Genomic DNA, 54,997 nt, shown 5'->3' on the forward strand with positions numbered 1-54,997 from the left:
AGAGTTCGCGGACAGCCTGTGGATCCGATACGATCGCGCCGGTTGACGTCGTCGCAGCTTGTAGTGTCGCCATGTCTGGACTCGCGGGAAGCCCCGCACCCCTCTTGGGGGGCGATAAACCGACACTGGAAGTGCCCCTGGCGTCGACGGCGATGACGATCAGTCGTCTGTTGGGGCGTCTGGTCCGCTCCCGTCCTCTGGTCCCGTGAGTAGGCTCACTTCTTCCAGGAGGTCTCTTGCAGTCTCGACTCGCTCTCGATCCGCGTCGTCCAACCGCTCGACGTCGAGGCGGCTGAGATTGCTGAGTACACGATGCATCCAGTAGCCCTGTTCGACTTGCTGATTCATCGGTAGCGCCTCACCACTCGCCGGCGCGGATAGACACTCCACGTGACTGTCGTCGTCGCATCAGGTCGCCACCAGTGCTCGTCGCGACGCGTTGCCGCCAGGAGGTCACTCTCACACCCGTCGTCCAACATTGTGTCCGGGCTGTGGGATGCCTCGCCGGTCGGCCGTAGTTCCTCAACGTCAGAATATCGGTCGTACATCGGTTGGCCATACCTTCTGTCGGTATCGCATTTCAACGTCCGGACGCCTTCGCCCGCAAGGCATTCTTGATTATGCGAGACAGTACAAACATATATGGGAGTAGGGCGCGAACACTGTCCCAAGAGGTGCCAACCATGACCGAATCCTCGCGAGATGGGGTCCAATCGTGGACTGAGTCGATGAGCGCCCGCGACCGCATTCGGGCGGTCGCCGAGTCACTTCGCGAACCCCGCTCAGTTAACTGGATCAGCGAGCAGGCCGACGCCGCCTGGAGCACGACCAACGAGGAACTTCAGGACCTCGTCGACCAGGGCCAGTTGCGTCGCGTCGAGGCCGGCGAGACGACGCGCTACCAACCGGACTACACGCGACTGCTCTTCGAGGAGATCCGCACGCTCATCGAGGAAAATACCCGCGAGGAGCTGCGGAGTGAATTGGCCGCGATTACCGAGGAGATCGAGGAGTGGCAGGCGACCTACGACGTCGAGACGTGGGAAGAGCTTGAACAGTCGCTCGCCGACGGCGACCTCACAAGTGCGGAGCTCCGGGACCGCCGCGACGTCATCGCGTTCTGGCGTGAGAACGAGGAGGATCGCCGCCTCATCAAGCACGCACTGGAACTCTACTCCGACGTCGAAGCTGCCCGCGAGCAGATGACCGACGTGGCTGACCGCGCCACGAGCTAACCCTCCTCTCTCACAGAATGATCTTTCTTGCCGGTCGCGACCGCTATACACAGCGGACCCTCCTCCGCGACGTTCACGACCGATTGACGAACCAGCCAGGGTGTGAAGAGGTCCGCTATCGCCCGTCTCGACGCCGACCCCGGTACGTCATCGCGGGTGTCGATCCGACGACGTTCCTGAGTGACTCGTACGACGCGGCGACAGCACGACTGGAGATTCGCTTCTGGTACCCCGCCGGCGTCGACCACGAATACTACCGCATAAACTGGGTCGAACCGGACCGAAATCTGATGCTCGGATTCCACCAAGATGCCGACCATCCGGACCTTGGGCCCTGTCATATCCAACTCAATCACGAAGACACGCCGGTTGATCGGCACAAGGCGACGTTTCTCGATGCGCACCCACTCGCCGTCCTCGATGACCGACTACAGCAGTTCCCGCCCGCGCTAGATGCGATCCACTGGAAGAATGGAGCGCCCTCGCTCCCTACCTGGCCCGTCTAGACAGCGAGTTCATCGAACCTCTGGTGATGCGTCCAGGCCGTGGTCGGCGTGACGTTTCCGGACTTGGCGATGTCACGGTGCGTTACCCACACCCCCTGTTCCCGCCCCGCTTTGTAGAGACAGGCCGCTGCGAACCTGCCGAATGAACGCCCGCTATGACTGACGTCGGACTTGCGGGTACTCACCGTGTTAACCAACAGAAGCCATCTCCATCGGAGACTGTTGGTTAAACGGTGAGATTCCTACTGCCCTATTCGGGAGCAGGCCCGTAGCGACCTGTGCCACACACTTGGCACTCCCAGATTGGTTGGCCCGTCCAGGTCTCGTCAGGGAGCGACTCGCGTGTACTGAAGCGATGTTCTGTTTCTTTCGTACAGTGCTGGCACTCGAGGGCTGTTACGGTCGGGATTTCAGCTCTGGTACTGGAGGATTTCGTTTCGCGGGGTACTGTTTCCACAGCGATTGCTGGGACGATCCACAGCTGATCGCTGTCGTCGAGCGTGTGCTCGAGGGACGACTCATCGCGAATTCCCTGGCCACGCTCGTCATAGACGCGTGGAATCTCCGTCTGAGAACGATCGCTCCTCTCGTTCCACGCTGTCCGCTCACGGGCCGCTGTTAGTAACGCGTCGCCAGCCGCTGCGGTCACCTCAGTAGCAGCGGGGAGCGTAGGCCAGCGCTCGGTTAGCTGGGGTGCGGGCTCGTCGTCGAGATCGTAGATGAGCGTACAGTCGTCGATGGGCTGGTCGTGACCTGACGAGAGAAGTGTCGCTGCTGCTGCTCCCCTTGCCACGGCGCCGTAGAACGTCCCCGATTCGACGAGGAAGTGGATCACACCACGCAGTGTCTGCTCGGAACTCGCAGCACCCGACTCCGACGCGCCGTCAAGTTCGTGTTCGAGACAGAACCGGCATTTTCGTTGCGACGCCGGGATCGATGCGCCACAGGAGACACAGGATCGGTCTGTGTCGGTTGTTCCGTCCGGATACCCACCCGAATGCGAGGCTTCACGCTGGCGGCTTGGCTGGCCGTCTGCTGGCTGATCCAGCGCTGGGTCCGGCACCAGAGCGCCCTCCCCGACAGGTTGGAACGCCTCTCGGTCTGAGTTGTGGTCAGTCATCGATTCGCTCCGCGTTTCCCCCGGTTTGGTATTTAAACTCAGGGGTGAGAAAATGCGGGGACGGATTCGGCGACGACGGGATAAATCTGACCGCCTGAGACCGATTCAGTCACGGAGCTCGGCGACCGCTCGACCGACCTCGCGAACGTGCTCACTCCGCTCGATATCGAGTTCTGTCGACAGATACTCGACAGTCTCGTCCAGATCCATACCCCCTTGTAGACTCTCTGCCTGTATGTAGGTATTCCTCTACCGGAGGCGTCTCAGATCGCTTGGAGTTCGTCTCGCCGGCTTCGGAGCGTCACGACTGACACCTCTGCTGCCGACGCGACGGTGGATTGGGTAATCAACGCGCCCTGCTCTTGGGCAGCCAGATAGACACAGGCGGCCGCGACGCCCGATGGCTGACAGCCGTTCGTGAGGGTTGTCCCCTCGGCGCGTTCTGCGAGTTCGTTCGCGCGCCGACGAATGTCGTGGTCTAACTCCAGCGCCGAGATCAGGCGTGGAATGAACGACGTCGGGCGCATTGGTGGTGCTGGGAGCTCTAATTCGCGATTCAGTGTTCGGTAGGCGTTGGTGACACGAGCGGACTCGACTCGGGCGGCGTCGACGACATCCTCGAGGAGAAGCGGGTGTTGGTTACATCGACAGGTACCGTAGATACTCGCTGCACCGATGGCTTCGATGGATCTGCCTCGAAGCAGATCCTCGCTCTGAGCGCTCCGGAAGAGCTGGCACGCCTGGTCACGAATCGACTCAGAGAGCTCGAGCGCACTCGCCAGCCGGCGTACCTCGCCCAACCCGTGTGCGAGATTCCGTTCCGCTTTGGACCGCCAGCGACCACGGGTCTGCTCACGTCGCATCCGGGCCAGCTGCCGGCGTTTCTGACCAGAGAGTTCGTTCCCGTGTGCGTCGGTTCCGTGGCCGATCTCGGTCGAGATGCCTCGATCGTGACGGGCTGTAGTGAGTGGTGCGCCTGTTCGCTCGCGCTCGTCTGCATCGTACGCCCGCCACTCCGGCCCGTGATCGATACGTTGTTCCTCGATAACAAGTCCACAGTCCTCGCAGATCGTTTCGACCGCATTCGTAGTGACCCGGCCGTCACACTCTGGACACTGGGTAGCGCTCGACTCTGTTTGGACGTCTTCGTCGAAGCCAGTTTCGTAGATGTCTCTGGTAGTCATCGTTCTCACCATGTTCAGGAACTCGCCAGTACAGCGAATCCTTCACCCATTATGGGTGGAATAAACCTCTACAAGACGGTTCAGATATCTCGGAACCGATGGCGTACAGCGACCGAGTCTGATTCTTATACCAATGAACTGGCTATGCAGGAACTGGGGCGGCACTCAAGGCCACAACAGGGGACCGAATACATATTTATCTAAGGTGAGAGGGGGAGCATATGAGTGATTCACATCTTCGGCGTCTCCATGAACTCAACCGTGAATATCCGGCGGTTGATCGGTCGACATTATATCGCGAATACCACCTTCAGCGCTTCGATATGCTTAATTCAGAGGATGCAATTCCACAGCTCTTGTTCCATATTGTTCCTGAAAGTGCTCTTGATGGATCGCGTCTTGTCGATATCACAGAACTTGAGGAACTGCCTGTTCCCGCGACGTGTCGACCATCGTTTCGGCCCGATAGACTGTTTGAACACGCGGATCCGACATGGAACCATATTGTCGCTCGCTACGAGAATCGAAAAGACCTGAGTTCAGTGGCAACTCTGTATGATACTGGCATATATGAGGCCCGGGGGAGCGGGCTCTGCTATCCAACCGGTCATTCATACGACTGTGACTATGCAGTCAGTTCACAGGATCTTGAATTAAGTCTCGTCACCGTCCTCCAGTTCTATCGTGACGTCCTTCCTGATGAACACAGCGAGAAGGTGTATGCAATCCTCAGTGGGACAAATCTCACGAACGCGACAATAGACCAACATCGGCAGGTTGACCGGGTTGAAGCATTTCCTGAACCTAACCGCACCTCGCGCCTCACACCTCTCAGTCTGTCCGATGAAGACGGTATCCGTGACCAACTCACACCGCTTTTCCGACCATTATCAAACTCTCAGTTCGGATATCATCCCGGTTTCTATTACGATGATGAAGGTGCGTGGGAATTGGATGAACATCTAGAGTAGCGTTGTTACTGGCTTTGCATCCGGTCCAGCTCATTCTGGATTAGATCGGATGGCGGCTCGTAGAAATCAAAGATCTGGTATAGCGGTTGGGTCAAGGTCTCAACCACTTCCGGTAGAGCGTCTTCAAAATCTTGAACAGTGAAGCGTTGACTGGCCGTAACTGTCGCTTGATGTGATTCTCTTTCAATCGGAGGGAAAAGTCCACGGCGATTTTCAATTGAGCCCAGTGTTCGTCCCTCTAGTCCCGTCCATCGGGCTTGCACGGTGACCGACGTGTTTTCCTCACCGAGTTCTCGCCCCAACCGCTTCGCATGTAGCAAGCATTCACCGACTCGCCAGATTGGGAGAATATAATCCAAAACTGTACCTGGCTCAAGTTCATCTTTGCTGTCTTCCTGATAGCCACGAAGCAAGAACAGCATCCCGTCTGGGGATGCACGCCAGTAGTCTGCGTGCGCTGGGTCATCGAATGTTCCGCCGGTATACCACCCTTCGATTGTCTCATCGCGGGGATGTACCTGATCCTCGCTGATCAGCCACGCCGGCCACCCCGTTTCATGACCTTTCACCTCCCGTAGTAGATCTAAGAACTCAGAGAGAGAGATGGCTGATCAAACTCAGAATCCAGACTGTAAGCAAATGACCAGTACCCGTGACGATAGGGTGAATTATCCATATTTCCGTACTCGTCCATCACGTTGGCTTCCCAGTCTTCCCGCATAGCCTCAGTCCACGAAGCAAGCTGATCCAGCGGATCAATCTCTTCTTCACTTGCTCCTTTTTCGAACCCCGTCAGTACGGTTCGCATTCGATCTAACAGATCATCACGTGAGGCAGTGACACACCGCCGAATCAATTCGTCCCACTCACGTCCTGTCTTCGGTGCTGCACTTTCTGGCCCTGGCCGCCTAATATAATATGTGTTGTAGGTAACGTGTTGGTCTTCAGGGCCAGCACTGTCTGATCGAATCGGCACCCGATGGTCTCCCGGTACATCGATAATTGGAAAGACTTCACCAGATTCTGGATGTTCAATATGGTATACTTCACAGTGAAACTGGGGCTCAGCAAACTTCTCAACGATCCCATTAATCGTATCTTGATCGTAGTGGTCAATCGGATGTGGTCGAGATGGATCCGGTTCCCATGATTCACCGACCTCCTCATATCCAATCAAAATCTGACCCCCACCAGAATTCGCTAATGCGAGCATCGCTTTTGCTACGTTTGCCTTGTCCACATTATCAGACAGATCAAGCCAGCTTTTGATTTCACGATGGACCTCTTCTCGTGGATTACGCAATAGATCCTGCCACCGCTGATCCACGTCTCCCGATTTAACCATATTCCCTCTATGTTTCTAGTCAGCCTAAAAACCTCTCTAGGCGGTAGTTGCTTTTTATTTCGGACGGATACACGCGGTTAGCGAATTCCCGAATTCTGACATACATCTCAGCTCGGTTCTTGAGGTTGTGGCTGCGCGCGCAGCGACCAGCGGGAGCGAGCACGGAGCGGTGGGTGGGGCGGTGGGGCCTGGGCCGGTCCGGCACTCACGAAAAAAGAAAGGGCGTTGCCCCTACTCCTCCCACCAGCGGCGGTCGCGTTCTGGGAAGACGATCATACTGTCGTAGGTCACGGCGAGTGAACATCGTCCCTCGTACCAGTTCTTCTTAACCGCCCGCATTCGGACGGTGTCCCCTTCTTGGACGAAGGCAGGCTCCGATTTTCGCCACGAGGTGAACTTGATTTTCCCGGTGTCGTCCGCGACCAAGCCCACTTGAGCGATCTTCCGGCTGGAAGCATCCCAGAGCTGAACGACTTCTCCTTCGATGCTCACCTCATCCGTCTGCACGTCCGGGACGTCCTCGATCGGGCAGATGGCGCCGGGGGCCGCCTTGAGTGCATCCATCGTGTCGAACACTGCTTTGGTGATGTCTTGCCCCTTGGCGACCCGCTTTGCGAGCGCCCGCGAGACGGCCGCCCGACTGTGACCGGTGCGAAGCCGCTGTGCCATCCGGTCTGCTTCCTGGTTCACCTTCGCCAGCTCCATCCGGGAGAGACGCTCTCGCGGATCCGTCCGGTCCGGGGTGCGTTCCGCCCGCTTACGCTGTCGCCGTTCGGTGACGACCTTGCGAGTTCGCTTCGCCCGCCCGTCTTGGGTGCCGAGTTCCGCCTGGGCGCTGATGTGGTCCAGTTCGGCCTCCCGGGCGCGAATCTTCTCTTCCTGCGCGAGGGGCAGGTGCGAGAAGTCCTGGACGATGCCGTCTGGGTGGTTGGAATCCACCTTCGCCTGCTTTTCCTGCTGAACCGTCGCTCGGAACTCCGGTTTGTCGTCGACGACCTTGAAGCCGTCCTCGTCGACGCCGGCGTCTTCGGTTCGTTCGAATGCCTGTTCATCCACCGTAACGACCTTGCGACTCGAGTTGTTACTTGACATTGGTATCCTCCAGATACCACTGAAGGCGCTCGTGCGCCGCCACCGCGATGCCCCTAACATCGCGGTTTTCCGACGACGTCGACGACCGATAGCACCGACTGCGCGCTCTCGCTCGCGCCTTCGCGAGCGCCCTACCGGGCGCGAGCGAGAGCGCGCCCGAGTGCGGCGACCCCAACCAGCACCGCGCGCCGACCCGCCCGGAGCGAGCGGCCAGCGGAGAAAGCGTGGGGGGTGAGCAGCCACGCCGCGCAACCCCCCGCGCTTTCCCGCTGGCGCCGAGGGCACATTCACTTTAGCCCGGCAGCCCGCCCGCTACCGCAGGCAGGCAGCCCGGAATGGTCGGTCGCGAGCGACGCGGAGGGCGGCAGCGGCGAGCGGGGCGGGCCGGTACGGACACACCTGTCCACCCGGCTGCGCCGCTCGGATGGTCATTCACCGTCCTGGCGGACTCAGAAAGGGCGAGGCCGCCTCGGTCGTCCCCCGACCCCGCAAGCACCGCAGGGACGAGGAGCGCAGCGGTGGTCGCGGGATGCCGAGCGGCCGAGGGCTTTCAGGGAGTGTCGCTGTCGACGAATTCGATCGCGCTACTAATCCGGTGCCCCGGCTGGCTCGTCGAGAAGGACATCGACGCCGTCGTGGGTGACGGCGAGTTGGATCCCCTCCACGGTGAACCGGACTTCCACGTCCCCGGCTGAGGATGCGAGAAGCTGCTCGAGTGCCTCGACGTCAACAGCGTCGTGGAGCTGATACGAGTCGGTGGGGAGCCCGTGGGCTTCCAGTGTCTCGACGATTTCAACGAGTAGATCGGGGGATGGATCTGAGTCTCTCGGGGTGGAGGGTGCCATTATGGCCTCGACGGGTAGATAGGACGAACAGGAGTTAAAAATGGGGGCTCGACGGCCTGTCGCTGCGGCCTTTCAACCGGTCCCTCAGTGGTCGTCCTGTGCGTTTAGCTCCTCGAGAAACCAGCTGGCTGCGGTTCCGATCCGAACGCCGTCGACGTTGCGCATCTCAAGGCCGTTCGTGGCGGTCCGGAACGGCTCGTCGTCGACGAGGATGCGGTTGATGACTGTCCGGACCGACTCCGTTCCGTATCTGTCGACGAGAGCCGCGACCGCCGTATCGAAATGTGCATCCTCGTGCTCGGTTCGCGGGTTCTGCGCCCGGTAGATCACGAGGTCAACCACATCGTCGACCGATGCGTGCTCGGGATTCCCGGTTTGCTCACGAACATTATAGTTGGCCTCTGTATCAGGCATTGCGAGTCACTCCGCCGCGTCGTCCGTATCGGTCGTCGCCGAGTCGGTTTCTCGTTGCTCACGGATTGCAGCCAGCGTCTCCTCAAGCGTACCCACACAGCCGATCGCTGCGAGCTCATCGGCAATCTCGTCGATGAGTGCGGCTCGCTCGACGGCAGTCTCGTCGCCGGCGGTCCTGTCGATCGATGCGACGCGAAGCGCCCGCGTTTCGTGCCAGCCACAGTCCCAACAATCGCGGGTCACCTCGATCTGCTCGTCCTCTTCCGCTGCGAGGACGGCGTCGGACAGCGACGTCGACAGGGGCCGGTCTGGTCCGACCTCGAGGGTGACGGGGGACCCGCACGCGGGGCAGTCCATAGTCATCCCGAGGAGCGCCCGTCTGTTGAAGATAGCGGAGCAACGAGACAGCGACACAACCAGCGCTGCTGAGTTCGCGGGGTGGGACAGCTACGGACAACTGTGACCCTCCCGCAGTGGTCGCCGTACCACTCGCGTCGACGACCGCTCGGCGGGTCAGTCAGAGACGATGTGTGCCTCGAGGTCGCGTGTCCAGTACGTTGCTGGCCCGCCTGGACTACACCGCGCACAGACCTGTATCGGGCCTTCGAGATGGCCGAGTTCGATTCGAAACCGTGTGAGCGCTGCGAGCGCGTTGACGACGAGGCCACAGCTGTCACAGGCGTAGTGATCACGATCATCGGGATCCGGCGTCTCTTGGATCGCACAGTCGACGCAAATCGGGTGGTTGACCCGCTCTTCCTTCCCCCACGTGTAGGCGATCCCAGTCTCTATCCCGGATGGAGCCTCGCAGAAGGCACAGCCGGCCAGCGTCTGCTGCATCACCCATCACCCTCGCCGGCGTCCCGGGCGGCCGTCCAGCCTGTGTGGAAGACGGCGAGCTGCTGCATCGATTCGAACGCTGTGTTGCTGGGCTCGTGAACGAGGAGCCGCTGGTCGACGACCGGTGTGACTGTCCCGGCATCGAGTAGCTCTCGAACCAGCTGGCGGGCCGTCTCGTCGTCAAGATCCGCCGTCGATGGTGACCGCGCATCCCGATCCTGAGCGAGCAATTCCGCTTCGAACCGTTCGTGATCGTCTGCCGTATCGTCGTATCTATCCGGACCAGACATACAAATCAGGGGCAGCACAGGAACCGCCCCGCACCCACTCGGGGGCACAATAAACAGTCGCCACAGTCACCATTCTCAGTCACGATGTCGATCTGCTCCTTCACCCTCCACGCCCCACGCCATCGTCCGGGTGGCAGCCTACTCTCGCTTGGCCAGCGGCCTGGCATCTCGGCCCTGGTGGCCGCGAACATAACTTTGGGCCGCCACCCCCACCACATATCGGTTGATTTTCCTGCTGTCTAGTGGCACAATTCGCCTCCAAATCGCAAGACAGCAATACCTGACACCAGATTTCGGGGGCTGTCCGGGAACTCCCTCGTCGGTGAGTCTGGTGTCTAGTGCTGCCGTCCTACGATTTGTTGACTCAGCACGACTCTCAGCATACCTGGTGTCTAGGGGAGGTCGTCGCTGGTGTCAGGTTAACTGTTCGGACGATTTAACCGAAATGGCCCTGTCGAACTCTGAAGAAAGTGAAAGAAATTCTGGTGACAAACGCTTTTCACCCTCTTTTATATACTGTATAGTATGTCTGAAAATGAGAAAAGCTTCTTCGAGTATACCGAGTTTTATTCTGACTCAGAGACTCAGGATCCCGAAGAGGTTATTCAGGATCGTCAAGACCCGGAGATAGCGTACGCTCACATATGTAAAATCGCAGGGACAATCAACGCAGGGTTGGATGCGGTACCTGAGGACCAGCGGGATACTGTAAAGGTGTACTCGGTCGTGGATCTTTTCCGAGCAACGATGCAGTATATCGAGGAGTTTGGATCCTATTTCAGATATCTCATTTTGAATAAGGAATCCTATATTAATGAGATTATCCGGACTTCAAGCGGAGATATACGGCCACTCTTTGAGGCTATTCTGGAGGAGGAACTTGATGGGTATCTTGATAAACGAGATGTTGAGGCTGACTCGAATGAGGTTCTGAGTTTGATCTTTGGGTATCAGGCGGTGCGAGAGGGAGCGATTAGTTTCTCAGAGGAAGAACTGGAAGATGTTCCAGTTGATGTTGGGTTGGCTGATATAGAGATTCACGAAGGTGAGGGTGAGGATATCCCTGAGTCGATGGAGATGGAGTTGTTAGTCGAGGATTCGATTGAGAATCTGAGAAATAAACTCAAGAATATTGCTGTCTTCTATTTGAATTTCCGAGAGGCGTACAACGCCGTTAAACACGGCAATCGGGTTACGGTTGGTGACAGTACTGGGTTTGAGCTCGGGAATGACGAGTTACTCGATGATCGAATTGTTCTCGATGATGAAGTCATTCAGTTCCTGTGTAAGTACTCTGCTGATTCACAGGATGGTGAGCCGTATCTGCTGACTATTCCTCGATCGATTCTGGAAGAGAAGACTCTGAATGTCGTCGAAGATGTGTATACTCTCTATACCCAGGCATATGATGTGGCGACTTTAGATGAGGGTGAAGAGATTAATCTCAGCTTCTGGAAGTCCACCGGTGGTGGTGGCCAGGATGAGAATGATTTGATACATATCGCTAATCCTGATTCTCGGATTCTATTGCCGAGAAATGTAATGCCGGATGTAATTGAGGATTTGCAGGTTCCAGAAAAGTCAACAGTAGAGTGGATCGGTAATTGGTCTCTTGCCGGCGACACGCTGGAGTTTGAGGTAGAGTTTGGTTCGGAGCCTACACCTGAGCATCCAATCCACGTTGAGATTAATTGGGAGAAGACTGCCGATGATATCCACGAATTCGGAGAAGGCCAGTTCAATTTTAATGTTGATCCTGATGATCTGAGTGTTGAGCAATACTTTGAGATGCTCAAAATCCAGGATAAGGATGATATCCGGAGGGTAGAATTTGAATTCCCAGATTCGGATAAGACGTATCAGCAGCGGCTTGAGGAGCCTTTCGAAGGTATCGATTTACCTGAGCCCGAGGATCGTGATATCCTCGAGTTTGTGAAACGTGTGGGGTTGGCGACGGATACTCGGATTCCTCTTCCGGAGTTTATCACGGAGAAGCATCGGGAGGTGTACGATGACTACAAGGATTCCGATTTGGACTCTGATACAGCAGAGGAGATTCTTTCTGAGCTTCAGGAGCGAGGTGAAAAGGTTCGGCGGTCATTAGTGGGTGTTGCTGTCTGGGAGGGTGATTTCTCGGATGTAGATGTTGATGAGGATGAGCCGGCACACGCTGAGGATTTAGGCGAGCTCCGTGCTATAATGGGTTTGAGCGAATCTCAGGATGCGGATGATATGGAACGTTTTCCTGGGGAAGTACGCTGGACACACCCTGAGTCGACGAAGTATACACCTGATGAGTTACTTGATAAGCTGCGAGAAGGGTATGGGGAGACGGTCGGTGAGCTCCAGCGTTCGGAGGTTGATAGGGAGGAGGCTGAATCGGAGTTTAGTCATCGGATTCGTTTCGGGCACGAGACTATGTGGGGAACCTTTGATAAGCACGTTATCGATATCTTCCCAGTGTCTGAGGGGGCGTTTGATAGAGAGGATTCGCCGGAGACGTGACTGTTGAGGTAGTTTAAGATTTGATGCTGAGTGAGTGAGATGTCTACCGATTGGATGAAATGAACCTTCTCGCCCTGTCAAGTGGGGATCGATTCTCGTCCTGGTTTCCCTGATTTGGCTCTTGCTCGAACTCACGTTCTTCGAGAGCAGCCTCTAGCCGATCACGTTCAGAGCGGACGGTAGCGAGCTCCGATTGGAGATGGTTGACCTTTGTTTCCAGCCCCTCGATTTGCTCCGATTTCTCCTCCAGTTCAGATTCGAGACGCTTGATTTTCGCTGTCAACAGACGGTTCTTTTCGCGAAGGTGAGCCCGGTCCAAGTCACCAGGTCGATCGTCACTCGTAGGAGATTCGGGGGGTGACTTCGATTCATCGTCAGCTGCGTTCTCCTCGGGCGTGACCCGCTCGCGCCCGTGGTTCAGGTCCGTGTCTTCGATGGCTTCTAGCGTCTCGTTGTAGGTTTCGTACCCGGGGAATCCCTCGTAGGTTCCTTCCTCGCCCTCACGATCGACGAACGCATTCTCCGGACAAATCTCGAGCGCGACAGCCGCTTTCCGAACGGCCCAGAACGGCATCTGGTCGTAGGTCCCGCCGTCGACGCGGTCCGATCCGGCCTCTGGAACCCACACCGGAATGTCGTAGCCGGCGCTCCGCAGTTCGTCGACGGCAGCCCAGTAGTCCTCCCCGTCGAGGTCCGCATCGGCGGCGGAGATAATCCCCGTCGCGAGCGCCATCAGCTTCGCCGGCCCGCCCCCGGCGTTAACCTTCGAATCGCCGAAGGTATTGGCCTGCTCGTCGACGAAACAGGATTGCCCGCTCTCACTGTGGCGCCAGCACGGGTCGAACTGCGGCCGCGGCTGGTTCGGATCCGTATCGTAGGCATCGCTCGCGTAGTGACGGGCAATCTCGGTGATGTCGATATCCTCGACAGCCTCGTAGACGTCCTCTTTGAACGGCGTAACGGGACGGCCTTCGAGGGTACCGTCGAGTTCTGCCATTCGCTCTTCGCGTCGCTGGAGCGCTGCCTCACGCTGTCGCTGGCGCTCCCGTTCCCGCTCACGCTCCGCTTCCACCCATTCCTCCAGCGTGGCCTGCCACCCCCCGTGGTCCTCGTACAGGTCCGGCCAGAGCGTCGCGACAAGCGAGTCGACGCAGTCCGTGTGCTCGACTCGCGTGAGGTCATCGGCCCAACTGACCGCCTGCTCGAGGAGTGCGTCGTCGACACCCTCGAACGGACGGAGTTCGTAGCGGACGTTGTCGGTCGCGATGGGCGTGACGACGGCATCGTGGTCGGCGTGGATCGAGAGTGGCGGCTTGTACTGGCGGTTCTTGTTGTTCACCCAATCGGGCTGAATGACGTCGCCGGCGCCGTCGACGCGCTCGTTCACGCGGGCCTCTGCCTTCTGGAGCCATGCGTTCGAGCGGTCGAGGAACTCGTTGAACACCCGTTCGAGCGCATCCGGATCGTCATTGAAGTGGTCCGCAATTGGTAGTGTGGCCTCCGGGGCCCCAAAGACGTACGCGCCCCCGACGGAGTCCAGCGCATACACCGCCTTCCGCGTGCCGTAGAGCGTTGCATACTCGTCGATGTAGGCGTCGAGGGTACGCTCGACGAGGGCACGCGTCTCGCCATCCAGGTCGCCTCGCTGCGGCTTGATGTCGTCGGCGAGGTCAATATCGCCCCAGGTGGGAACTGCCCGGAGGTCGGCATACCCGGGGGTTGGGGGCTCATCCTGCCAAACGGTCGTCCCCTCAGACTCGTCGTAGCGACAGGGTTCCCACTGTTGGAAGGCGGTCGGTGTCTTGTAGGTGGTGACGGCATAGAGGGTCCGGTTGAGGCGGTCGTGAATCTCGTCGTAGTCACGATCGAGGCGGGCAACCCGTCCGCGCTGCGGATACCCGGCCTTAATCGCCTCGACGTCGTCGTGGTCGCGTTTGATGTACCATCCGACGAAGTCGTTCAACCCGATGGTTGGATAGTTCTTGACAGTCGCCAGCGCCTCGTAGATGGGTTTGGCACGACGGTAGTGCTCGCGGATGGCTGCCTCGGAGAGCGTCATTTCGTGTGCTCCTGCACCTCCTGAGCGGGAGCGAAACGACTACGCACTGGCATCATTCGGTTCCTCCTGGTCGCCGGCGTCGTCCAGCTCGATTCCGACGTAACAGCGTCGCGTCTGACCGTCCAACCACTTCTTGTCACGCTCGAACGCAACGTGGTCGCGAAGCGTACGTGTGAACCGGTTTTTTGGCTTCACCTCGTACTCCTCGGCCGTCGCATATTGCTCGTACGCATCGTAGACCTCAGCGACCGCGACGACCCCGTCGCCGGATTTAACGATGCTATCGCGGACGAATGCTTGGATGCCGAACGGATCGTTCTCGTGGTCTTCCTGCTTCATAGATTGCTTATCGGCAGGTTCGTCTGGCTCCACACCTGCCAGATGGAGTTCATTGTTTTCGATCGCCTCAATGAGCCCAGCAAGGTCTTTGGTCGCGTCAGAGTCTCGAGTGTAGAGCTCGAGATTCTGCTCATCCTCGATGACACCTATCGCATACGAATCATCCGTGTACTCCGGAACGGGTAGGTCGGTACTGGGCACGAACGGGCGCTTGACAGGTACCCAATCCGCTTCGAACGCCTCACGTGACTCGTAGGACTCGGGAAGTTCTCCCGGCCTAAAGACGGTGTATGACTCGCTCTCGGCGTCGTAGCTGTACGTCGCCGGGAACTGATCTTTCGACACAGCGTCGAAGGAGTCGATCCGGGCGTGCTGGTCTCCGGCACTATCCTCGAGGACGAACGCACCGTCCCGCTCGAACCAGCGGGTGTGGCGACTACCACCAGTGGCCGGTCGGACGGCCGTCACTCCATCCGCGGCTCGCGCACCACCGTTGAATGTGACGTTGTGGTTCATCGTATACAGCCGTGTTTCCCCGGAGGAGAGCTGATTTCGCGGCTCGCTGAGGATTTTCGCAAGCCGGTCGGCAATCTCGTCAGCCGGCTGATCGTCGTGGTCTGCGACGACGAACAGCGGGATTCGCTCCTGTTCCTGGGCCTTCCGGAGGTTCGTGAGGACCTTCGCCGGCCGGACGTGGGTGGTGGTTTCGACCTCCACCTGGAGCTCCCGGTCGAGATCCGGATGCGTCGCGATGGCATCGGGGCGGGACTCCCCGTTCTGATCGAGGACCTCCACGGAGAACCCCGCAGTTGCGAGGGATTGCTCGACCGTTTCAAGGACTGCATCGTGGTGCTCGCCCCCGCCGGTCGGTGATGTCGACGTGTCGGGCGCGGCTGCTTGCTCACCCTCGTCTGTGAGCCGACACTGCACCGACGAACCACCGTCCGGGAGATCGACCTCGATGAGCGAGGACGCCTCCCTCACTTCTGGTAGTGTCTCGTAGCCCTGCGCCTCGATGGTGTCTTCCTCGATGCGCGAGAGCAGTTCCTCATCGACGTCCTCGACGGAGACCCAGCCGTTCGTCTCACGTACGTCGTTCGACAGCTGGACGGCGCGAATCGCACGGGCCATCGCGACTTCCAACGGTAGGTCATCCGCGTTCTCCAGAGCGACGTCAGTCGCAGCGTCACGGCTCTCCACGGTCGTCCCGCCGGCGACCCCGTACTCCTCGCGGGTATGCTCGTGGACGGCGTCCAAGGCGTCTTGGAATCGCTCTTCTTGCGTCCCGGTCAGTGGCTGCTCGCTATCGGGATGACCGGGTGGAATCGGAAGGGGTTCGATACTGAACGGGTCGGGGCCGGTTTCGCCGAACTCTGGGCTCGGGAGCTGTGCGATCCACTCGCCACGCGGGAGGGAACTGATCCGATTCTTGAACTCGACGGGATCCATTGCCTCGTGTGAGAGTGCCTCGGCGATGTCGGCGTCGACGGCGATCTTCCCGACGAGCGGACTGCCGATGTTGTTCAGGACGTTCAGGTAGACCTCGCGGTTGCCGGCCTCCTTCATCTGCTCAGGGAACTGCGTCACGAGTTCGATGGATAGCCGGAACTCCCGCCCCTTTTCGAGCAGCGTCGTCAGCGTATCAGAGACGACGACCGACGACGCTTCGTCGATGAGCAGGTTCGCCACGTAGTCGTCTGGCTTGCGGGCCAGCTCGTCGCCGTCGCGACGCTTGACAGCATCGTAGAGCTGCGTCAGAATGACGCCGGTCATCACACGGGCGGCCTCGTCGCGGAGATCGCCGAGGTCGAAGATGACTACTTTGTCCTCGTCGAGGAGGTCGCGGAAGTCGAACTGTGACTCGGTATTGTTGAAGATCCGCCGGAGATGGGCGTCCTGCGTGATGTAGTCCATCCGGTTGCTGATGCCGCTCACGACGTTCGAGAACGTCGCCGGGTTCGAGCGCAGGTGTCGCTCCAGTTTCTCGGCGACCTGCGGGTCGCTGGCTCGCGGTGCATCTTCGGGTGTCGAATCTGGTGGCCCGGCGGCGTGGAACTGGGTCACCGCCTGCTCAAACTGGTCGTGGGTGAAGTAGTTTGTATCCTGCCGGAAGTGTCCGTTTTCGAGGCCGTACTCCTCGTCGTACATCGCCTTGATGAGGTACTTGATGAGCGTCGGCGAGGCGATGGCGTCCTCGTACCGCTCCGGCCCCATCACGAGCTTGATGAGCTCCTCGTAGTGGTCGGCCTTGTCCTGAATCGCGTCGACGCGTCGGACGCCGTCCTCCAATGCCGGCGTGATGTCGAAGAACGCGAAGCCAGGCAGGATGTCGGGCACCGAGAAGTGGAGGACGTTCTCCTCGAGGTCGTCGGTGCCGAAGCGCTTCGCGTGAGCCCGCATATAGTTCTCGGGGAAATTCCCGCCCTTGGAGTCGATGATGAACACTGGCCCGTTCGTCTGGTCGTACAGCGAGAGGGCGTCGTTTTCAAGCGCGACCGATTTGCCGGCGCCGCTCTTCGCGAACCGGCCGACGTGGAACGGAAGTAGATGCGGGGGAATCCGCATCGGCTCCGACGTGGGCGTACCGTCTTCCCCAAGACCGCGGCCGATCGCCATCCCGGCGTCCGTGAACGCATCCATGTGGTCCTGCGCCGGGAGTGGCAGGGGCGTCCGGCTCTCGGGTTCGGCGTCGGACCCCCGCCCGCCCTCGGTCGTGAGGTCAGTTGCCGGCGGAACGACCACGAAGTTCGCCAACTCAGCCGGCCCGAGGACGAGATCGGGGCGGGTCTTCCGCCAGTCGCTCTTGGTAGCCAACGTAGCGTTGAGTACCCGGTCGGCGTGCTTCTTGGCTCGCCGCCCCTTTCGAAGCCCACGGCGGATGCGCTTCGGTCGGAGCCGATAGTGCGGCCCGTTCAGGTGATCGAATACCGACCCGATATCATCGAGACGATGGTCAACCCGCTCTCGTTGTCGGTCGGAGGTCACGAGCGAAAGTGCCCGCATATTCACCGTGAACGTGTGCTGTGGCTCCTTCTCGTCGATAGCCTCGACCCGCTCTCGCCCACCGATGTCGAGATACCGACGCTGTCGCCCGGTGTTCGACGGACTCTGTGGTTCGTTCTCTGTGTTTCCGAGGAGTTCTCCGAAGAACCAGTCGACGACCCGGTCTTCGCCTTCACGGAGCTTCCGCTGGCGCTCTCGTGCCTCGTGCGTCCAGTCCGATTTCCGCTGAAAGAGTACCTGGAACGCGATCGGGTGTTCGGCCCGGGTCAGCTGATCGATGAGTGACGCGAGCGGGGCCCGAGCGTGATCGTCATCGTCGTCTTCCGTATTCGTGAATTGGGGTAGTGTCGTCATCCAGTCTTCCCGCCGGGTAGCCTGCCCGTGCCAACTGATTCCGAGTGGGGTCGTCTCATCGACGGTCGGTTGCGTATGAGCCGGCTGGTGATCGGCATCGAGTTCGGAGTCGGACGGACCAGCCGCTGTGGACTCGTCACTCGAATCGGCCTCGAACAAGACTTCGTCCTCGTCCTGCGACATAGTGCTCTCCGACAGCACACTTCCGCCATCACCGACCGGTTCCTGCCCCGTCGAATCGAAGAGAGTCACGGGCTCTGAATCCGAATTCGGGTCTCCGGAGAATTCCTCAGCTGTCCTGGGGTTCATTCCGTGGCTATCGTCACCTCCGGCACTGTGGTCCTGAGACGGGTCTGCTGTCGATGGGAGTAGCTTCGTTTCCAAGTCAAGGGTGACCCGCTCGAACGTGACGGTCGGAGGATACAGCGTCCGGAGGCGTTCTTCGAAGGCATCTAACCGGCGGTCGGCCCCGTAATAGAACTCGACCGGCTCGTCTGCCCCCTCACTCACTGCGAGGAACTCGAACACCGGTGGCGGATCGCCGAAGGGACCGATACTTGCGAGAAGTCCGTCGTTGCCAGCGTCAAGGCCGTGGAGGCCGGCCAGTTGACGGACTACGGTCTCCGGCGCGAGATCGCTCCGGGAGGGAGTGATCCGGATGTACTCGTCGCCGTTAGCCACTGACGGGATTTCTGACGGGGTCTGTTCAGTCATCCTCCTGAGTGGTAGTGCTAGTTGGTTCACCGCCGTCGGCACGCGTTCCGGCGGGTCGGCTATCTGGATTCGTCACGCTCGTCGTCGGCTCGGGTTCAAGCTCGGCCACGTCCGCAGCGCCGCCGTCGATAACGTGAGCCTCGTAGTCACTTGCCCGAATTCGGAGTGGGAACCATCCCTCCTGGTCGATACCGACGAGCGCCTCAGAGTAGCCGTCCTCGTCTTCCCCGGCCTTCGCGGAGGTAACCCAGTTCACCTGCCGCTCGCTGAGGTCGAACCACTTGGCGATCTTCTCTTTCTCCTCATTGACGCGGTGGAGGACGGTCAACGAACAGAGGTTCGCGATGGTGCGTGCCTCCGGCGTCAGCGCGAATTCACCCCCCGTTTGCGTGATGAATTCGAGGCTCAGATCGAAGTGGCGGCTGTGCCGGACGGCTGTCTCCAGGAAGTCCAACGAGACGGCGTCGTTCATCAGGTAGTGCGCCTCGTCGATACAGAAGACGACGCGCTTGTCGGTCTGTTTGACCCGCTCGTAGACGCTGTTGAACAGCACCTGCATCATCAGGCTGGTCTCCGCCCGGCCACGGGTCCCCTCCTCCTGGTGGAGATCGAGGTAGATGACCTTCGAATCGAGGTCGAACTCGGAGGGGCGAGCCAGATTCTCGAGTTCACCGCCCTCGCGGAATGACGGTCGGAGGTCCTTGAGTAGCGACTGAGCATCGGACTGGACGGCTTCCTGCTCCCCATCCGTGACGTAGCCGTACTCCTCGGGGTCTTCGACCATCTCTTCGAGGACCGTGATGACGTCGTGGATGGTGGGCGAGTCCCGGGTGTGCGTCTCTGGATCGCGGGTGATCCCGCGCTTCTCGTAGGCTTCTTGGACGGCCCGCCGGAGCGTCTGGTTGCGCTCGCCGAGTGGATGGTCTGCGACGTGCTCGAAGAACGTCGCGAAGAAGGTCATCACCCAGTTGATCTGCTCGCCCCACGGGTCGATGTCGTCGACCTCCTGCAGGACGTGGTCGGGCGTCGGTTTGATTTCCAGCGGGTTCAGCCCCCGCCGGCCACCGACCGTGATCCGCTCGCCATCGAGCGCCTCGTTGACGCCGGCGAACCCCCGCATCGGGTCGAGCATAATGACGACCGTATCCTCGTCGAACATCGCCCGCCGCACGAGCCGGAGCTTCGTCGCGAAGGATTTGCCTGCGCCGAGCCGGCCGATAACCATCATACAGTAGCCGGTTTGCCGTTTGAATCGGTCGAGGATGAGTGGACTCGAATTCAGCGCGTACGTCCCGTATTCGATACCGGGTTCCGCAAACGCACCGGAAACGAAGGGGAACATCGCGCCGACTGCCCCGCCGAGCATCGGCGTCTTGCTGTCGAGCGTCTCGTTGAACTGATCCAGGGCGATCGGGCTCGCTGAGGTGAACGTCTTCAGCTGTGACCACCGGGGCGTCACCGGCGTCAGATTCGCAGGCGCTTGTCGGGCTGTCGTCGACACCGACTCGGCGTCGATGTTCTCGCGATCGTTGCCCCTGACCGTGAGATACATCGAGACGTCGAACGCCTGCATCGTCGTGTTCCGAAGGACGTCGTACATCTCCTGGTGGTCCTCGAGGTCTTTCTCGACGCCCCGGGCGCTCGCACGATGCTTCTCGGTCAGGTACTCGTAGTCGGCTTCGAGGTCCTCGATCTTGTTCTCCAGCGAATCCAACGTCTCTCGCGTATCACGAGGATCGATGTGGATGCTGACATCTGTCTGTTGGGTCTCGGCGGCCGCGTACAGTTTTTCGAGGAAGCCATCCATCGGAGCATCGGGATACTCACCGACCCACAGACTCTGCGCCCACTGGGTGTCAGTCCGGAGGGCGCTGGGCGTTCGCTCGATACTCGACGGCGAGACGACGGTCTGATGGATCTCGGGGATGCCGTCGACTGCCTCACCGTCGGCCTCGTAGTCCACGGTAAACTGTGATTCAGCATCTTCCCCCTCTTCGTCGGGGGCCTCGTCTGCGGTCGCCTCGTCGTCAGTTTCTGAACTATCCGAGCCGGTGAAGGGCAGCAGGTTTCCAATCATGACTTGTTGATGACGGGGGACGTTCGAAGCACCTGTTCGGGGTCGCCGTACTCGATTTCCGTGCCGGTCCAGTATTCCGCGATGAGGCGGGTGAGTTCGGCCGCATCAACGGGGCGCGTGTCACACCCCTCGATGCCGCGGAGGCCGCGCTCGACCCGCCGGCGCCGCTCGTCCAGTTCCTCGAGCATCGCGGCTCGCTCTTCCTCCTCCGGCGGCGCCGTGACAATCTGGATGAGGATGCCCAGTACGGGGATCCTAGCGAGCTTTTCGAGGAGGCTGGCCCGTTCGTATCGGACCTCCTCAGGTCGTACCGGAATCAGGACGTAGTGGTCGCGAATGGTCATCTGACGCTGCGCCAGCTCCCGGTCGTACCAGTCGACGTAGTGTTCGATGAGCGCCTGGAGTTTCTCGTTCGATTTGACGTCCGGGTCGCTCAACCGGTCTTCGTACCGCCCGACGTACTCGTCGGCGGGGAACGCCTGCGTCGTCGAGTAAATCTGGATCGGGAACTCGACGGTCGTATTGACGAAGTCCTGGAAGGCCTCCGCCTTCTGGGCCCACTCCTCGTCGGTCGCGAGCGCCATCGTCGGTGGCGACACCTGAACGGCTCCGACAAGAGCCCGGTCCGTCCGCTCGATGGCGTCTTGTCGCGGGTAGACGCGCTCGACGTGAGTGTACTCCTTCGCCTCCTCGTGGGCGATCTCCGTCTCGCTGCGGTGGAAGTTCACGAACAGACCGAGCCAGTCGAGACTGTTGGTGTAGCCGGGCGTGAGGTAGACGAACAGCCCACCGAAGGCGATCGCAATCGCTGCGAGGGGGATCGTGAGGGCGGACACCGGAATGCCACGAACGGTGAGTGACGGTGGGATAACGACCTGCGTCACCAGGACTACCAGTACACCGGGAAGACCGGCGACGGCGAGGTCCGTCAGCGAGTACTTCCCGAGGAACTGGGTGTCGGTACCGAGTGACTTCGGAATTCGTTTCGCGGGGTCAGTTGCGGAGCTCATGGGTTGTTAGTGGATATAGCGTGGCGGGTCATCTGCTGAATCTGGATTCCGGTTCCGAGTCTGGGGGTCCCGGAACGCATCGTCTCGATCGAATTCCTCGCCTCCGTCGTTCCCACTACTATCCTCGCTGGTGGTGGAGCCGGCCGTAGAATCATCATTTCCGCCGCCGAGGTTTCCGCCTCCGCTGTTTCCTCCCCCTCCACCGCTGCCGTCGGTGATCGCTTCACGGAGGCGAGAGCCAGTCGTATTGAGTCGTTGGCCGGTAGAGTGGGCTCTCGAATCACCAGAGTTCAAGACGTATTGGCCACCGCTCTTGACTGCGGGCTCATCGCGCACTCCTCGAACGAAGTTTCTCCCACCCTGTTTGGCCGATTGGACTTGTTCACGCCCTCTAGACAACCGACTACGGGCCTTCTCAGCAGACATATGCCTGGCCGCCCTGTCGGCGATGAAGAACAACGCCCCGGCCTGCCAGAACAAAACAAACGGAGAGGCAACGGCGAGAAGCGGGATAACGAGTGCCGTCAACCAAGCCCCGAACTCACCGGCTGAGGGGCCGAAGCTCGTCCCCAAGATGTCCCCGAGACGGAACAGGAGAGCAACTGGAACCGTCATAAACAGGAAAGGGACGTAGAACCCGGCCAACTTCTTCATGAATTTCGAGACTAGGGCGAACGGCCCGACGCCAGGGATCCAGAATACAATGAGTAGTGGCATCAGGAACACAAATAGGTAGAGTGCCAGTTGTCTCGCTAGGTAAATCAGGCCGATCAACACGAATAGGAGCAAATTCGTTGAGAGAGCGACGACCGTGCCGAGCACGCCCATCCCAGTGAACGACAGCGTCTGGAATAGCGAGATTTCTGACACCGAGGGGACGAGGAACCCAGCCAATGCATCCATAAACCGCAACGATAGCGCTGAGATCCACCACCACGACAAGATACCGAGCAGTCCAGCGAAGGCGCGTTTCTTGAGCTTCGAGCGATGGTATCCGTTGAACAAGTGGCTCGTCGATTCAAGGAAAATGACGATTCCAATCGAGAGGCCGTACAGCGATAGCGAAAGCGGGATAATCATCTCCCAGTAGTAGTCATAAATTCCGGGCCACGCTGCGTTCGTCGGCTGATTGAACACCGAATCTGGATGGGGAGTACCCACCACTGTCCGCAAGACTGCATCACCGTGATTCTCTATGACGGTCTCTATAGGGCTGAAGAGTATCTCAAGGAGTTCTTGGATAGCGCTGATGATAATGTCTCCAAGAGCACCTCCATCGCTGCCTCCGTCACTTTGAGCTAAAACCGGAGCAGTGCCCGTAGTCAGTAGCCCGAAAAAGACGAAGATAGAGCGAACTAGGAATCGGACGGGACTACGCATTGTCTCCACCCCCGTCCAGTAGTTCAATCTGGACGTCTTTACACGGGTGTTGGATTGCGCCTTGATCGTCGATGTGGTATCCACCGGACAGTTCCGCCCGAATCGGTTGCTCAATATCTCCGTGTGGGGTCTGAACAACAACGGTTAATTCTGCAGTATCACTCTCACATGAGACATCGTCGTTGTCATCGATGACGAGAACACCCCGTTGTTTCAGGAATTCCCGTTCAGTACCGGGGCTGAGGAATTCTTCGCTCGCCTCCGGACGCTCGAACGTGGTATCAGCAACGCCGTCTCCTTCGATTACCTCAGGTGCGTTCCGATACGGCGCATTCCGGAAGCCAATATTATACACCCAAGAGGGACCAGTACCGACGTTCTCGACCGTCACAAAGAGCCGACCGCTACTGTAGCCATCATCTTCATCGAACTCCGGTTCGACATCGACGATCTGGATATCGGGCCGAAGCTCCAGGGACATCGACTCAGATGTCTCGCCCGAAACGGCGACTAACTCGTACTCGCCGGCAGAGTACGTCCCACCAGTCTTGAAGACAATCTGTATTTCGACTCTTGTAGCTCCCTGTGCAACGGTTGACTGTTCGAACGTAGTACCATCTGGACCAATCAGATTGAGTTGGTCGACATCGTGATCATCAGCCAGCGTCACCACAAGGTTGGGTCCCGCGAAGCTGATTTCCTCAAATACCGAATCTGTAGACGGCGACGTAGAGGACGAACCTGTTGGGGATTCAGTCTGGTTGCCGGGACCATCGGTTCCGGAACACCCTGCTACTCCTGCAAGCAGGGCTGTTCCAGACGAAGCCAAAAGACGGCGTCGACTAATCCACCGTTCCGAATTCCGGTCATGGGATTCTGAATGTTCTCTGATCATTATAGTGACCTCCACGGGGGCCAGATACGCCACCCTGTAATCCGATCGATGAAGAACACTGCAAGGAGGAACAGCGAGACGGGAACGCCGATCCGGAACAGCGTCGACACCAACTGGAGCACTGAGCCTTGCAGCAGGACAGTATCCGAGTCGCCGGTATAGCCGGGAGGATTGAGCCACCAGTGGCCGGGTTCGTATCGGGCCGACACACCGCCAGGGGAACGTTCAATCGTCGTCGTGACGGTTCCGTTCCCGGTCGTGTTCACCCGCTGCCCGTTGACGACGACGTAGCCGTCCCGTTCGTCGGTATTGATTGGTGCGCCGGTGTTCGCGTTCTGGAGGGTCACCCGGACGGTGACCGTATCTTCGGTCTGGTTCACCACCTCCAGAGAGAGGTTGCTCTCGTCGATCTGGATTCGAGCGAACTCATCGGCGGGCCGTTCTGCCTCAACCCCTCTGACGAGCCCCCACGCACGGACAGTCTCGGGCTGTTCGTCGGTCGTGGCCCGCGTCGCGATGCCGTAGCTGGCCGTGTACGACTCCGTGAGAACATCCAGGTGAACGTTCGACGGGAGCGTCGGCGGCGACGTCGACGTCCCGTACACATCCAGTATCGTCACGTTCCGGCGGGGCGACGGCGTCGGCCCCGTCTCGATGGGGTACGCGTTCACCTGGAGTGGATGGAGCGGTGAGTGGGCGGTCCGCTGTCCGTCGTCCGAGCTGTAGACCAGCGTATCCCAGTCCTTGTCTCGGGCTGAGTAGAACCGCCAGACACCTCGGACATCACCGTTGGGCAACTGGTAGCCGAGCCACGGCTGGTTCTTGTAAACGACGAGGCCGAGATCACCGTTCGGATACTCCGCGATGAACCCTGATACCGCGAGGTCATACTTCGTGACCTCGATGGAATCGGTTACCGTGACGGTCTCGGTCGGGTATGAAACGGAACTCTCCCAGTTGGTACAATCGCCTTCGTCGTTGTGAGCGGTACAAACTTCGACCTCCTTCCGAAGTCGGACCGAGATATTCGCCTGGAGCGTGAGCTGGTGGTCCTCGCCGGCGTATCCATCCAAGGAGTACGACAGTGCCGGCGTGTGGGAACCACCAGCCGTCGTCTCCTCGTCGCCGTCGACGAGGAGTCTCGTCTCCTCAACCTGATGGCTCTCCAGACTCCAGTAGACACGTCGATCGCCGGAGGTGTCGTCAGGCGGCACCGCCACCCGGTAATCGACGGTCCCGCGGAGCGTCCCGTCTGGAGCGACGTAAAGCGGCTGTCTAGACGACGAGAGGCGCGCTCGGGTGGACGGCTGAACGGCGAACACCTCAGTATAGGCTTCCTTGATGAACTGGTCGCTGGTGAGGTCCGCATCTGGTGGATGGATCGACACGGAGCTGTTGGTCGCCGGGAACTCCGAGTGGTCGCCACGGTTCCATCGCTCAACTGCACGCGGGGGCGAATCGAACGGGACATCGGTCCCCTCGCCAAGCTGCTCGACCGCCGACCCGTTACTCAGATTCGCACCGTCGGTCGCACCGTCTTGATCCCCCGACCACAGTTTGTGAAAGGTCTCCTCCGGAACGCCGTGGTCAGTACTATTCGGGGGATGGGCGCCCACTGGAACGGCGGCTGTCGATGCGACGAGGACGGCGGACATGACGAGTGCGAATCCTGGTGCGTGGTTAGAATCCACAACTCGTGCCACCGACCACGATGTTGTTCAGGATGAACTGGACGATCTCCGTCCCGAGGGGGGCGACGATCACGCCCCAGAGCAGGCCCTGATTCCGGACAGATTTCATCTCCTTCTTCCAGTCCGAGCGACGGGTGAACGGGATCGCCACCGTCGCGCCGAGCGCGAGGACGCCGCCGATGAGCGGCCCACCGAACTGGATGATGGTGAAGATGTTCTGGATGGTGTCGGCCATGTTCGAGTCGCAGAATGCGCTCCCCGGATCCGACTGTGCGGCCGCCGTCCCCACGAACAGGATCAGCGGGAGGAGCGCCAGCAGAATCGGGCCGATGGACCTGTGGATGATCCGAATGACGGACGTCGATTCCTCAGTACTGGCCGGCGTCTCGCCGGAGGGGACCTTAGCACACATCGTTTGTGGGAAAGGATAGCACGACCAAAAGAGGTCAGAAAATTTGAATGAATTTGTAGATCTTCAAAGTTCTCCAAGTTCTCTAGAGAAGTTCTCATTCTACTGGGATATATGCGACCGCATAGCCTGGGTCGAACTAATGTCAGACGCGGACACAGCAACCAGCGCCAGCAACTCCGACTCGGATGTTAGCGACGATGTGGCCCGAATCAATATGCGAATCCCGCAGGACAAATACGAGTGGTTACAGGAAGAACTCGACTCATTCACGAGTGATACAGGCCGATTCCAGTACCTCATCCAGTTCTATTCCGACCACAAAGAAGATGACACCGACTGCTGATCTGCGACCCACAGGGCGACTTAGACCTGCAGCGGAGCAACGATGAGAAGCGGGCAATCCTCGCCCTCGAAATAGTACTGCTTTACCGTCGTCGCGTCCTCGAACTCGTCCGCATCCTCAGGAAGGGTGATCGTGCGGGCGCTGCTGTGTTCGTGGATCGAGTAGATGCCGAGTTCGGAGAGGTCCTCACACTCGGCGGGATCCAGTTCTCTACTGACCGCCTCCAACCACGCTTCAACTGACACGGAGGACCGCTCGTCCGTATCAGTTTCACGGGGGGTACTGCGGGGACTGGCTTGTGCCATGATACATTTGCACATACTTGCGTCTTATCTACTAAATACTGACGGCCAATGACTTTCTTAAAATCTGACTATGTAACTAATGAAGTGTTTGTCTGACGCCGACCGAATACACGTTAAGAAACGCTATTCTGAGGCGTTGAGACACGCTTGGATATCAGCACCAGTCGGAAAAGTCAAAATCACGAGAGGAACGGCGACAAGCGACCACCCGACTGGATCCAACTGTGGAACCGGATTCGACGAGAGATAGGCTCCAATTCCGAGTACGACAATAGGGGTATAGAGGAGAGTCGGCGCGATCGAACCGAGTCGGATAGCGACCGTCGGAGCAGACGGGGCGTAAACGGCGTCAACGTATGGGCCACGTCGATTGACACCGAACGAGACTGATTCCGCATAGAGCCTGTGGACGGCGTAGTGTGCGGACTCATGGAGGATCCACGCTACACCACACGCGAGTAGGTAGACGCCGAATATCAGAACCGTCTCATGGAACATTGGAACTACCGTCGAACGGTTCGAAATGGGAGGACATCGCAGATAAGCCTGAAGGGTAACCGTGGCTAGCGACCTTAACCAACAAGCTCGTGAACAACGGCAGGCTGTTGGTTAACGCGGAGAGACAGTCGATACCGCTGCCGTTCCTCATTTGATCTCGATGACCTCGCCCTGGCCTTCGTGGAGTCGCTCGCGGATTTCAGTTAGTAACTCCTGCCCTTCCTCGTACAGCTCACTCCCTTCATCAAGTGACACCTCATCCGCGTCGAGTTGGTCGATAATCTCTTCGATTCGGTTCATCCGACTCCTGATGTCCGTGTCTTTTGCCATCGATTAGATCACCCCCAGCCAGAGTGCAGTAATGAGCAGCAACAGCACTAGGAGCACGACAATTGCAACCTTGTAGTAAACTGGCGACAGGCCCTCAGGCGCGGTCGCCTCTTCGACTGCCTCGGCCAGTTCCTGTTCGTGTTCGTGCTCCTGTTCAAAGGTCTCGTACGCGGCCTCAAGCTGTTGCTCAAGCGGGCCAATGTCGCTAGCCAGGAAGTCATTCCGAGACTTCGCGATGTACTCGCCGGCCGCTGTCGGTGTGATCGCGGCCATATCCGCTACCCGATCCGCGATTAGCCGGTCGTCAGTATGGCCAATTGCCGTGACGATCGGGGTGTTCGCGGTGAAGATCGCTTCCGCGACCCGCTCGGTGTTGAACGCCTGAAGGTTCGAATCGCTCCCACCGCCGCGGCCGACGATAATTGAATCGACGTCCTCGGAGCGGTCCAGATGGTGAATCCCGTTCGCGATAGACGTCGGTGCCTCTGACCCTTGGACGGTCGCATCCTTCACCAGGATGTCGACTGTAGGGTCTTGCTCGTGGATCGCGCTCTGGATGTCGTACCGAGCATCCCCTCGGAGTGAGGTCACAACACCGACCCGTTCCGGAAACGCTGGCGGGCGCTGTTTCTGCTCGTCGTCGAACCAGCCACGCTCTTCGAGCTCGCTGCGCAGTCGCTCGACCGCGGCCGCTTGGTCGCCGTCGCCGACGACGATCACTTCCCACGGCTTGAGGTCGATTTTCCCGCCTTCAGTCCAGTAGTCGATATCGCCTTCCAGGATGACCTCAGTCCCGTCCTCGAGCTCGGCGTCCATCTTCCGATAGCGGTTTGCCCAGATCATACAGGGGAGCTCGGCGTCGCCATCGGTAAGCGTGAAGTAGAGCGCTGTACTGTTCTGATGGAGATCCGTGACTTCGCCAATACAGCGGACACCGTCGAGGGCAGGCGCATCCTCGACGACCGAGGCGATTCGGTCGTTCAGCTGTGACACGCTGAGGACGTCTCCTGCCTCAGGCTCGACCGCCTGCCGTTCAGTATCCGGTGCGTCCGCCATCTTCGTTTCCTAACTTCTGTACAGGAACCTCAAAAAGCTACGTTCGAGTGACGGGCTTGGCTGCGTTACGCAGGCCTACAGGTCGCGGGGCTGGACCGTCTTCCGGTCGTTGGACTCGGCACGCTCTGCGGCGTCGTCGAGCAGTTCGGCGACCTCCTCGTTGAGCGTGTCGTAGAAATCTGCCGAGACGTTGTTGTCCGAGAGTGCGTCCTTCACGGCTGCTTTGACGATTAGGTCAGACATTCCATCGCGGAATTCACCTGTCCACTATATAAAGGTTCGAAGTTTTCACGCGATATCCCGACCCAGTCAAGCCAAAATCGCCTCGGGGTACCAGAGAGAACATATGCCACCCCTCAAAATAGAGAACAGACGGATGCACGATCTAACTGGGTTCCAGCGGGACATCTTGTATGTAACGGCCGGGCTCAAGGAACCACACGGGCTCGCAATCAAAGACGAACTCGACGACTACTACGAACAGGAGATCAACCACGGGCGCCTCTATCCGAATCTCGACGACCTCGTCGACAAAGGACTGCTCGAGAAGGGTGAACTCGACAGGCGGACGAACGTATACACAGTTACACAGCGCGGTCAGCGTGAAATAGAGGCACGTCGTGAGTGGGAAACCCAGTATCTGGGAACCGTGGACTCAGGGACTGCATAGCGTTCTATCCAAGTGGGTGCAGTAATCGAACAATCAAGTTCTCGTTTCAACGAAATACATCCGAGGGCTCGTTACGATCCATCCGCCAATAGGTTATCGACGAGGCGGGTGAACCGGTCGATCATCCGATCGGACAGCGAGGGGGAGATCTCTTCGAGGAGGCGAGCGGTCTCAGTCCGCTCGGCTGCGACCAGCGTCACGTGATTATTGACATCTCGGTGTTTCTCGATGAGATTCTGTTCCGTCAAATGATCCAAGTGCCACTCAAGGGTTCCCCGAGCAATCCCGAGGGACTCTGTGACAGCGTTCGGGCTGGATGTTCCCTGTTCGAGAACACAGAATAAGATGTCGCGTGCTGTTTCCCGGCGAAGGACAGCGATTGCTCCCCGCTCCCACGCATCATATTCCGGTGTGTAATAGTGGGTCCGGCCATAGAGAGGTAGGTTGACCACTCTCTCTTGATTCTGGAGTTTCCTGAGATGGTACTGTACCTGTCCTGGTGCGAGGTCGAGTCTCCGCGTGAGCGCGTTGAAGTGTTCTCCAGGGTGGGTGGCAATATACTCGTGAATTCGGTCACGTTGGTGTGTCATGTATCGAAGTTGGTCTCGTTCGAAATGGTTCGGGAGTGATAGACTGCAGCAATAACGAGCGCTACAAGAATGACATCAAGCCCGTGTTCGAGGAGGTGATGCTCGGCTTGTGAAAACAGGCCTACGATGGAGATCCCCGCAACCGCAGAGCGTCCAAGAAGGGCAGCCAATGCAGCGACGATTAACAGATATGGACGGGATTGGCGTTGAACGAACGCGCCGATCGCAAGTCCCAGAAGTACCGCTGTACCCGCAGCCGCGGCGGTGATCACCACGAGCAACGGAAGGGACTGCGAACCGGTAAACCCGCTATGGAGTGGGACAAATCCCGCCATGTGGGCTGAATTTGAAACGCAGTTACCTGAGAACGTCGATTCGAGTTACTCCGGATGTTAGAATTGTAGAGAGTGGTTGGTGGTTCCAAACCTCTTCAGAGGGAGCAGTACCCAGATGCGAACCCAAGATTGTCTCACTTTTTTGTCCTTCACTATCACGACATACACGTATGTCCTCGTTCTCAGATCGTGCGCTCCTGACGGCGGTCGTCGCGGATGTCACGCTGATTCTCGGGTACGCCATCAGTGCGGTTCATCCTGACCGTCGAGTGTGGCCCATCGGTGACAGCTCTTGGCGGTGGTGGTTCAATTGGTCAGCGCTCTCCGTCGTGTTCGCTGGGTTTCCCGTGCTGGGCGCGCTCGATCGGGACTCCTTCATTTTCACCGAACGTTGGAGCAAACTCACGGGTAGCGGTATCGCCGCACTCGGGATGGGATTTGCCCTCTCAGCACTCTTCGAACTTGGGTGGATGGAAAGCAGTGGAAGAGAAGGGGAACTTCGGACGAACGGTATCTACCAGTACACGCGCAACCCTCAGAGCGTGGGATTCATTACGTTCATCGTCGGCGCGATCATTGCAGTGAACTCCCGGAAACTGGCTGTACACGGCATCTTGACCATCCTCGTGTACGCACTGTTCCCGTTTGCCGAAGAACCGTGGCTGCGAGAGCAGTATGGCCAGGAATACGAGCAATACCGCAAGCGGGCCCCCCGATTTATCGGGTGGAACTTGGTGAAGAAGCTCATCACCAGATAGTCTACTACCGACCTTGAGCGGGGATTCAAGAACTCTACCAGAACCGCCTTTTCCGTTGGCTTCCTAACTGTCGTCAATGACTGATGAGAGAGGTATCCCTCGCAGAGAATTCCTCAAGTCGGCCGTCGCTATCGGAGGCGCAGCGGCATTCAGTGCCTGTTTAGGCCGTGAAGATGTTGACGTCCCAACAGGGCCGGATGATCTCTCGTCGTATCCACAACGTCAGCACGCTTGGAATGAGGCCCTCCCACGGGACGACCACGGGAACGTCGTCGCTCCGAGCCATCGTGTGCTCCTCTATCTAAATTACCGACGAGACGGGCCCCCGAACGAAGACGACCGTGACCAAGTTGAAACAGCTCTCCGTGGGATCGAACACGCCTACGAGCGAAGCGGGGGCGGGTTATTGCTCACGGTGAGTTATTCTCCGGCATACTTCGACCGATTCGACGAATCGCTTCCCGAAGACGTTGACCTCCCTGATCCAGAAGCACTTGCGCCGTTTGAGGATCCCGAGTTCGATACGCCCGATGCAGTCGTCCATCTCGCGAGTAACACGGCACAGGTGGTGCTCGGTGCCGAAGAAGCCCTCAAAGGGAACAAATCAACCCTCAACGGTGTCGATCAGCCTGACGCTACACTGACCGATGTTTTCTCAATCGCCGACCGGCGGACGGGCTTTATTGGGGACGGGTTGCCGGCGGAGAATGCTGACGATGCAGAGGGTGTTCCGGCAGATAAGGTCCCAGAGGACGCGCCGCTGTTTATGGGATTCAAATCGGGATTCAAAAAGAACCAGGCCAGTGAAGATCGCGTGACAATCCAGTCGGGGCCGTTCGCCGGTGGAACGACCCAGCACATCTCCAAGCTCCAGCTCAATCTCAATCAGTGGTACAATCAGGACGATCGCTGGCAGCGTGAGGCGAAGATGTTCTGTCCGTACCACGCCGAGAACGACGTAATCGAGGGCGCTGGAGACAATCTCGGAACCAGCAGCAAAATCGACGACTGTCAGCCAACGGATGAGACGGCCCGCGAGATGGGCGTCGTCGGTCACTCCCAGAAATCCGCCCGCGCTCGCGATGACGATGACTCGCCTCTCATCCTTCGGCGCGACTTCGATTCTACCGACGGTGAAACCGCCAGCCTCCACTTCCTTGCGCTCCAGCGACGGATCACCGACTTCGTCGACACGAGAGAAGCGATGAATGGCACTGACGTCACCGAGCAGTCGGCCGTCGGTCAGCGAAACAACAACGGCATCCTGCAGTACATCCGAACGGAGCGTCGCGGTAATTTCCTCGTCCCCCCACGGTCGTTGCGTTCGCTGCCGCCTGCGCGACCGGTCGAGAACGCACAGGAGGTGACGCATGAATCGTCGTGACGTGCTTCGGGCGGTCGGGGGCACGTCACTCGTGGGGCTCGCGGGGTGTACCGGCCTGTTTGAGACGCGGTCAGCGCGGGCACCACCGCTCCCCGAGAACCGCCCGGACGCAGTCTACTATCCGACCCACTACGAGGGCATGAAAATGCCCGGAATGAAGGAACAGGGCGGGTACAGTTGTGCGCTCACGTACTCGTATGCGCACCGGTTCTGGCTGATGAAGCCGAATGGGATCACGAAGGTCGAGATTCAATCCGAAGATTCGATTCACCTGATGCCGGTCGTTTGGGAGACACAGACGGGGATCATCCCACCCGATATCAATCCACAGCTCACGATTACACAGGACGGCGAGCAGGTCGACCAGTTCGCACCGTGGCCGATGCTCTCCCAGCCGATGGGGTTTCACTTCGGCGATAACGCACAGCTCCAGGGCGACGGCACATACACTGTCGAGGTCAGCATCGGCGGGCCGTCGACGCGACGGACGGGGTCGCTGGCCGAGAATCAGGGGAACGCCTCGTTCACGTTCGAGTTCGAATTCAGCGAATCGACGCTCAACGAGATCTCGTATACGGACATTCCCGACGACAGAGAAGGCACGAAGGGTGCTGTCGACCTGATGGACATGGAGATGTTACCGAGTTCGCAAGTGCCGACACCGGACGCGCTCCCGGGGGACGTTCGTGGCTCGGGGACGAGTGGGGACGCGAAGTTCGTGGTTACGATCCTCGAAGACGCGTCACGTTTCGGTGGGGACGAGGAGCAGAGGTATCTCGCTGTTTCTCCGCGCACACCCTACAATCGAACGATGCTGCCGATGATGTCGCTTTCGGGAACACTGCACCGTGACGGGATGTCAGTGTTCGACGGAATTCTACAGGCAACCATCGATCCAGAGCTCCGCTATCACTACGGAGCGACGGTCGCAGATGTACAGACGGGAGATGAGCTGACGATCACGGTCGATTCGCCCCCACAAACAGCTCGCCATGAAGGATACGAGACAGCCTTCGTTGATATGCCAGATGTGCAGGTGACGTTGTAGTTCCAAAGGTGTCTTTAGAATTCCAACCGAAGCCAAATCTATGGAAGAGAAGCACCTCCTACTGGCGACGTTACTTGGCGTTGTCTCACTCCTGGTACTCACCGGATTCGTCGTTCGCTTAGCGTAGACAGTCACAGAATGGCCGAGGCTGGCAGTTACAGAAACCCCCGGTTGACGACAGCGAGGTCGACTCAATGAATCTACCAAACATAGTATCTCAGAGGAGAACATGAATCGGAGAACGTTTCTCAAACAGGGGACTGCTCTCTCGGGGGGCCTGGTACTGTCTGGTTGCCTGGGGCGGCTCGGATTCGAGACGCAGTCTGCATGGCGTGATCCACCGATCGTGGAGGATCGACCTGACGCGGTCTACTATCCGGCAATCATCGAAGGGATGGGAATGTACGGAACGACGACGGCAGGCAGTCTCGGATTTGCACTGATGCACTCCTTCCCGCACCGTTTCTGGAACCTCACTGGCTCACGAAAGACGAAAGTCGTCGTTCAGTCGGATGATTCGGTGCATCTGATGGCGAGTGTCTGGGACACCGAGACGGAGACGATCCTCCCGGTCGACGTCTCTGTCGAAATCAGTAACAGCGACGGTCGAGTGTCCTCGACCAACCTCTGGCCGATGATCTCGCCGAATATGGGGTTCCACTACGGCGACAATATCGCTCTCCCGGGGGAAGGACAGTACGATGTGACGCTCCAGGTTGGCCCGTTGCAGACAGCTCGTACGAGTCCATTCAACGGGCGATTTACAGAGGGACAGTCTGCCACGATGCAGTTCACGTTCGATACGGATGAGACGTACAATTTGGAGATTCGCCGGTTAGGGGACAAAGCAGGCACCCGTGGGACAGTCGATCTAATGGATATGGAAATGATTCCTGAACCGGTCGTGCCGACAAAATCCGAGCTTCCCGGTCGACTACTCCACGAAGGGCAATCCGGTGACGCAACGATGCTGGTTGCTCTCGTTGACGGTGACCATCGGTTTAGTGATACTGAAGGACCCTTCCTAATCGTTTCTCCACGCACACCCTACAATCGCGTGATGCTCCCGAGGATGGCTCTTTCAGCAACACTCGACCGTGGAGGGGATACAATCACACAAGGGACACTCCAAGCGTCCCTTGATCCTGACCTCGGGAGTTTCTATGGGATGGGTATTGATGAACTCAAGACTGGCGATACGGTCAGAATCACTGTAGAGACACCACCCCAACTGGCGCGCCACGACGGCTACGAAACCGCGTTTCTCGACATGGACCCGATTGAGTTCACTGCCGAGTGATCTTTCTGGTTGAGTTCTGACCTTAGTGTGCGATCCGTTGTTCTCTCGAAACCACCAGAATCAGGGTAGATATGGGGGCGTCGCTCCTGGAAGTGAGAGAATCCAGAGGCTAATAACGGTGTACCCGATCATCACACCGATGAACGGGTACTGGCTCCGGATTGCGACGAGACGACTCGAGAAGAGTTCGTAGGCGGTCGCGTGCGCTGCCCAGATAGCGAGGAGATGCCCGATGAGCACGTAGGCGATACTCAAACCCTCGAACCACCCAGGTGGAGACAATGTCAGGGGATTCGCTGGGGGCGACAGTGGAGAGAGAATTGCCATGCCTAGAGCCGGACTGAGGGATACAGCCAGTCCGGTGTAGTGGGCGAGGTGATATCCCGCTGCGATGGCCAATAGCGAGGGTGCAAACCGAAAGGCGATACGTTTCGCTGTGATGTATGTCCCGGTCCGTCGCCGAGAGAGTACGCCCGCATACCAATACGCGGCGAAGAAAACGACGTAGCCACTGACGAAAAGGAGTGTGTAGATGAGGATCGCACGAATCTGTACGGCTCCCACTCCAATATTGGAGAGGCTGACGAGTGCCTCGGTAGTTGCTGCGCCCGTCTGCGTCGTGATGAAGCCGCTGTACGTGAGCTCCCAAATCAGCGCAATGACGAACGCAACATCGGAGGTGTCCGTGATTAAGTCTGAGTCAGTCAGGTCGCTACCGGGCAGTTTTACAGTGAGCTTCCCGTCCCGCCGTTTTACAGGGGCGACAGCCCCGAAAAATCGGAACAGGACGGATAACGGATCTGCGTTCTCGAACCACGCGTCAGGACCGAAGAGTACTGCGCCTGCGATTGTGACGGCACTGTAGCCGAGGATCGCAAGCGAAAGAATTGACGGAATCGTGCTGACAGGGAAAATCACCTCAATCCACACAAGGAGTAATAGGCCACCGACAGCTGGCCATCGGGCTAATTCTCTTGGATACGTTCTGTGTCCAGCTGGGAGAAGCGAGACGATCCCTCGCCAGGGGTTCAGTGCTGGCCAAACGTTCCCTCCAAGATACGTAAGCATCGGCAAGCCCGCTCGAACGACGACAAATGTGACGAGAATGGTGAAGCTTGCTGTCGGGAGCTGCGGTCCGGTCAGTCCGAGATACACTGCCAGTCCAAGGACGACAATCCCAAAACTACGTCCGATCCATCGAATCGGTGTCCACCAGTCGTCGACCGTCGGACCGGGGAGTGACCAGTTGTGGAGATAGCGGATAAAGGCTCGATCAGTAACGAAGCTCGCAAGTAGGGCAGAGGCGCCGATCGTGGCGCCGCCAGTGGCAAGATACAGCCATCGGGGAACGGCAAGGGTATCCCGAGGCTGCTTCGAGAGCGTCATCCCGTTACCGGCAGCGACTGTTTCGGTAAACAGCGTCAGTATCGAGACCCAGAGTACAAACTGTACGAAGAGTCTGAGCTTCGTGTTCGAGACGACCCAATGACGAAGCCTCGACCCTGGACCTGACTCTATGTGTACCTCTTCGCTTGCCCCGGTGTTCGTATCTGAGTCAGGCAAAGATAGCATACATGAATAGAAGACCGAAGTACAGGAGCACGAGGGCTCCAAGCGCTTTCAGACGGAGTGTACGCAACTCGTCTTCTTCGTCTGCTCGGGCAGAGAGGAATGCGTCCTCCTCGTCGTCATCCAGCTCTTGGGGATGTTCTAAGCCTTTGTGGAGGACGAGGCGGTCGGTCGTCGGGAACGGATGCCCACAGTAATCACACTCCCCTGCAGGTGAGTCACGCCGTGGAACCGTAGTGCCTTCGTATGACATACTCTCGAAAGCTGTTATTCGGCCGTAGGCCAGTCAGCGTTGAAACCGTTCTGGTTCGACGTTCGAACTTCTCCGCTCGCGTATCGACCTACGTGGCGTCATCAATGGCCAGAATGGTCGGTTACAACAGATCTGCTAGCGAAGAACGAAGTTGTCCAAACGCTCCCTTTGACAGCGTGGAAGTAGTCTTTTGTTCAGAGTGGTTGTCTTCGACTGGAGACTGACTCTCCGTTTCTCGCTCTTCTTCGTAGGCGTCGCAGTAGATGCACATAAAAAAGAGTAGGCAGAGCGTCTCTATAAAACCATTTGACCGTAAGATGGGATAGCGCGGAGAATCGGGACTAAGCAGTATTACCAGCTTCAGACTGTGAGGTTATACCGCACCAATATTAACTAACGGCTGAATTACAGCCATTTTCTATTAACTATAGGGGGTATCAATAACAGCCGATTTATTATATCGTGAAGCTCAACTCGAGATAATGAGCGATTCCGAAGACACGGATTCAACCTTCACGGGAGCGAGTCCATGGCCACTCTTTGTCGCTATTGGATTTGCTCTCTCGGAGGTCGGTGTCGTTCTCGGCCTTCGTCCTGTCTCTGTTGCGGGACTGTTGTTGTTCGTCGGATCTGTTGCTGGCATTCTCACAGAGGCGGAGTATATTACTGAACCAGCGAAAGCAGCAGGTGTTCAAGGATTCGTCCTCTTCGGCATCGGTATCTTGCTGATCACACAGAACCAGACCGGGACGACAATCCGCGGTCAATCGATTGCGATCGCTGGTATCCTGTGTCTCGTTGGTGCACTTGTCTGGGTAGGCTTCGTTCGAAGGAAGACCCGCGCAACGGTATCGACAGCAGAGACGTCGGAAACAACATCTGATTGAGTTTCAGTAACAAACTATCGATGGAATTCGATAACACGAAAACGGTAATCGCGTTCGGGGTCCTGCTCACCCTCATAATTGGTGGGACGATGATGAGTCCGACGAGCAAAAGTACAGTCATGATGGTGAGCGTCGGCCTCGTCGTGTTTGGAGTCTTTACGCTCTTCCTCGAGGTCAAACACGGTGAGTATCGAGCAAACCATACTTAGGTCTGCATTTGAGATGAGACAACGGCCGAGTTAATAATATAGGGCAAAGTATTTATTAGGTATTGGCAGAAAATGGGTGTTTTATAGCAGTCGATTTAATAAATGTGTAGTGGCTAGGGGAGAGTGATGACCTCCCCCGACGACGATTCCCACAACAGGAGTGGTGAGCCACCGGATCGCGCCCACGAACACGAAGAAGGGTCCCACGAGCATAGTCACACGCATGACCACGACCACAGTGATCACGAACACGCCCAACACACAGAACAGGGCGTCGACGACGTTTCTCCACCCATAGACCAAGGGGACGTTGCACAATTCGCGGTCCCGGAGATGGATTGTCCATCCTGTGCAGGAAAGGTAGAGAACAGCGTCGAAAAACTGGACGGAATCCGCAGCGTCGACCCGCAAGTGACGAAAGGGACGCTGACCGTTTCATACGACGGCGAACAAACGAGTGCCACCGCGATTGCTAATCGGGTCGAAAAGGCCGGGTACACCGTGGAGGACACCGGCGAAGTGTCCTCGAAATTCACGGTTCCGGAAATGGATTGCCCGTCGTGTGCTGGCAAAATCGAGAACGCTCTCGAGAGGGTCGAGGGAATTACAACATTCGAAACCCAGCCGACGACCGGAACCGTCGTCGTCACGTACGATTCTTCGAGGACTGGAGAAGCCGATATCATCGGCGCTATCGAACGTGCCGGGTACAAGGTTACAGACACGTCGAGCGACGAATCAGGACGGCAGGACCCGACTGAGGAACGCGAGAGCATCTGGACGAGTCCACGAGCACTCAAGACGTGGATCAGCGGTGGATTCGTCGCTCTCGGCTTGCTCTTCGAGTTCTTCCTGACCGGGCAGAATGTACAGCTTGCAAGCCTTCTCGGAACGGAGCTGCTCGTCGCCGACGTACTGTTCCTCGTTGCCGTCGCGTCCGGTGGTCAGGAGATCTTCCGCAACGGCTACTACTCCGCTCGGAATCTGAACCTCGATATCGACTTCCTGATGTCGGTGGCTATCCTCGGAGCACTCGTTGCGAGCCTCGCCTTCGGTGAGGCGCTCTACTTCGAGGCGGCCACCCTCGCGTTCCTGTTCAGTATCGCCGAGCTGCTGGAGCGGTACTCGATGGATCGCGCTCGGAACTCGCTCCGGGAGTTGATGGACCTCTCACCGGATGAGGCAACCGTCAAACGGGACGATACCACGGAGACAGTTCCTGTCGACGAGGTCGCTGTCGGCGACGTGGTCGTCGTCAAACCGGGGGAGAAGATCCCGATGGACGGAACCGTCGTCGACGGTGAAAGCGCCGTCAATCAGGCACCCATCACAGGCGAAAGCGTACCCGTCGACAAGACGATGGGAGATGAGGTATACGCCGGCACGATCAACGAAGAGGGCTATCTTGAGGTAGAGGTTACCTCTGAAGCCGGTGATAACACGCTCTCGCGAATCGTGGAGATGGTCGAGGATGCCCAGTCGAACAAGACCGAGCGCGAGCAATTCGTCGAACGCTTCTCAACGTACTACACGCCAGTCGTCGTTGCCTTCGCCATTTTGACGACGGTGGGAAGCCCGTACGTTCTCGGCACGACCTGGCCCACGGCCGTCGTCTACGGGTTGACGTTACTGGTACTGGCCTGCCCGTGTGCGTTCGTCATCTCGACACCCGTGTCCGTCGTGTCGGGAATTACGAGCGCCGCGAAGAACGGCGTCCTGATCAAGGGCGGCAACCACCTCGAAGCGATGGGGGCCGTCGACGTCGTCGCCTTCGACAAAACGGGGACGCTCACGAAAGGTGAGCTCACCGTCACTGACGTCGTTCCATTAAACGAAAATTCGGAGGAAGACGTCCTCCGGTGTGCCCGCGGGCTCGAACAACGGAGCGAACATCCCATCGGCGAGGCGATCGTCGCTGAGGCCGGCAGCATGGGAGTCGCCGAGCGCGAGATCGATGATTTCGAGAGCATCACCGGCAAGGGCGTCCGGGCCGACCTCGACGGGACGCCCCACTTCGCTGGCAAGCCGGGGCTGTTCGAGGAGCTGGGATTCGACCTATCACACGTCCACGCGACCACTGACGGCGGTGTCGTCACCCAGACAGCTCGGCAGATATGCGACCGGAACAACTGCCTCGACCTTCTCGACGAGACCGTTCCCGAACTCCAAGCAGAAGGGAAGACCGTTGTCCTCGTTGGAACCGAAGACGAACTCGAAGGCGTCATCGCAGTCGCCGACGAGATCCGACCCGAAGCGAAGCGAACAGTGACGCGACTCAAGCAACTCGGCGTCTCCCGAACGGTGATGCTGACGGGTGACAATGAGCGGACTGCCCGCGCGATCGCCGAACAGGTCGGCGTCGACGAGTACCAGGCCGAATTACTCCCCGAGGACAAGGTGACGGCGATCGAGGAGCTCGTCGAGGAGTACGACGGCGTTGCGATGGTCGGTGACGGCATCAACGACGCACCGGCGCTCGCCACCGCCACAGTCGGCGTGGCGATGGGGGCTGCCGGGACTGATACCGCATTGGAGACCGCCGACATCGCCTTGATGGGTGATGACCTCGCAAAGCTCCCGTACCTCTACGAACTCGCACACGATGCGAACGGGGTCATCCGACAGAACATCTGGTCGAGTCTCGCTGTCAAAGCCGGGCTGGCAGTCGCAGTCCCGTTCGGATACGTCCCGATCTGGCTCGCCGTCCTCGCTGGCGATGCCGGAATGACGACGGCCGTCACCGGGAACGCGATGCGACTCTCTCGAATCACGCCGGAGACAGACACCGAAACCAGCGCTTCGGAGGGGTAAGATGGGTGCAGAGAATGAGGGAAACGCAACATCCCATACGGAGGCAGATCAGCAACGATACCCGTTCGGACTCTCGTCTCCGCAGTTTGCCGTCCTCGTTGTGCTCATTGGGCTCATCGGGCCCGGTTTGTTGGTATACACCTTCGAACAGGCGAACCTCTCTGCAGTTGCTGACCTCGTGTGGATCGTCGGCTATGGCACAACCGTATTTGTGGTTTGGTTCATCTGGCTTCGTCCGCTCGATTTCGCGGGCTCCTCCGCCCAAGATACATCACTCTCCGAAGAATCGGAGCGGTCCAAACCAGAACCGGAGGGAGCCGATGAGGAGATTACCTCTTCGGATAGCACTGAATCAACGGCGCAGGATTCGATGGTGACGAGTGAAGACGGGGCCCAGGAATCTACCCAGGAACAACCGGAATCCTCAGATTCGAAATAGAACCCCCTCTAATGTGAACTTATGACCCTTCACGAGCATACTGATGAGGAGACCGCAGAGCACAACCTCCCGTCTAAATCAAGTGGCAGTACGCGTCGGCTTGCGCTCGTCGCGGTCGTCAATTTCTTTGGATTCGTCATCGAACTGGCTGGTGGACTCCTGTTCGGGTCGGTCGCGCTTATCAGCGACGCACTCCACATGCTGTTCGATATGCTGGCGTACGCGATGGCGTTCGGCGCGAGCTACACCGCCGAACGGTTCGAGGGTGGCGAGGCGTGGTCGTACGGTCTCCACCGACTGGAGCCGGTTGCGGCCTTCCTGAACGGCGTCTTGCTCCTTCCAATGGTCGGATACATCGTCTGGGAGTCCTACCAGCGGTTCCTTGAGCCAGTGGCGATCAATCCCGAGTTGACGCTGATCATCGCTACGGGTGGCCTGCTGGTAAACATCGGCTCCGTGTACGTGTTGCAGGGTGGTGAGATGAGTCTCAACGAGCGCGGGGCGTTCTACCACCTGCTCGGTGACGCCGGTGGCTCTGTTGCGGTAATCGTCTCGACCGCCGCCGTCGCAGTGTTCGATCTCCCCATCGCAGACCCTGTGGCGGCCGTACTCATTGGGCTGCTGGTGCTCGCGTCGGCCGGGAACGTCCTCCGGGAAAGCACCTCGATCCTGTTGGAACGGAGCCCGGTGTCGTCCGAAGAACTCCGGGATGAATTGACGACACTCGATGGCGTCGACCAGATTGAGGATCTCCACGTCTGGCAAGTCTGTAGTCAACTCACCGTCGCAACCGTCCGACTGACAGATACGTCGACCACACTCGAGGAGCAACGGAGAATCCAGTCACGGGTTCACGACTATCTCACGAATCGAGGAATCGACCACGCAACCGTGGAGCTCGTCGGGCGTACCGATCCCGATACTGACCCTGTCGGTACGACGAATCACTCCCACTAACGATGTCCCACACAGCACCCGATCAAATGTTCGAGGTGTTGGACGAGACGAACGAGAACCTCATTGCGATTCGCGTCGGGAAGGGCACGCGAACAGGCTATCAAGAGCTGTACTCACTCCTCGTCGAAAAGAGCGATAAGCACGGGTACATCCACGTGTACGAGGAAGTTCCGAACTGGACGTTCAGGGCGTTTCTCACACACCTCCACGGGGTGGTTCCCGATCTCCGGTACGGCCCTGAGTTCGATATCGACCGGTACGCCGCAGTCGGCGATACACGATGGGCAAAACTCCTGTTCGACTGGTGGTATGCAATCCGACCGATCTGGCCAGTCGCCCCCAACGAAATGCGATATTTCGACATCAAGAAACGCGAGCGAGCTCTCGACTGGCTTCGAGAGGAAATTTAGTTACGAATACGATCAACTCCGCCGACGACAATGAGGAGTGTAGAGACAAGCGTCAGTCCAAGTTGTGGTTCCCGGAACCAGAATGGCGTTGACGGAACGACTGCCCGAAGCCCGACCAGCAGTAGTGAGAGAACCGGCACGCCGGCGTCAGGGCTGTCGACGCTGCTTCCGTTAGTCGTGTACTTCGGGGCTCCGACAGACTCACCGTAGGGCAGTCGGTCGGCTTCGTATGGGATACGCTCTGTTCGAACGCTCCAGACGACAGTCCCGGATTCGTCGACCTCTACGAGTCGCCGGTTGAGCGTGTCGGTGATAAGCGTGTTTCCGTTCGGGAGGCGATCCGCATCCCGGGGCCAATCGAGCTCGACACCCGCTGCCCGATCAAGAGCCCACGCTGGCTCCCATTTACCGCCCTCCGTTCGATGCAGTTCCACGACTCGGTCGTTCTCGCTGTCGGCAACGAGGACGGCACCATCCCCGAGCCACTGGGGGTTGTGCTGGTGGTTGAGCACGTCGGGGTCACCGCATCGAATATCGCCATCATTGTCATAGTCGTTCAACTGGCCGGATTTCCGGCAATTGGCATCGTTCGAATCGGTCGTATCCTCATTGATAACCTCAACGACGCCCTCGCCGCGCTCGATAACGAGTAGCTGGTTGGCATTCCGTACTGAGACGAGATAGCGCCCAGAGCCGATGACGTCCACGTCGTTGATGTGCAGCCAGTCGGTCGTCGTCGGATCTTGTGGGGCGTCGTAGAACGAACTCGCATTCCACTGCCACGTGACTTCGCCGTTCTTGACAGTAAAGATACGCTCGTACTCCATATCGGTGACCAAGTATTCTCCCGATTCGAGTCGTTCGACATCGTGGACTTCGCTGTTCTTGTTCGTTCGCACCGGGAAGCTATACTCCGAAACCACCTGCAGGTCTTTCCCGGGGTCAATGACTCGGAATCCCGTTCGGGTACAGGGAGACTCGTACGGTCCGCACGAAGCGTACCCGCTGTCCATGAACCCGGCTAACACTGTTCCGTTCTCCGTTTGTGTGACGTCAAAATAGCTATCAGCACTCGATTCACGCCAGGTAGTGTTCGTCCCGTTGAGAAGATAGACGCTGCCGTATTCGTGCCAGCCTGGGCCACCCCCCTGAGACCCGACCAAGGTTCGGGACGTCTGGTCTGTCTCCGAAGCCGTCCCAATCGCAGGGGCGAGCATTGCACTGCTAACAAGCGTGAGAACGAACAGAACAACGCCGAAAAGGATTAGGTAGCTACCCCGACGGAGATCAGGAACGGCAACATTCGGAACGGGGTTCATTTCTGGATATACAGCGAGTACATGATGACCGCGAGGCCAAGGGCGACGAACAGGCTGTTGATGAGCACGCCGAGGGCCAATCCGACAGAAAAGAACTGGTTGGCCACGCCAGTTAGAATTGCCCCGAGTGTGATGATACCGAACCCGACACCAAGGACACGTAGCGAATCCGCACCCGTACGTCGATAGGCTTTAAATGCAATATAGGTAATCCCGCCACCGAGAAGCAGGATTACGAACTTGACGACTGCAATCGCCGTGATGACGCCGTTCATACTTCGTCCCCCATCATCGACCAGATATCTGCAAGCCGTTCGTCTGTAGATTTCGGCGGCCGATCGACGCTCACCGAAAACGTACCTGTGTCGTCCATAGAGATCGTGACGTCCTCGAACGACCGCTCGTAGTAGGTAACCCGTCCACCTCCGGGGTTGATCGTCTCCTGTTCTCGAACGAGGGAAGCGGAACTGAGGAGTTCTAATTTTCGATACAGCGTCGACTTGGGGATGTCACATGCGTCGAGGAGTTCGTTCGCAGTCATTGGTTCGATAGTTTCCTGGAGAATAGCCCGACACGCGGGATCATCCAGCGCATCAAGGACATCCTGTACCTCCGGAGTGTCCTCGGACGACACTGAATCATCTCCCATTATTCGATAATACGTGGTCCTCGGGATATGGTGTCCGATTGCTGGAGAGGCATCCCATTGGTCCCACGAACTCAGTCGGGATCGTGGTTCCAGAGTCATGACGGTCGATCCATCGAAAGAGGGGAGACATGGTGACACAATTATGAATCGTGCTGAATTTCGAGTCGTTGTTCGCCTGCGTCTGTGATCTCGTAGAGACCCCTCCCCAGTGGAACAATACAGCCCTCACTATGGAGGTGAGCACACGTTTGGTCAATGGTGATCGGGTGTCCATCGACGGCGTTAGTGATCTCCATCACATGGCACGGTGACTCATCAACGAGCAGCTCCAATATCTCGACCTCGGTCTGTATTGAGAACTCGCTCATGGTAAATATCGTATCATGACCCACTCAGTAGCTGGATTTCGCCCGGCAGGGGCTATCCGGTCAGTCATACTGCGCGTACACCTCGAGAAGCTCTTGGTATCGATTTCGGATCGTGACTCGACTGACGTGGGCGACCTCACTCACCGTCTCCTGTGTGAGCTGTTCGTTCGTGAGGTGGGTCGCAGCATACAGAGCGGCAGCCGCCAACCCGGCTGGACTCTTTCCACTGTGGACGGCATTATCTGTAGCTACCTCAAGCAGTTCTCGAGAGCGCCGTTCTGCTTCGTCGCTCACGTCGAGCGATGACGCGAATTGTGGAATATATTGCATGGGATCCTCCGGCTCGATCTCCAGCCCAAGTTCTCGGGACAGATATCGGTACGCTCGCTGGATCCGGATTTTCTCGACACGGCTGACATCGGCGAACTCCGTCAGCGGCCGTGGCATTCCGTGCTGTCGAGCAGCCGCATACAACGACGCCGTCGACATACCCTCGATCGAGCGACCGGGGAGCAGGTTCTGCTCCACAGCACGCCGGTACAGGACGCCTGCAGTTTCCCGAACCGATTCAGGAAGTCCCAGAGCGGACGCCATGCGGCTGATCTCCCCGAGCGCTTGCTTGAGATTCCGCTCGTGAGCATCCTTCGTACGGAACCGCTCGTCCCACGTCCGGAGGCGCTGTAATTGAGCACGTTTGCGACCAGAGACAGCCTGTCCGTAGGCATCCTTGTCCTGCCAGCCGATAGTCGTACTCAGACCCTTATCGTGCATCAGCTGCGTCGTCGGAGCCCCGACCCGACTCTTTTCATCGCGTTCCTCTGAAGTGAACGCACGCCACTCAGGACCGTGGTCGATTGGATTATCTTCAAAAACCAACCCACAGCTTTCGCAGGTCGCCTCACCGCTGTCGCTAGTCCGTGTAATATGACCCTGACACTCGGGACAGATGTTGTCGTTGGCAGACTTCACCTCGCGGTCGCGTTCATCTATTGACCGTTCCTGGGTATGTTCTTGAGCCATCATACTATTGGCATATAGGGGTTTTCCCTACAAACCGTGTGTCTTCTTAACAGTATCATGAGACGGCTCCTCAATGAATAGCAGGCGGTGTCCCACTCGCTGGGAATCCGGCTTAACACTTTGTCTCCAAGACATCAACTCGTCACACCGCAAGTCAACGTCCCTACCCAATATTATGTCTCAAGCCCGACTCCGCAGGCACGATATACGAACCGCGATTTCAAGGATTCCGGTCGAGTACAGGCATATCGCCAGTTTGACGCTACTAGTGACGTATATTGTGATGCTTCTTGGAGCCTACACCAGTGCAATCGGTGCTGGACTTTCCTGTCCCGATTGGCCGACCTGCTACGGGACGTGGGTCCCCTTCCTTCAACCCGAGATCATTGCTAACTCGCCATACTCTGCACTCCAAATCTTCGCTGAGTGGGCTCACCGTGGACTGGCGATGACGGCCGGGGTTCTGATCGTCGGCACGACCCTTGGAGCGTGGGTGACACACCGTAATACCCCGATTGTCAAATGGTCGGCCACGGCCGCTCTCGTCCTCCTTCCGTTACAGGTTATCCTCGGAGGATTGACCGTCACGGAAGATCTCCAACCGACCATCGTGACGACGCATCTGGGCGTGGCAATTCTCATTCTCCTCTGTCTCCTGACGACCTGCCTCGTCGCATATCTCCGCCGCTGATGACCCCTTGCGTATAACACAATGCCACAGATACCGACGATTCAGCTCACTATGAGAGCAGAACACGGAGCCTATGAAATCTACACTTGGAGTAGTGATCACGAATGACTGCCCATACCTGCCCGATCTGTACAGATCAATTCGAAACAGCTGGAGCAGCGCGTGACCACACATGGAACGTTCACAGCGCCTGCCATTATTGTGGCGAACAACTCGGTGACGAGACTGACGAGCAGCTCTACAGACACTGGCTCGTCGCGCACCCCGACGACCTCTCAGGTGTGGATTACAAACGGGCTGAGACAGCCGTTGATTCACTCACGTTCTCAGAGCGGCTCTCCGAGGGAGGTGTTGGAGCTGCTGTCGGAGGACTAACCCGCCGACAGCTTCTCCTCGGCGGTGGTGGTGCCGCCACTGCCGGTCTCGTGATCGGCGCCACCGCTCTCTCTAACAATACGAGCACTGAGCCGGATGACGGCGCGACTGCTGGAGGTGATACGGGTGCCGTTACCACTGCCCCGATTCCCGACTCGCCTGGAGACTTCCGCTATGCGACGATGGGGTCTGCTGATGCCGATGTCATGGTCACATACTTCGGGAGCTGGAAGTGTCCGTACTGCGCCCAGTTCAGTACGGAGATGCTTTCACAACTCGTGACGGACTACGTGGAACCAGGAACAATTGCGCTCGAGTTCCGCAATCTGGCATATATCGGTGGCGACCCATTTTTGGGCCCCGATGCACCGGCAGCCGGTCAGGCCGGATTAGCCGTCTGGAACACCGACCCAGCCTCATACTGGGCGTTTCACGAATACGTGTTCGGGAATCAACCACCCGAGAGCGACCAGTGGGCGACCGCCGAGAGATTGGTCGAGTTTGCTCAGGCCGCAGGCGTCTCCGAGACAGCGTCGGTCCGCACGGCCATCCAAGAAAATCAGTATGACGACGCGCTGCGGGCGACTGACAGGGCTGCGAGCGATGTCGGTGTCGATGCCACACCCACGCTCCTCATCGATGGCATGACGGTCAATCCACTCGGAAACGAAGAGCGAGTAAGACAGCTGATCGAAGATGCAGCTGGATCAAACTGAGTCATGGATGTCCGACGGACGATTCTGGCTTGCAGGCGGGGCAGGCGTCGCGGCGATTGCAACCCTGGGAAGCCTCTGGTTCAGTCTCGGCCTCGGTCTCGTTCCGTGTACCCTCTGCTGGTACCAACGTATCCTCATGTATCCGCTTGTCGTCGTTCTCGGCGTTGCCGCCCTCGAGAGCCACAACACAATCTGGCGAACAGTCGTGCCACTATCCGTGGTGGGAGCTTCAATCGCGGGATATCACTCCGTACTCCAAGCAACGACGGCCTCATGCACCTTTGCTGGCCCCTGTGCAGTTGTCCAGTGGCAGGCTCCGGTGCTCGGACTTACAATTCCGAATCTCTCACTCATCGCGTTCGTGCTCGTGATAATTACAGTCCTCGCTGGATCCAACCTCGTCGAACCTGAACGTCAGCTATGAACAAAATCACTACCGCGGGATGTCTTGGAATGAATAGCGCCGGAATCGACCTATCGAAGCCAGCTTGTAGGGTGGAGCCCTACGCTCACATCTGATTAATGTCGTCGATATCTCGTTTCCGGTCTGTCGCCTCGGCGATTGGTCTCACGTATGGATCATACGTCGCGGGGGCTATCGTAATCCTTGCCGTCGCGACGGTAGTCGGGTTGTTCGGAGTCGACCTCGCGTCGCGCCCAGCCCTCAGACTGGTTGTGAGCACGTTCTTCCTCCAAGGAGTGACGTTTGGGGGCATCGCCATCCTTTATCTCAAAGGCCGTGATCTCGGATTGGGATTCGTTCCAGTTCGTTCACCTGACAAGCGTGATGGAGCAGTGATTGTTGGCGGGAGTATAGCGATCCTGGGGTTGCTCTTTGTGGCGTCCTCAGTAATCACAGCCCTCGGTCTGAACTCGGCTCAGAATCAGATCGTCGAGGTCGGGCGACAAAATCCGAGTGTATTCCTTCTTCTGATCCCCCTTCAATTCCTGTTAGTCGGCCCGGGAGAAGAGCTGTTGTTCCGGGGCCTCGTACAGGGCACCCTCCGTGAAAGTCTCCATCCGGCTCGTGCAATCATCCTCGCAAGCGCTCTGTTCGCATCGATCCATCTCTTCTCGTTGTCAGGGGAAGGCAAACTGGTGTACATCGGTATCGCATTCGTCCTGGCCTTAGTACTGGGAGCAGCGTACGAGTATACGGACAACCTCACAGTGCCGGCTGTGATTCACGGGACGTATAACGCGGTGCAGTTTGCAGGGGCCTATCTGACGGCGACGGGCGGACTCTAAAAATCTGACCACTTTGTCGTCTCAATTTCAGACTCCTAACGGCGAACAAGTATAAATAAAAAGCCGCCATCTCCATTCGCCTTTTGCCGAACATATCCACGCACTGTCCCGTGAATTGGGACACCGCAGTCGCCCTATGTTTAGGCCAACCAAAATGCCGAGTGTATCATGACCACACGTTTCGGCGCACCCGGAACCGGACTGTCCCGGCGTGAGTTTCTCGCGGCAACTGGCGCGACGGGTATCGCTTCGTTAGCAGGCTGTTCGGCGGGCGGAGCTAACGAGCCAGCAGCAACGAGCGATACGGCCACGCAGACACAAACTGACTCGCCTAATCTCCCCTACACCAGCCCTCCAACAGTCGTCAACGTCGACGAGCAGGGTGGTGGAGTGACGATGCGGACTCAACAGGCCCGCCACGCCGTCCACCCGCTCGATACAATGGGTGGGCCCGTCGAATTCCCACGCGTCTGGGCGTTCCAGGCCGACGACAACGACCCCAGCGTCCCAGGCCCAATTCTCAGAACGACCGAGGGTAACGCGATGGAGGTGACACTCGACAACACCGATGGCCGACGTCCCCACACGATTCACTTCCACGGAATTCGCAAGACGTGGGAGAACGACGGCGTCCCGACGACGACCGGGATTCAGGTCCCGCCAGGGGAGACACACACCTACGAGATTCCCGCTAACGTCCCTGGAACGCATTTCTACCATTGCCACTTCCAGACCCACCGGCATATCGACATGGGCATGTACGGGATCTACCGAGTTGATCCCGAAGGCTACGAACCGGCGGACCGCGAATACTTCATGACGATCAAGGACTGGGATTCGCGGGTTCCGCGGAAGTGGGCCGGTGAGGCGGACTTCACATACAATTCGGCCAGTCGCAATCCGGACGTGTTCACCGTCAACGGGAAGAGCGCACCCCGAACGCTGCACCCCGAAGAAGGCTCACCGATCATCGTCGACGAGGGCGACTCAGTTCGCATCCACCTCGTCAACGGTGGATACATGTCGCACCCGATGCATATCCATAACCACCGCTTCCAGCGTGTCGAAAAGGACGGCGGGACGATTCCAGAGGCTGCCCGCCACGACATGGACGTCACGAACGTCGCCCCCGCTGAACGACACACGATCGAATTTACTGCCGATGCAGACCCCGGCATCTACCTGATGCACTGCCACAAGGTCAACCACGTGATGAACGGCACGTTCTATCCCGGCGGGATGCTCACCGGCGTGGTCTATCGGTCCGTCATGGATACTGACATTTTCAACCAACTTATGGAGTACGCTGGCTACTCCACGTAGAGACCCTCTACACCACGACCAGGACAGGATCTAACTGAACGATAGGGGTTACCCAACCCAGGTGGACTCCTGTTGGTTCGACATCACCCCGCTAAAACAGCCGTCGCTAGGACTGCGAACCGGTCATCGAAATAATCTGAATCAACACAGCTGGGGGCTAGCATGGACCGCAACACAGCGGATTCCGGCTACTGGGTCGGCCTATTATGCACTGGCGCGGAACTCGCCATGTTTCATTCCCAGGAAGAACGCGATGACCGAGAAGATAATCATCGAGGGCAGAACCATCATAAAGACCGTCGAGGAGGTCATCACGGTCGTGAGCGCAATCGCCGCGACGGCGACAATTACGACAAGGGGGGCCACCGAGCGCACAAAGTCGAATTCCATATGTACAGTTGTGACCGGATAGACAAAACCGTTAACAAAGTAGATTTGCTGGAAGCCGGTATTGACACGGTGCGAGCGGAAGCCCACCCTTTCACAGTCATTGCCGGAGTCGATTATCTAACATGTTCGACGCCCACTCACGCCGATTCTGAAAGCCGTGCACCCGGTGCACGGAGTTCCTCGATTCCATCGCTGAGTTTGCCAGCACTAATCGCAGCCAAATCAGCAACTACTGTTCAGCCATAGGACGACGTCAAGACAGAGTAGGAGGTAAAAGAGAGGACTACTCATATTGGGAGATGATCTCCAAGATATCGACAAACGTCGCCAATACCGGATAATCAACCTCCAGACCCTCATAGAGATATGAACAGAGGTCAGTGTAGGCATCCACGTCTGCCGACCGATCGATTCGATGAGCGTGGATTTCCTCCTGCCGTTGCTGGATCCAACTCTTACATTCATCATTCAACGTATGAAGCGTCTCGTATCGGTCGGTTAGTTCAATATCTGAGTTCCCCTGTAATTTCGTAGAATCAAGTTCTGCTATCGCCTCTCGAATCTCTTGAACTGTAGATTGCACGTCTTTGAGGGTAGTGAATTCATCCTGGAGGCTCTCCAGAAAGACTCGGCGGTTGTCAATACACTGCTGTGCGGCCTCGAGGAGCCGTTGTTTGATGAGCGGTGAGAACGTAGTCGCTTCTGAGATCAGGAGCAACACATCGGCCCCGAATTCGGCACTGAGGCTCGCCTCGAACGAATCACCGTACACGTCGCCGTAGTGGTCGACCGCCATCACAGTATCATGATACCACGGCTCGATGGTATTACGGACCGACTTCTCTTCGGATGTAAGGTTCTGATCCACTCCAACAACGGACCGTTCGAACCGAGGAGTCTGTGTGTCGACGGTCTGGATACGCTGGCGAAACCGTTGGAAGGCTTGACATTCGCGCTCAACCTCACGTCGTTCTCGTAGAACACTATCGAGGGCAGCATCCGTGTATGTCGGCCACGGGCCTTGTGCGAGTGTCATCGACAGCGTATGTCTCCATACTGTCGGTCCGAAGCACAGTCAATGTCGGCCATATGGTGTACAAGCGATTCCGGAGCGCACAGCTCGCAGTATACGCGGCCGCCTACCCGGAGAACGAGCTGTACGAGACGCTGCCTTGATCAACGATGGTCTGGCTTTCGGGGACGTCTCCGTCCGGCGGCATACTCCCCTCCGCGGGACCGCCGGGTTCGCCAACGACGATCCGACCGACCATCCCCAGAGTCTTGTGCGGGATACAGAAGTAATCGTACGTCCCCGTGGTCTCGAACGTGTGCTCGAACGTTGCGCCCTGTTCACTCAGCGTTTCGCTATTGAACGTTTCTGCGCTTTCGGGAATCCGGGTAACTGATGCTGAGCTCGTTCCCTCTTTGTAGGCGGTTGCCGAGTGACTGCCGCTCTGGATTTCGAATGTCACAGTTTCCCCGGATTCGATGAACAGACCAATGGGATCGAAATAATACTCGCTCCCGTCAGTGACCATCATAACAGTATTCGAGTCTCCAGACCCACCAGCTGTCTCCTGCGTTTCAGTCGTGGTCGGCTCACCGCCACCGTCTCCGTTCCCCGAACTACTGCATCCAGCGAGACCAGTTACGCCACCTGTTGCGAGAATTCCGGCTGTCTTGAGAACCTGTCGACGCTCCATACCACATTATCAAAGACCCCAACATAAGGGGAAACGGCGGATTCCCACTGAATAGGACACCGACCAGACCTGAAGTACTGAAGCTCCAAGTTGAAGCTGCTCCGTTGGTGTAGCTCGGCCAACCATCTCGGCATCTCACGTCGAGGACCGAGGTTCAAATCCTCGACGGAGCATCCCCGATCTGATCCACTGCCCTACCCATAACCCTCACAGATGGCTACCGCACAACAAGGGACTGAGGAACACATTTTGACCCGCTATGCCTCCGTAGAGATCGGTACAATCACCAGTCCGTGTCTGATTGTTCTTGCCACCGCAACGGTTGTATACAACTGGCCACCGGCTGTACTCGGCTGGTTTGTATCCGGCCTACTCGGACTTCTCATCGCAGTAGTATCCGGCCGGACGTCAGCAATCAGGCCCAGTCTCATCAAATGGCCCCGGGCTGAGTCAAGAGGCGATTTAGCGGTGAATGCGATTGCATACAACGGCGTCTTGATTATTGGCACCGTACTTGGACAGATCGTGTGGACAGCATCGAATAGTCTCCTACTCGCTGCAGGGGTTGGAGCCGTTCTTCCGGTCTGGTTCTTCAAGCATATACAGTTCCTCGTATTTCTGGACGGCGAGTGAATTCACCGTGCCGATCGTACTTTCGGAGGGGGATATTTCCACAGCCAGCAGGATCTAACGACAGTCAAGCCCAGGATATCAGAGGTAAATCAGTCAGGTAGAAGTGCCTCTCTGTCCAAGACAGAATAATGTCACCGGAAGAGCGTCACCCACGTGGAGATCCCTCCCGTGGACAGACCACTCGAATCGGGTCTGTTCGGCCACTCTCTGTACTTCTTGCCGCAATTGTTACGCTCACTCAGGTTCCCGTCGCGTCCGCCCACGGTACAACCGGAAGCGGTGGACTCTCGCAAGGACACGGTGTACTTCTTGCTTTCGTTGGTGCCGTTATTCTCGGCGGCTTCATCCTTCTCAAACGGACCGATCGCATCACCTCAACAACCGCCCTTTACGGCGTATTTGTCGGGATCTCCATCACGGCACTCGGAGCAATTCTCTTCGAAGGGCTCTCCCCAGATCCGACATATACTGCGAGTTCGATGCCGTTCCCCCGGTCGTGGTATCAGCCGTTGGCCCTACTGAGTGGCTTGGGCATCATGGTCGCGAGCTTCATCGTTGGGTGGCTCCGCTGGCCATCCCGCCCACGATACACGTTCCTCGGCATCCTCATGGGATTGTGGATCTCGTACCCCTACCTCATTCCTGGACTGGCAAGTGATACACACCCACTTGGGTACGCAATCGTCCTCGGAACACCAATTCTAGTCGGCTACGTTGTCTGGAAGGACGCAGGGAGTGTCATTCGCGCAGTCATGCGTGATCCGGTTGCGCGTCGCTTCGGCATCGGCGTCGGTGTCGTGTTAGCACTCTTTTTCGTCTCTATAACAGGATACCTCTCGTTTTTCCCCGAGGAGGGCTTCCCCGAAGAGGTGACGGTCGTCGTTCTACCCGCAATCTATCAGCTAGTATCGTGGCCGACGCTCGAAATCGCGATTCCGCATCTCCCGTTCATACATATCCCGTTCTTCCTAGCCCTGTCACCCGGCCAGGTCATCGTCGTCGGGATGCTAAGCGCACTCATCGGGTTAAACGCCGCTCTCATCGCCCGTCACTGGCGCGTCGAGGAACGAGCCGGCATGACCGAAGGGACCGCCGGAAGCGCTGCAATCGTCGGGACGTGTACCTGTGGATGCTGTGGGCCACTCGTCGCGAAGATCGCGGTACTTGCTGCCGGGCCATCGATTGCCGCCCCTCTCTACTGGGTGTTCGTCGATTCGGCCTCGCCGCTCAGTGCAGTATTCATCGTTGGAAGCTTCGTCCTCTTCACGGGGAGCCTAATCTACTCGGTCCAAGCAGCCCGACAGCCCGATCAATCGGCTGCCATCATCCCGGCGGACTGAGGTAAGGTATCTACTGTGATCTCACGGTACCTAGGGGGACAAATGCCTCAATATATGAGGGGAAAACGTCGTCAGTACGTGTTTTTGGAACTGGCAGCGGTACTGATCGTTGTCGGCACCTTCGCAACCGGCTTCCTCCCGTCGACGCCGTTCTACCAAGTCCTCTCCGGAGGCATCATCGTTGCGGGCTTTGCGGTCGGGTACGCGGGGCTCGGTGCCTTTGAATTGCTCGAATGAAGCGATAGGAATCGTCTTCACCCGGTTACAGCAGGTATCTGCCGCTTCGCTGGGTTGGTGCCGCTACTCGTGAAGCAGGTCTCGAAACGAATTCGCTGCGAGGAGACCGCCGGTCGCCACGACCGCACCCATCGCGAACACCGGATTCAGCAACCCCGTCGCTGCGAGTGGCATCGTGACCCCATTATAGAGCAGCGCTAGCCCGTTGTTCTGTTTGACACGCCGACGAGCTGCATCTGCGAGATCGAACGTCGTCTCCACCGCCGCGAGGTCATCATCGACGATAGAAATATCCGCGGCATCGGACGCGAGTGCCGTTCCACCACCGAGCGAGATTCCCAGGTCTGCGGTCGCAAGAGCCGGTGCATCGTTCGTTCCATCACCAACCATTGTAACCTGTCCCCGGGACTGTAACCGCCGGATCGTCGCGGTCTTGCCTGCCGGCGGGACCCCCGCAAACACGTGATCGACGGCAGGATGACTGTCGAGAAAGTCAGTAGCAGCCTCGTCATCACCGGTCAGAACAACGATCTCGATATCACGGTCATTCAG

General features: G+C 58.1%; 60 protein-coding genes, 1 tRNA gene and 1 pseudogene (2 of these 62 cut by a window edge). 24 read left to right on the forward strand and 38 right to left on the reverse strand.

The genetic code is table 11. The features are described from left to right. Positions 1-73 carry the beginning of a hypothetical protein gene (locus tag ACQUSQ_RS12800; protein ID WP_004594505.1) on the reverse strand. 308 nt of this gene lie to the left of the window's left edge, so the window shows 73 of its 381 coding nt (coding positions 1-73); its start codon is at positions 71-73; its stop codon lies off the left edge, out of view. Between the two features lie 86 nt (positions 74-159). After that, on the reverse strand, positions 160-348 hold the full coding sequence (locus tag ACQUSQ_RS12805; protein ID WP_004594506.1) for a hypothetical protein: 189 nt from the start codon (positions 346-348) through the stop codon (positions 160-162). Positions 349-683: 335 nt separating this feature from the next. Between ACQUSQ_RS12805 and ACQUSQ_RS12810 the strand changes: the two genes are divergently transcribed. Together ACQUSQ_RS12810 and ACQUSQ_RS12815 are read left to right on the forward strand one after the other, a co-directional pair. Continuing rightward, a complete protein-coding gene (locus tag ACQUSQ_RS12810) occupies positions 684-1,235 on the forward strand; it encodes a DUF7342 family protein (protein ID WP_049938513.1) in 552 nt (183 codons plus the stop codon). 17 nt (positions 1,236-1,252) lie between these two features. After that, positions 1,253-1,741 carry a hypothetical protein gene (locus ACQUSQ_RS12815; RefSeq protein ID WP_011222449.1) on the forward strand — a complete coding sequence of 163 codons (489 nt, stop codon included), beginning with the start codon at positions 1,253-1,255 and terminating at the stop codon, positions 1,739-1,741. Here the strand turns inward: ACQUSQ_RS12815 and ACQUSQ_RS12820 are convergent. The 3 genes and pseudogenes from ACQUSQ_RS12820 to ACQUSQ_RS12830 form a co-directional block, all read right to left on the reverse strand. Then, a pseudogene (locus ACQUSQ_RS12820) lies at positions 1,738-1,898 on the reverse strand (transcription initiation factor IIB family protein); the annotation flags it as partial. The gene ACQUSQ_RS12815 and the pseudogene ACQUSQ_RS12820 overlap by 4 nt on opposite strands. Positions 1,899-1,991: 93 nt before the next feature. Further along, positions 1,992-2,861, reverse strand: a complete 870-nt coding sequence (locus ACQUSQ_RS12825; protein WP_011222448.1) for a hypothetical protein — start codon at positions 2,859-2,861, stop codon at positions 1,992-1,994. Between the two features lie 263 nt (positions 2,862-3,124). Continuing rightward, a complete protein-coding gene (locus ACQUSQ_RS12830; protein WP_049938512.1) occupies positions 3,125-4,045 on the reverse strand; it encodes a transcription initiation factor IIB in 921 nt (306 codons plus the stop codon). 221 nt (positions 4,046-4,266) lie between these two features. Here ACQUSQ_RS12830 and ACQUSQ_RS12835 point away from each other — a divergent pair, with 221 nt between their 5' ends. Then, the gene (locus ACQUSQ_RS12835; protein WP_011222446.1) at positions 4,267-5,016 is read left to right on the forward strand and encodes a hypothetical protein; all 750 of its coding nucleotides are present in this window, start codon (positions 4,267-4,269) and stop codon (positions 5,014-5,016) included. Positions 5,017-5,021: 5 nt separating this feature from the next. Here the strand turns inward: ACQUSQ_RS12835 and ACQUSQ_RS12840 are convergent, their stop codons facing one another. The 8 genes from ACQUSQ_RS12840 to ACQUSQ_RS12875 all read right to left on the reverse strand — a co-directional run bounded on the left by ACQUSQ_RS12840 (position 5,022) and on the right by ACQUSQ_RS12875 (position 9,842). Next, positions 5,022-5,438, reverse strand: coding sequence for a hypothetical protein (locus ACQUSQ_RS12840; RefSeq protein ID WP_435069745.1), 417 nt, complete (start codon positions 5,436-5,438; stop codon positions 5,022-5,024). 161 nt (positions 5,439-5,599) lie between these two features. Then, entirely contained in the window at positions 5,600-6,361 is a 762-nt protein-coding gene (locus ACQUSQ_RS12845; RefSeq protein WP_435069747.1) for an AlbA family DNA-binding domain-containing protein, read from the reverse strand. Between the two features lie 231 nt (positions 6,362-6,592). Then, complete coding sequence (locus ACQUSQ_RS12850; protein ID WP_004594516.1) at positions 6,593-7,453, reverse strand: hypothetical protein; 861 nt, start codon at positions 7,451-7,453, stop codon at positions 6,593-6,595. A gap of 587 nt (positions 7,454-8,040) precedes the next feature. Continuing rightward, positions 8,041-8,298 (reverse strand): HalOD1 output domain-containing protein, encoded by a 258-nt coding sequence (locus ACQUSQ_RS12855; RefSeq protein WP_004594518.1) that lies wholly within the window; start codon positions 8,296-8,298, stop codon positions 8,041-8,043. A gap of 84 nt (positions 8,299-8,382) precedes the next feature. Further along, the gene (locus ACQUSQ_RS12860) at positions 8,383-8,712 is read right to left on the reverse strand and encodes a hypothetical protein (RefSeq protein ID WP_004594519.1); all 330 of its coding nucleotides are present in this window, start codon (positions 8,710-8,712) and stop codon (positions 8,383-8,385) included. 6 nt (positions 8,713-8,718) lie between these two features. Continuing rightward, on the reverse strand, positions 8,719-9,069 hold the full coding sequence (locus ACQUSQ_RS12865) for a hypothetical protein (protein WP_004594520.1): 351 nt from the start codon (positions 9,067-9,069) through the stop codon (positions 8,719-8,721). A gap of 156 nt (positions 9,070-9,225) precedes the next feature. Further along, positions 9,226-9,552, reverse strand: coding sequence for a DUF7558 family protein (locus tag ACQUSQ_RS12870; protein ID WP_011222441.1), 327 nt, complete (start codon positions 9,550-9,552; stop codon positions 9,226-9,228). Further along, entirely contained in the window at positions 9,552-9,842 is a 291-nt protein-coding gene (locus tag ACQUSQ_RS12875; RefSeq protein ID WP_004594521.1) for a hypothetical protein, read from the reverse strand. The genes ACQUSQ_RS12870 and ACQUSQ_RS12875 overlap by 1 nt, the downstream gene beginning before the upstream one ends. 525 nt (positions 9,843-10,367) lie before the next feature. Between ACQUSQ_RS12875 and ACQUSQ_RS12880 the strand changes: the two genes are divergently transcribed. Then, positions 10,368-12,347 carry a hypothetical protein gene (locus ACQUSQ_RS12880; RefSeq protein ID WP_004594522.1) on the forward strand — a complete coding sequence of 660 codons (1,980 nt, stop codon included), beginning with the start codon at positions 10,368-10,370 and terminating at the stop codon, positions 12,345-12,347. Positions 12,348-12,390: 43 nt separating this feature from the next. Here the strand turns inward: ACQUSQ_RS12880 and ACQUSQ_RS12885 are convergent, their stop codons facing one another. From ACQUSQ_RS12885 to ACQUSQ_RS12920, 8 genes are all read right to left on the reverse strand, one after another. Further along, entirely contained in the window at positions 12,391-14,406 is a 2,016-nt protein-coding gene (locus tag ACQUSQ_RS12885; protein WP_134671650.1) for a hypothetical protein, read from the reverse strand. Between the two features lie 39 nt (positions 14,407-14,445). Then, a complete protein-coding gene (locus ACQUSQ_RS12890; protein ID WP_004594534.1) occupies positions 14,446-18,816 on the reverse strand; it encodes a type IV secretory system conjugative DNA transfer family protein in 4,371 nt (1,456 codons plus the stop codon). After that, positions 18,809-20,893, reverse strand: coding sequence for a VirB4 family type IV secretion system protein (locus ACQUSQ_RS12895; RefSeq protein WP_004594535.1), 2,085 nt, complete (start codon positions 20,891-20,893; stop codon positions 18,809-18,811). Before ACQUSQ_RS12895 ends, ACQUSQ_RS12890 begins: the two co-directional genes overlap by 8 nt. After that, positions 20,890-21,903 (reverse strand): hypothetical protein, encoded by a 1,014-nt coding sequence (locus ACQUSQ_RS12900; protein ID WP_004594536.1) that lies wholly within the window; start codon positions 21,901-21,903, stop codon positions 20,890-20,892. Before ACQUSQ_RS12900 ends, ACQUSQ_RS12895 begins: the two co-directional genes overlap by 4 nt. A 6-nt stretch (positions 21,904-21,909) precedes the next feature. Then, positions 21,910-23,283 (reverse strand): hypothetical protein, encoded by a 1,374-nt coding sequence (locus ACQUSQ_RS12905; protein WP_004594537.1) that lies wholly within the window; start codon positions 23,281-23,283, stop codon positions 21,910-21,912. Next, entirely contained in the window at positions 23,276-23,953 is a 678-nt protein-coding gene (locus ACQUSQ_RS12910; RefSeq protein WP_232508509.1) for a hypothetical protein, read from the reverse strand. The genes ACQUSQ_RS12905 and ACQUSQ_RS12910 overlap by 8 nt, the downstream gene beginning before the upstream one ends. Before the next feature lie 224 nt (positions 23,954-24,177). Beyond that, positions 24,178-25,833, reverse strand: coding sequence for a hypothetical protein (locus tag ACQUSQ_RS12915; protein ID WP_011222438.1), 1,656 nt, complete (start codon positions 25,831-25,833; stop codon positions 24,178-24,180). A 25-nt stretch (positions 25,834-25,858) separates the two neighbouring features. Beyond that, on the reverse strand, positions 25,859-26,281 hold the full coding sequence (locus tag ACQUSQ_RS12920; RefSeq protein ID WP_004594540.1) for a hypothetical protein: 423 nt from the start codon (positions 26,279-26,281) through the stop codon (positions 25,859-25,861). Positions 26,282-26,420: 139 nt separating this feature from the next. Between ACQUSQ_RS12920 and ACQUSQ_RS12925 the strand changes: the two genes are divergently transcribed. Next, a complete protein-coding gene (locus tag ACQUSQ_RS12925; RefSeq protein WP_004594541.1) occupies positions 26,421-26,624 on the forward strand; it encodes a hypothetical protein in 204 nt (67 codons plus the stop codon). A 20-nt stretch (positions 26,625-26,644) separates the two neighbouring features. Here ACQUSQ_RS12925 and ACQUSQ_RS12930 read toward each other — a convergent pair whose 3' ends face one another. The 4 genes from ACQUSQ_RS12930 to ACQUSQ_RS12945 all read right to left on the reverse strand — a co-directional run bounded on the left by ACQUSQ_RS12930 (position 26,645) and on the right by ACQUSQ_RS12945 (position 29,056). Then, the gene (locus ACQUSQ_RS12930; protein WP_199242302.1) at positions 26,645-26,869 is read right to left on the reverse strand and encodes a hypothetical protein; all 225 of its coding nucleotides are present in this window, start codon (positions 26,867-26,869) and stop codon (positions 26,645-26,647) included. 705 nt (positions 26,870-27,574) lie between these two features. After that, positions 27,575-27,757, reverse strand: coding sequence for an exodeoxyribonuclease VII small subunit (gene xseB / locus ACQUSQ_RS12935; protein WP_011222436.1), 183 nt, complete (start codon positions 27,755-27,757; stop codon positions 27,575-27,577). A 3-nt stretch (positions 27,758-27,760) separates the two neighbouring features. After that, a complete protein-coding gene (gene xseA, locus ACQUSQ_RS12940) occupies positions 27,761-28,813 on the reverse strand; it encodes an exodeoxyribonuclease VII large subunit (protein ID WP_004594545.1) in 1,053 nt (350 codons plus the stop codon). Positions 28,814-28,888: 75 nt separating this feature from the next. Continuing rightward, positions 28,889-29,056, reverse strand: coding sequence for a DNA-binding protein (locus ACQUSQ_RS12945; RefSeq protein WP_004594546.1), 168 nt, complete (start codon positions 29,054-29,056; stop codon positions 28,889-28,891). Positions 29,057-29,189: 133 nt separating this feature from the next. On the opposite strand from ACQUSQ_RS12945, the gene ACQUSQ_RS12950 reads away from it, so the two are divergent. Next, positions 29,190-29,483 (forward strand): PadR family transcriptional regulator, encoded by a 294-nt coding sequence (locus ACQUSQ_RS12950; RefSeq protein WP_004594547.1) that lies wholly within the window; start codon positions 29,190-29,192, stop codon positions 29,481-29,483. A gap of 71 nt (positions 29,484-29,554) precedes the next feature. Here the strand turns inward: ACQUSQ_RS12950 and ACQUSQ_RS12955 are convergent, their stop codons facing one another. Together ACQUSQ_RS12955 and ACQUSQ_RS12960 are read right to left on the reverse strand one after the other, a co-directional pair. Then, the gene (locus tag ACQUSQ_RS12955; RefSeq protein ID WP_004594548.1) at positions 29,555-30,073 is read right to left on the reverse strand and encodes a winged helix-turn-helix transcriptional regulator; all 519 of its coding nucleotides are present in this window, start codon (positions 30,071-30,073) and stop codon (positions 29,555-29,557) included. Then, positions 30,070-30,348 carry a DUF7471 family protein gene (locus tag ACQUSQ_RS12960; RefSeq protein WP_225935279.1) on the reverse strand — a complete coding sequence of 93 codons (279 nt, stop codon included), beginning with the start codon at positions 30,346-30,348 and terminating at the stop codon, positions 30,070-30,072. Before ACQUSQ_RS12960 ends, ACQUSQ_RS12955 begins: the two co-directional genes overlap by 4 nt. Positions 30,349-30,578: 230 nt before the next feature. Between ACQUSQ_RS12960 and ACQUSQ_RS12965 the strand changes: the two genes are divergently transcribed. From ACQUSQ_RS12965 to ACQUSQ_RS12980, 4 genes are all read left to right on the forward strand, one after another. Then, a complete protein-coding gene (locus tag ACQUSQ_RS12965; RefSeq protein ID WP_004594550.1) occupies positions 30,579-31,166 on the forward strand; it encodes a methyltransferase family protein in 588 nt (195 codons plus the stop codon). Positions 31,167-31,242: 76 nt separating this feature from the next. Further along, the gene (locus tag ACQUSQ_RS12970; RefSeq protein ID WP_011222434.1) at positions 31,243-32,550 is read left to right on the forward strand and encodes a twin-arginine translocation signal domain-containing protein; all 1,308 of its coding nucleotides are present in this window, start codon (positions 31,243-31,245) and stop codon (positions 32,548-32,550) included. Then, on the forward strand, positions 32,537-33,598 hold the full coding sequence (locus ACQUSQ_RS12975; RefSeq protein ID WP_004594552.1) for an iron transporter: 1,062 nt from the start codon (positions 32,537-32,539) through the stop codon (positions 33,596-33,598). The genes ACQUSQ_RS12970 and ACQUSQ_RS12975 overlap by 14 nt, the downstream gene beginning before the upstream one ends. A 229-nt stretch (positions 33,599-33,827) precedes the next feature. Further along, positions 33,828-34,898 (forward strand): iron transporter, encoded by a 1,071-nt coding sequence (locus tag ACQUSQ_RS12980; RefSeq protein WP_011222433.1) that lies wholly within the window; start codon positions 33,828-33,830, stop codon positions 34,896-34,898. Between the two features lie 60 nt (positions 34,899-34,958). Here the strand turns inward: ACQUSQ_RS12980 and ACQUSQ_RS12985 are convergent, their stop codons facing one another. Further along, positions 34,959-36,470 carry a hypothetical protein gene (locus tag ACQUSQ_RS12985; protein ID WP_004594554.1) on the reverse strand — a complete coding sequence of 504 codons (1,512 nt, stop codon included), beginning with the start codon at positions 36,468-36,470 and terminating at the stop codon, positions 34,959-34,961. After that, complete coding sequence (locus ACQUSQ_RS12990) at positions 36,454-36,720, reverse strand: hypothetical protein (protein WP_004594555.1); 267 nt, start codon at positions 36,718-36,720, stop codon at positions 36,454-36,456. The genes ACQUSQ_RS12985 and ACQUSQ_RS12990 overlap by 17 nt, the downstream gene beginning before the upstream one ends. 482 nt (positions 36,721-37,202) lie before the next feature. Between ACQUSQ_RS12990 and ACQUSQ_RS12995 the strand changes: the two genes are divergently transcribed. The 6 genes from ACQUSQ_RS12995 to ACQUSQ_RS13020 all read left to right on the forward strand — a co-directional run bounded on the left by ACQUSQ_RS12995 (position 37,203) and on the right by ACQUSQ_RS13020 (position 42,433). After that, a complete protein-coding gene (locus tag ACQUSQ_RS12995; RefSeq protein ID WP_004594556.1) occupies positions 37,203-37,607 on the forward strand; it encodes a DUF7541 family protein in 405 nt (134 codons plus the stop codon). Positions 37,608-37,627: 20 nt separating this feature from the next. After that, the gene (locus ACQUSQ_RS13000; RefSeq protein ID WP_004594557.1) at positions 37,628-37,816 is read left to right on the forward strand and encodes a DUF7333 family protein; all 189 of its coding nucleotides are present in this window, start codon (positions 37,628-37,630) and stop codon (positions 37,814-37,816) included. 126 nt (positions 37,817-37,942) lie between these two features. After that, positions 37,943-40,627 carry a heavy metal translocating P-type ATPase gene (locus ACQUSQ_RS13005; protein ID WP_004594558.1) on the forward strand — a complete coding sequence of 895 codons (2,685 nt, stop codon included), beginning with the start codon at positions 37,943-37,945 and terminating at the stop codon, positions 40,625-40,627. Position 40,628: 1 nt separating this feature from the next. After that, entirely contained in the window at positions 40,629-41,066 is a 438-nt protein-coding gene (locus ACQUSQ_RS13010) for a hypothetical protein (RefSeq protein ID WP_004594559.1), read from the forward strand. 21 nt (positions 41,067-41,087) lie between these two features. Continuing rightward, on the forward strand, positions 41,088-42,023 hold the full coding sequence (locus ACQUSQ_RS13015; protein ID WP_004594560.1) for a cation diffusion facilitator family transporter: 936 nt from the start codon (positions 41,088-41,090) through the stop codon (positions 42,021-42,023). Positions 42,024-42,049: 26 nt separating this feature from the next. Then, the gene (locus ACQUSQ_RS13020) at positions 42,050-42,433 is read left to right on the forward strand and encodes an STAS/SEC14 domain-containing protein (RefSeq protein ID WP_004594561.1); all 384 of its coding nucleotides are present in this window, start codon (positions 42,050-42,052) and stop codon (positions 42,431-42,433) included. Here the strand turns inward: ACQUSQ_RS13020 and ACQUSQ_RS13025 are convergent. From ACQUSQ_RS13025 to ACQUSQ_RS13045, 5 genes are all read right to left on the reverse strand, one after another. Then, on the reverse strand, positions 42,430-43,752 hold the full coding sequence (locus ACQUSQ_RS13025) for an arylsulfotransferase family protein (RefSeq protein WP_004594562.1): 1,323 nt from the start codon (positions 43,750-43,752) through the stop codon (positions 42,430-42,432). The two genes, ACQUSQ_RS13020 and ACQUSQ_RS13025, sit on opposite strands and share 4 nt — an antisense overlap. Beyond that, entirely contained in the window at positions 43,749-44,027 is a 279-nt protein-coding gene (locus ACQUSQ_RS13030) for a DUF7521 family protein (protein ID WP_004594563.1), read from the reverse strand. Before ACQUSQ_RS13030 ends, ACQUSQ_RS13025 begins: the two co-directional genes overlap by 4 nt. Next, positions 44,024-44,401: a winged helix-turn-helix domain-containing protein gene (locus tag ACQUSQ_RS13035; RefSeq protein WP_004594564.1), complete on the reverse strand. Its 378-nt coding sequence runs from the start codon at positions 44,399-44,401 to the stop codon at positions 44,024-44,026. The genes ACQUSQ_RS13030 and ACQUSQ_RS13035 overlap by 4 nt, the downstream gene beginning before the upstream one ends. 140 nt (positions 44,402-44,541) lie before the next feature. Further along, positions 44,542-44,769, reverse strand: a complete 228-nt coding sequence (locus ACQUSQ_RS13040; protein WP_004594565.1) for a hypothetical protein — start codon at positions 44,767-44,769, stop codon at positions 44,542-44,544. Between the two features lie 60 nt (positions 44,770-44,829). After that, a complete protein-coding gene (locus ACQUSQ_RS13045; RefSeq protein ID WP_004594566.1) occupies positions 44,830-45,792 on the reverse strand; it encodes a transcription initiation factor IIB in 963 nt (320 codons plus the stop codon). 172 nt (positions 45,793-45,964) lie between these two features. Here ACQUSQ_RS13045 and ACQUSQ_RS13050 point away from each other — a divergent pair, with 172 nt between their 5' ends. From ACQUSQ_RS13050 to ACQUSQ_RS13070, 5 genes are all read left to right on the forward strand, one after another. After that, positions 45,965-46,480: a COX15/CtaA family protein gene (locus tag ACQUSQ_RS13050; RefSeq protein WP_004594567.1), complete on the forward strand. Its 516-nt coding sequence runs from the start codon at positions 45,965-45,967 to the stop codon at positions 46,478-46,480. 104 nt (positions 46,481-46,584) lie between these two features. Next, a complete protein-coding gene (locus ACQUSQ_RS13055; RefSeq protein WP_004594568.1) occupies positions 46,585-47,571 on the forward strand; it encodes a thioredoxin domain-containing protein in 987 nt (328 codons plus the stop codon). A gap of 7 nt (positions 47,572-47,578) precedes the next feature. After that, positions 47,579-47,995: a disulfide bond formation protein B gene (locus ACQUSQ_RS13060; RefSeq protein WP_049909643.1), complete on the forward strand. Its 417-nt coding sequence runs from the start codon at positions 47,579-47,581 to the stop codon at positions 47,993-47,995. Positions 47,996-48,246: 251 nt separating this feature from the next. Beyond that, entirely contained in the window at positions 48,247-48,819 is a 573-nt protein-coding gene (locus ACQUSQ_RS13065) for a CPBP family intramembrane glutamic endopeptidase (protein ID WP_225935283.1), read from the forward strand. 168 nt (positions 48,820-48,987) lie between these two features. Continuing rightward, the gene (locus ACQUSQ_RS13070) at positions 48,988-50,142 is read left to right on the forward strand and encodes a multicopper oxidase domain-containing protein (RefSeq protein WP_004594571.1); all 1,155 of its coding nucleotides are present in this window, start codon (positions 48,988-48,990) and stop codon (positions 50,140-50,142) included. 204 nt (positions 50,143-50,346) lie between these two features. Here the strand turns inward: ACQUSQ_RS13070 and ACQUSQ_RS13075 are convergent, their stop codons facing one another. The 3 genes from ACQUSQ_RS13075 to ACQUSQ_RS13085 form a co-directional block, all read right to left on the reverse strand. Beyond that, positions 50,347-50,532, reverse strand: a complete 186-nt coding sequence (locus ACQUSQ_RS13075) for a DUF7333 family protein (protein WP_011222429.1) — start codon at positions 50,530-50,532, stop codon at positions 50,347-50,349. A gap of 283 nt (positions 50,533-50,815) precedes the next feature. Beyond that, positions 50,816-51,568 (reverse strand): DUF7260 family protein, encoded by a 753-nt coding sequence (locus ACQUSQ_RS13080; RefSeq protein ID WP_011222428.1) that lies wholly within the window; start codon positions 51,566-51,568, stop codon positions 50,816-50,818. A gap of 103 nt (positions 51,569-51,671) precedes the next feature. Beyond that, entirely contained in the window at positions 51,672-52,235 is a 564-nt protein-coding gene (locus tag ACQUSQ_RS13085) for a plastocyanin/azurin family copper-binding protein (RefSeq protein ID WP_011222427.1), read from the reverse strand. Positions 52,236-52,333: 98 nt separating this feature from the next. On the opposite strand from ACQUSQ_RS13085, the gene ACQUSQ_RS13090 reads away from it, so the two are divergent. The 3 genes from ACQUSQ_RS13090 to ACQUSQ_RS13100 all read left to right on the forward strand — a co-directional run bounded on the left by ACQUSQ_RS13090 (position 52,334) and on the right by ACQUSQ_RS13100 (position 54,445). After that, positions 52,334-52,408, forward strand: a tRNA-Glu gene (locus ACQUSQ_RS13090). Between the two features lie 588 nt (positions 52,409-52,996). Beyond that, positions 52,997-54,208 (forward strand): hypothetical protein, encoded by a 1,212-nt coding sequence (locus ACQUSQ_RS13095; RefSeq protein ID WP_011222425.1) that lies wholly within the window; start codon positions 52,997-52,999, stop codon positions 54,206-54,208. A gap of 54 nt (positions 54,209-54,262) precedes the next feature. After that, positions 54,263-54,445, forward strand: a complete 183-nt coding sequence (locus ACQUSQ_RS13100) for a hypothetical protein (RefSeq protein ID WP_225935282.1) — start codon at positions 54,263-54,265, stop codon at positions 54,443-54,445. Positions 54,446-54,508: 63 nt separating this feature from the next. On the opposite strand, the gene ACQUSQ_RS13105 is transcribed toward ACQUSQ_RS13100, so the two are convergent. Further along, positions 54,509-54,997, reverse strand: partial view of a heavy metal translocating P-type ATPase gene (locus tag ACQUSQ_RS13105; protein WP_004594578.1) — the final stretch only. The gene runs 1,884 nt beyond the window's last position; the window shows 489 of its 2,373 coding nt (coding positions 1,885-2,373); its start codon lies off the right edge, out of view; it ends in the stop codon at positions 54,509-54,511.

The organism is Haloplanus sp. C73 (assembly GCF_051195115.1).
In the GTDB taxonomy this organism is placed as follows: domain Archaea; phylum Halobacteriota; class Halobacteria; order Halobacteriales; family Haloferacaceae; genus Haloplanus.

Coding starts and splice junctions, on each gene's coding strand:
- ACQUSQ_RS12875 (WP_004594521.1), bottom strand. CDS start 9,842: ATGTCTGGTCCGGATAGATACGACGATACGGCAGACGATCACGAACGG.
- ACQUSQ_RS12905 (WP_004594537.1), bottom strand. CDS start 23,283: ATGCGTAGTCCCGTCCGATTCCTAGTTCGCTCTATCTTCGTCTTTTTC.
- ACQUSQ_RS12975 (WP_004594552.1), top strand. CDS start 32,537: ATGAATCGTCGTGACGTGCTTCGGGCGGTCGGGGGCACGTCACTCGTG.
- ACQUSQ_RS12880 (WP_004594522.1), top strand. CDS start 10,368: ATGTCTGAAAATGAGAAAAGCTTCTTCGAGTATACCGAGTTTTATTCT.
- ACQUSQ_RS12810 (WP_049938513.1), top strand. CDS start 684: ATGACCGAATCCTCGCGAGATGGGGTCCAATCGTGGACTGAGTCGATG.
- ACQUSQ_RS13055 (WP_004594568.1), top strand. CDS start 46,585: ATGACTGCCCATACCTGCCCGATCTGTACAGATCAATTCGAAACAGCT.
- ACQUSQ_RS13100 (WP_225935282.1), top strand. CDS start 54,263: ATGAGGGGAAAACGTCGTCAGTACGTGTTTTTGGAACTGGCAGCGGTA.
- ACQUSQ_RS12915 (WP_011222438.1), bottom strand. CDS start 25,833: ATGTCCGCCGTCCTCGTCGCATCGACAGCCGCCGTTCCAGTGGGCGCC.
- ACQUSQ_RS13025 (WP_004594562.1), bottom strand. CDS start 43,752: ATGAACCCCGTTCCGAATGTTGCCGTTCCTGATCTCCGTCGGGGTAGC.
- ACQUSQ_RS13070 (WP_004594571.1), top strand. CDS start 48,988: ATGACCACACGTTTCGGCGCACCCGGAACCGGACTGTCCCGGCGTGAG.
- ACQUSQ_RS12860 (WP_004594519.1), bottom strand. CDS start 8,712: ATGCCTGATACAGAGGCCAACTATAATGTTCGTGAGCAAACCGGGAAT.
- ACQUSQ_RS13010 (WP_004594559.1), top strand. CDS start 40,629: ATGGGTGCAGAGAATGAGGGAAACGCAACATCCCATACGGAGGCAGAT.
- ACQUSQ_RS12885 (WP_134671650.1), bottom strand. CDS start 14,406: ATGACGCTCTCCGAGGCAGCCATCCGCGAGCACTACCGTCGTGCCAAA.
- ACQUSQ_RS12950 (WP_004594547.1), top strand. CDS start 29,190: ATGCACGATCTAACTGGGTTCCAGCGGGACATCTTGTATGTAACGGCC.
- ACQUSQ_RS12990 (WP_004594555.1), bottom strand. CDS start 36,720: ATGTCATACGAAGGCACTACGGTTCCACGGCGTGACTCACCTGCAGGG.
- ACQUSQ_RS12840 (WP_435069745.1), bottom strand. CDS start 5,438: ATGCTGTTCTTGCTTCGTGGCTATCAGGAAGACAGCAAAGATGAACTT.
- ACQUSQ_RS13085 (WP_011222427.1), bottom strand. CDS start 52,235: ATGGAGCGTCGACAGGTTCTCAAGACAGCCGGAATTCTCGCAACAGGT.
- ACQUSQ_RS12965 (WP_004594550.1), top strand. CDS start 30,579: ATGTCCTCGTTCTCAGATCGTGCGCTCCTGACGGCGGTCGTCGCGGAT.
- ACQUSQ_RS13005 (WP_004594558.1), top strand. CDS start 37,943: ATGACCTCCCCCGACGACGATTCCCACAACAGGAGTGGTGAGCCACCG.
- ACQUSQ_RS13030 (WP_004594563.1), bottom strand. CDS start 44,027: ATGAACGGCGTCATCACGGCGATTGCAGTCGTCAAGTTCGTAATCCTG.
- xseB (WP_011222436.1), bottom strand. CDS start 27,757: ATGGCAAAAGACACGGACATCAGGAGTCGGATGAACCGAATCGAAGAG.
- ACQUSQ_RS12985 (WP_004594554.1), bottom strand. CDS start 36,470: ATGCTATCTTTGCCTGACTCAGATACGAACACCGGGGCAAGCGAAGAG.
- ACQUSQ_RS13015 (WP_004594560.1), top strand. CDS start 41,088: ATGACCCTTCACGAGCATACTGATGAGGAGACCGCAGAGCACAACCTC.
- ACQUSQ_RS13035 (WP_004594564.1), bottom strand. CDS start 44,401: ATGGGAGATGATTCAGTGTCGTCCGAGGACACTCCGGAGGTACAGGAT.
- ACQUSQ_RS12805 (WP_004594506.1), bottom strand. CDS start 348: ATGAATCAGCAAGTCGAACAGGGCTACTGGATGCATCGTGTACTCAGC.
- ACQUSQ_RS12900 (WP_004594536.1), bottom strand. CDS start 21,903: ATGAGCTCCGCAACTGACCCCGCGAAACGAATTCCGAAGTCACTCGGT.
- ACQUSQ_RS12895 (WP_004594535.1), bottom strand. CDS start 20,893: ATGATTGGAAACCTGCTGCCCTTCACCGGCTCGGATAGTTCAGAAACT.
- ACQUSQ_RS13020 (WP_004594561.1), top strand. CDS start 42,050: ATGTTCGAGGTGTTGGACGAGACGAACGAGAACCTCATTGCGATTCGC.
- ACQUSQ_RS12955 (WP_004594548.1), bottom strand. CDS start 30,073: ATGACACACCAACGTGACCGAATTCACGAGTATATTGCCACCCACCCT.
- ACQUSQ_RS12865 (WP_004594520.1), bottom strand. CDS start 9,069: ATGGACTGCCCCGCGTGCGGGTCCCCCGTCACCCTCGAGGTCGGACCA.
- ACQUSQ_RS12850 (WP_004594516.1), bottom strand. CDS start 7,453: ATGTCAAGTAACAACTCGAGTCGCAAGGTCGTTACGGTGGATGAACAG.
- ACQUSQ_RS12925 (WP_004594541.1), top strand. CDS start 26,421: ATGTCAGACGCGGACACAGCAACCAGCGCCAGCAACTCCGACTCGGAT.
- ACQUSQ_RS12825 (WP_011222448.1), bottom strand. CDS start 2,861: ATGACTGACCACAACTCAGACCGAGAGGCGTTCCAACCTGTCGGGGAG.
- ACQUSQ_RS12890 (WP_004594534.1), bottom strand. CDS start 18,816: ATGACTGAACAGACCCCGTCAGAAATCCCGTCAGTGGCTAACGGCGAC.
- ACQUSQ_RS12815 (WP_011222449.1), top strand. CDS start 1,253: ATGATCTTTCTTGCCGGTCGCGACCGCTATACACAGCGGACCCTCCTC.
- ACQUSQ_RS13050 (WP_004594567.1), top strand. CDS start 45,965: ATGTCTCAAGCCCGACTCCGCAGGCACGATATACGAACCGCGATTTCA.
- xseA (WP_004594545.1), bottom strand. CDS start 28,813: ATGGCGGACGCACCGGATACTGAACGGCAGGCGGTCGAGCCTGAGGCA.
- ACQUSQ_RS12920 (WP_004594540.1), bottom strand. CDS start 26,281: ATGTGTGCTAAGGTCCCCTCCGGCGAGACGCCGGCCAGTACTGAGGAA.
- ACQUSQ_RS12870 (WP_011222441.1), bottom strand. CDS start 9,552: ATGCAGCAGACGCTGGCCGGCTGTGCCTTCTGCGAGGCTCCATCCGGG.
- ACQUSQ_RS13095 (WP_011222425.1), top strand. CDS start 52,997: ATGTCACCGGAAGAGCGTCACCCACGTGGAGATCCCTCCCGTGGACAG.
- ACQUSQ_RS12835 (WP_011222446.1), top strand. CDS start 4,267: ATGAGTGATTCACATCTTCGGCGTCTCCATGAACTCAACCGTGAATAT.
- ACQUSQ_RS12855 (WP_004594518.1), bottom strand. CDS start 8,298: ATGGCACCCTCCACCCCGAGAGACTCAGATCCATCCCCCGATCTACTC.
- ACQUSQ_RS12995 (WP_004594556.1), top strand. CDS start 37,203: ATGAGCGATTCCGAAGACACGGATTCAACCTTCACGGGAGCGAGTCCA.
- ACQUSQ_RS13075 (WP_011222429.1), bottom strand. CDS start 50,532: ATGGAATTCGACTTTGTGCGCTCGGTGGCCCCCCTTGTCGTAATTGTC.
- ACQUSQ_RS12980 (WP_011222433.1), top strand. CDS start 33,828: ATGAATCGGAGAACGTTTCTCAAACAGGGGACTGCTCTCTCGGGGGGC.
- ACQUSQ_RS12970 (WP_011222434.1), top strand. CDS start 31,243: ATGACTGATGAGAGAGGTATCCCTCGCAGAGAATTCCTCAAGTCGGCC.
- ACQUSQ_RS12945 (WP_004594546.1), bottom strand. CDS start 29,056: ATGTCTGACCTAATCGTCAAAGCAGCCGTGAAGGACGCACTCTCGGAC.
- ACQUSQ_RS12830 (WP_049938512.1), bottom strand. CDS start 4,045: ATGACTACCAGAGACATCTACGAAACTGGCTTCGACGAAGACGTCCAA.
- ACQUSQ_RS13045 (WP_004594566.1), bottom strand. CDS start 45,792: ATGATGGCTCAAGAACATACCCAGGAACGGTCAATAGATGAACGCGAC.
- ACQUSQ_RS13040 (WP_004594565.1), bottom strand. CDS start 44,769: ATGAGCGAGTTCTCAATACAGACCGAGGTCGAGATATTGGAGCTGCTC.
- ACQUSQ_RS13060 (WP_049909643.1), top strand. CDS start 47,579: ATGTCCGACGGACGATTCTGGCTTGCAGGCGGGGCAGGCGTCGCGGCG.
- ACQUSQ_RS12845 (WP_435069747.1), bottom strand. CDS start 6,361: ATGGTTAAATCGGGAGACGTGGATCAGCGGTGGCAGGATCTATTGCGT.
- ACQUSQ_RS13080 (WP_011222428.1), bottom strand. CDS start 51,568: ATGACACTCGCACAAGGCCCGTGGCCGACATACACGGATGCTGCCCTC.
- ACQUSQ_RS13000 (WP_004594557.1), top strand. CDS start 37,628: ATGGAATTCGATAACACGAAAACGGTAATCGCGTTCGGGGTCCTGCTC.